The sequence below is a fragment of the Methylobacterium frigidaeris genome (assembly GCF_022179185.1).
GTDB classification, from domain to species: domain Bacteria; phylum Pseudomonadota; class Alphaproteobacteria; order Rhizobiales; family Beijerinckiaceae; genus Methylobacterium; species Methylobacterium frigidaeris.
Window position 1 is genome coordinate 1 of record NZ_BPQJ01000052.1, and the last position, 45,090, is coordinate 45,090.

At 67.5% G+C, this 45,090-nt stretch carries 45 protein-coding genes and 1 pseudogene; 26 read left to right on the plus strand and 20 right to left on the minus strand.

What is annotated here, in order from left to right:
- The 5 genes from MFF64_RS30980 to fghA form a co-directional block, all read left to right on the plus strand.
- On the plus strand, window positions 1-1,037 hold a 1,037-nt coding region (locus MFF64_RS30980; protein WP_238193268.1), incomplete at its 5' end, for a GGDEF domain-containing protein.
- Between the two features lie 334 nt (window positions 1,038-1,371).
- Window positions 1,372-2,577 (plus strand): plasmid partitioning protein RepA, encoded by a 1,206-nt coding sequence (gene repA, locus MFF64_RS30985; protein WP_165795521.1) that lies wholly within the window; start codon window positions 1,372-1,374, stop codon window positions 2,575-2,577.
- Between the two features lie 57 nt (window positions 2,578-2,634).
- Entirely contained in the window at window positions 2,635-3,612 is a 978-nt protein-coding gene (repB, locus tag MFF64_RS30990) for a plasmid partitioning protein RepB (RefSeq protein ID WP_099899697.1), read from the plus strand.
- Window positions 3,613-3,794: 182 nt separating this feature from the next.
- Complete coding sequence (locus MFF64_RS30995; RefSeq protein WP_099899699.1) at window positions 3,795-4,928, plus strand: S-(hydroxymethyl)glutathione dehydrogenase/class III alcohol dehydrogenase; 1,134 nt, start codon at window positions 3,795-3,797, stop codon at window positions 4,926-4,928.
- An 85-nt stretch (window positions 4,929-5,013) separates the two neighbouring features.
- Entirely contained in the window at window positions 5,014-5,847 is an 834-nt protein-coding gene (gene fghA, locus MFF64_RS31000) for an S-formylglutathione hydrolase (RefSeq protein WP_099899701.1), read from the plus strand.
- 8 nt (window positions 5,848-5,855) lie between these two features.
- Here fghA and MFF64_RS31005 read toward each other — a convergent pair whose 3' ends face one another.
- The 11 genes from MFF64_RS31005 to MFF64_RS31055 form a co-directional block, all read right to left on the minus strand.
- Entirely contained in the window at window positions 5,856-6,842 is a 987-nt protein-coding gene (locus MFF64_RS31005; RefSeq protein ID WP_438823108.1) for an aldo/keto reductase, read from the minus strand.
- Window positions 6,843-6,969: 127 nt separating this feature from the next.
- Window positions 6,970-7,590: a c-type cytochrome gene (locus tag MFF64_RS31010; protein ID WP_133123699.1), complete on the minus strand. Its 621-nt coding sequence runs from the start codon at window positions 7,588-7,590 to the stop codon at window positions 6,970-6,972.
- Between the two features lie 5 nt (window positions 7,591-7,595).
- Window positions 7,596-8,822: a PQQ-dependent sugar dehydrogenase gene (locus MFF64_RS31015; RefSeq protein WP_165795856.1), complete on the minus strand. Its 1,227-nt coding sequence runs from the start codon at window positions 8,820-8,822 to the stop codon at window positions 7,596-7,598.
- Between the two features lie 327 nt (window positions 8,823-9,149).
- Entirely contained in the window at window positions 9,150-9,965 is an 816-nt protein-coding gene (locus MFF64_RS31020) for a M55 family metallopeptidase (protein ID WP_099907555.1), read from the minus strand.
- Window positions 9,962-11,038 (minus strand): DmpA family aminopeptidase, encoded by a 1,077-nt coding sequence (locus MFF64_RS31025; protein WP_099907554.1) that lies wholly within the window; start codon window positions 11,036-11,038, stop codon window positions 9,962-9,964. The genes MFF64_RS31020 and MFF64_RS31025 overlap by 4 nt, the downstream gene beginning before the upstream one ends.
- Before the next feature lie 8 nt (window positions 11,039-11,046).
- On the minus strand, window positions 11,047-11,949 hold the full coding sequence (gene gsiD, locus MFF64_RS31030; RefSeq protein ID WP_099907552.1) for a glutathione ABC transporter permease GsiD: 903 nt from the start codon (window positions 11,947-11,949) through the stop codon (window positions 11,047-11,049).
- 7 nt (window positions 11,950-11,956) lie between these two features.
- Window positions 11,957-12,877: a glutathione ABC transporter permease GsiC gene (gsiC, locus tag MFF64_RS31035; protein WP_099907551.1), complete on the minus strand. Its 921-nt coding sequence runs from the start codon at window positions 12,875-12,877 to the stop codon at window positions 11,957-11,959.
- A gap of 78 nt (window positions 12,878-12,955) precedes the next feature.
- A complete protein-coding gene (gsiB, locus tag MFF64_RS31040; protein ID WP_099907549.1) occupies window positions 12,956-14,485 on the minus strand; it encodes a glutathione ABC transporter substrate-binding protein GsiB in 1,530 nt (509 codons plus the stop codon).
- Between the two features lie 25 nt (window positions 14,486-14,510).
- Window positions 14,511-16,391, minus strand: coding sequence for a dipeptide ABC transporter ATP-binding protein (locus MFF64_RS31045; protein ID WP_238193270.1), 1,881 nt, complete (start codon window positions 16,389-16,391; stop codon window positions 14,511-14,513).
- Between the two features lie 11 nt (window positions 16,392-16,402).
- Window positions 16,403-17,347 carry an isoaspartyl peptidase/L-asparaginase family protein gene (locus MFF64_RS31050; protein ID WP_099901345.1) on the minus strand — a complete coding sequence of 315 codons (945 nt, stop codon included), beginning with the start codon at window positions 17,345-17,347 and terminating at the stop codon, window positions 16,403-16,405.
- Complete coding sequence (locus tag MFF64_RS31055) at window positions 17,344-18,321, minus strand: MurR/RpiR family transcriptional regulator (protein ID WP_238193271.1); 978 nt, start codon at window positions 18,319-18,321, stop codon at window positions 17,344-17,346. The genes MFF64_RS31050 and MFF64_RS31055 overlap by 4 nt, the downstream gene beginning before the upstream one ends.
- A gap of 193 nt (window positions 18,322-18,514) precedes the next feature.
- On the opposite strand from MFF64_RS31055, the gene MFF64_RS31060 reads away from it, so the two are divergent.
- Both MFF64_RS31060 and MFF64_RS31065 read left to right on the plus strand, forming a co-directional pair.
- Complete coding sequence (locus MFF64_RS31060; protein WP_273557184.1) at window positions 18,515-19,480, plus strand: Hint domain-containing protein; 966 nt, start codon at window positions 18,515-18,517, stop codon at window positions 19,478-19,480.
- Window positions 19,481-20,109: 629 nt separating this feature from the next.
- Window positions 20,110-20,691, plus strand: a complete 582-nt coding sequence (locus MFF64_RS31065) for a PAS domain-containing protein (protein ID WP_238193273.1) — start codon at window positions 20,110-20,112, stop codon at window positions 20,689-20,691.
- Window positions 20,692-20,882: 191 nt separating this feature from the next.
- On the opposite strand, the gene MFF64_RS31070 is transcribed toward MFF64_RS31065, so the two are convergent.
- Entirely contained in the window at window positions 20,883-21,584 is a 702-nt protein-coding gene (locus MFF64_RS31070; protein WP_099901140.1) for a TetR/AcrR family transcriptional regulator, read from the minus strand.
- 96 nt (window positions 21,585-21,680) lie between these two features.
- Between MFF64_RS31070 and MFF64_RS31075 the strand changes: the two genes are divergently transcribed.
- The 12 genes and pseudogenes from MFF64_RS31075 (at window position 21,681) to MFF64_RS31125 (ending at window position 31,472) form a co-directional block, all read left to right on the plus strand.
- Entirely contained in the window at window positions 21,681-22,538 is an 858-nt protein-coding gene (locus tag MFF64_RS31075; RefSeq protein ID WP_238193274.1) for an FAD binding domain-containing protein, read from the plus strand.
- A complete protein-coding gene (locus MFF64_RS31080) occupies window positions 22,528-23,034 on the plus strand; it encodes a (2Fe-2S)-binding protein (RefSeq protein WP_099903470.1) in 507 nt (168 codons plus the stop codon). Before MFF64_RS31075 ends, MFF64_RS31080 begins: the two co-directional genes overlap by 11 nt.
- Window positions 23,031-25,424 (plus strand): xanthine dehydrogenase family protein molybdopterin-binding subunit, encoded by a 2,394-nt coding sequence (locus tag MFF64_RS31085; RefSeq protein ID WP_238193275.1) that lies wholly within the window; start codon window positions 23,031-23,033, stop codon window positions 25,422-25,424. The genes MFF64_RS31080 and MFF64_RS31085 overlap by 4 nt, the downstream gene beginning before the upstream one ends.
- Before the next feature lie 189 nt (window positions 25,425-25,613).
- Complete coding sequence (locus MFF64_RS31090; RefSeq protein WP_099900842.1) at window positions 25,614-26,846, plus strand: ABC transporter substrate-binding protein; 1,233 nt, start codon at window positions 25,614-25,616, stop codon at window positions 26,844-26,846.
- A gap of 25 nt (window positions 26,847-26,871) precedes the next feature.
- Window positions 26,872-27,771, plus strand: coding sequence for a branched-chain amino acid ABC transporter permease (locus MFF64_RS31095; RefSeq protein WP_238193276.1), 900 nt, complete (start codon window positions 26,872-26,874; stop codon window positions 27,769-27,771).
- Window positions 27,768-28,802, plus strand: coding sequence for a branched-chain amino acid ABC transporter permease (locus tag MFF64_RS31100; protein ID WP_238193277.1), 1,035 nt, complete (start codon window positions 27,768-27,770; stop codon window positions 28,800-28,802). Before MFF64_RS31095 ends, MFF64_RS31100 begins: the two co-directional genes overlap by 4 nt.
- Window positions 28,796-29,578, plus strand: coding sequence for an ABC transporter ATP-binding protein (locus MFF64_RS31105; RefSeq protein ID WP_099902894.1), 783 nt, complete (start codon window positions 28,796-28,798; stop codon window positions 29,576-29,578). The genes MFF64_RS31100 and MFF64_RS31105 overlap by 7 nt, the downstream gene beginning before the upstream one ends.
- Window positions 29,575-30,315 carry an ABC transporter ATP-binding protein gene (locus MFF64_RS31110; RefSeq protein ID WP_099902896.1) on the plus strand — a complete coding sequence of 247 codons (741 nt, stop codon included), beginning with the start codon at window positions 29,575-29,577 and terminating at the stop codon, window positions 30,313-30,315. The genes MFF64_RS31105 and MFF64_RS31110 overlap by 4 nt, the downstream gene beginning before the upstream one ends.
- Window positions 30,233-30,580 (plus strand): annotated as a pseudogene (locus MFF64_RS38235) (alginate export family protein); the annotation flags it as partial. The gene MFF64_RS31110 and the pseudogene MFF64_RS38235, both read left to right, overlap by 83 nt.
- A 23-nt stretch (window positions 30,581-30,603) precedes the next feature.
- Window positions 30,604-30,831, plus strand: a complete 228-nt coding sequence (locus MFF64_RS31115; RefSeq protein ID WP_238193278.1) for a hypothetical protein — start codon at window positions 30,604-30,606, stop codon at window positions 30,829-30,831.
- A 95-nt stretch (window positions 30,832-30,926) separates the two neighbouring features.
- Window positions 30,927-31,247 (plus strand): DUF1275 family protein, encoded by a 321-nt coding sequence (locus MFF64_RS31120; protein ID WP_099902898.1) that lies wholly within the window; start codon window positions 30,927-30,929, stop codon window positions 31,245-31,247.
- Between the two features lie 3 nt (window positions 31,248-31,250).
- Window positions 31,251-31,472 (plus strand): hypothetical protein, encoded by a 222-nt coding sequence (locus MFF64_RS31125; protein ID WP_238193279.1) that lies wholly within the window; start codon window positions 31,251-31,253, stop codon window positions 31,470-31,472.
- Between the two features lie 140 nt (window positions 31,473-31,612).
- Here MFF64_RS31125 and MFF64_RS31130 read toward each other — a convergent pair whose 3' ends face one another.
- Window positions 31,613-31,933, minus strand: a complete 321-nt coding sequence (locus MFF64_RS31130; RefSeq protein ID WP_238193280.1) for a protease inhibitor I42 family protein — start codon at window positions 31,931-31,933, stop codon at window positions 31,613-31,615.
- A 22-nt stretch (window positions 31,934-31,955) separates the two neighbouring features.
- A complete protein-coding gene (locus MFF64_RS31135; protein WP_238193281.1) occupies window positions 31,956-32,831 on the minus strand; it encodes a C1 family peptidase in 876 nt (291 codons plus the stop codon).
- 593 nt (window positions 32,832-33,424) lie between these two features.
- On the opposite strand from MFF64_RS31135, the gene MFF64_RS31140 reads away from it, so the two are divergent.
- The gene (locus tag MFF64_RS31140; RefSeq protein WP_238193282.1) at window positions 33,425-33,682 is read left to right on the plus strand and encodes a glycosyltransferase family protein; all 258 of its coding nucleotides are present in this window, start codon (window positions 33,425-33,427) and stop codon (window positions 33,680-33,682) included.
- 590 nt (window positions 33,683-34,272) lie between these two features.
- Here MFF64_RS31140 and MFF64_RS31145 read toward each other — a convergent pair.
- Complete coding sequence (locus MFF64_RS31145) at window positions 34,273-35,478, minus strand: ABC transporter substrate-binding protein (RefSeq protein ID WP_099899973.1); 1,206 nt, start codon at window positions 35,476-35,478, stop codon at window positions 34,273-34,275.
- Window positions 35,479-35,615: 137 nt separating this feature from the next.
- Complete coding sequence (locus MFF64_RS31150) at window positions 35,616-36,884, minus strand: MFS transporter (RefSeq protein ID WP_099899971.1); 1,269 nt, start codon at window positions 36,882-36,884, stop codon at window positions 35,616-35,618.
- Between the two features lie 168 nt (window positions 36,885-37,052).
- On the opposite strand from MFF64_RS31150, the gene MFF64_RS31155 reads away from it, so the two are divergent.
- Both MFF64_RS31155 and MFF64_RS31160 read left to right on the plus strand, forming a co-directional pair.
- Complete coding sequence (locus tag MFF64_RS31155; RefSeq protein ID WP_099899969.1) at window positions 37,053-37,589, plus strand: carboxymuconolactone decarboxylase family protein; 537 nt, start codon at window positions 37,053-37,055, stop codon at window positions 37,587-37,589.
- The gene (locus MFF64_RS31160; protein ID WP_099899968.1) at window positions 37,586-38,491 is read left to right on the plus strand and encodes an NAD(P)-dependent oxidoreductase; all 906 of its coding nucleotides are present in this window, start codon (window positions 37,586-37,588) and stop codon (window positions 38,489-38,491) included. The genes MFF64_RS31155 and MFF64_RS31160 overlap by 4 nt, the downstream gene beginning before the upstream one ends.
- A 16-nt stretch (window positions 38,492-38,507) precedes the next feature.
- Here the strand turns inward: MFF64_RS31160 and MFF64_RS31165 are convergent, their stop codons facing one another.
- The 3 genes from MFF64_RS31165 to MFF64_RS31175 form a co-directional block, all read right to left on the minus strand.
- Window positions 38,508-38,816, minus strand: coding sequence for a putative quinol monooxygenase (locus MFF64_RS31165; protein ID WP_099899967.1), 309 nt, complete (start codon window positions 38,814-38,816; stop codon window positions 38,508-38,510).
- Between the two features lie 38 nt (window positions 38,817-38,854).
- Window positions 38,855-40,249: an MFS transporter gene (locus tag MFF64_RS31170; protein ID WP_238193283.1), complete on the minus strand. Its 1,395-nt coding sequence runs from the start codon at window positions 40,247-40,249 to the stop codon at window positions 38,855-38,857.
- Window positions 40,250-40,327: 78 nt separating this feature from the next.
- Window positions 40,328-40,927 carry an alpha/beta fold hydrolase gene (locus MFF64_RS31175; RefSeq protein WP_099899966.1) on the minus strand — a complete coding sequence of 200 codons (600 nt, stop codon included), beginning with the start codon at window positions 40,925-40,927 and terminating at the stop codon, window positions 40,328-40,330.
- Window positions 40,928-41,266: 339 nt separating this feature from the next.
- On the opposite strand from MFF64_RS31175, the gene MFF64_RS31180 reads away from it, so the two are divergent.
- Window positions 41,267-42,664, plus strand: coding sequence for a DUF6538 domain-containing protein (locus MFF64_RS31180; RefSeq protein WP_238193284.1), 1,398 nt, complete (start codon window positions 41,267-41,269; stop codon window positions 42,662-42,664).
- A gap of 33 nt (window positions 42,665-42,697) precedes the next feature.
- On the opposite strand, the gene MFF64_RS39035 is transcribed toward MFF64_RS31180, so the two are convergent.
- Entirely contained in the window at window positions 42,698-43,054 is a 357-nt protein-coding gene (locus MFF64_RS39035) for a DUF6626 family protein (protein ID WP_498071633.1), read from the minus strand.
- Window positions 43,055-43,068: 14 nt separating this feature from the next.
- Between MFF64_RS39035 and MFF64_RS31185 the strand changes: the two genes are divergently transcribed.
- The 3 genes from MFF64_RS31185 to MFF64_RS31195 all read left to right on the plus strand — a co-directional run.
- Complete coding sequence (locus tag MFF64_RS31185) at window positions 43,069-43,446, plus strand: hypothetical protein (protein WP_238193285.1); 378 nt, start codon at window positions 43,069-43,071, stop codon at window positions 43,444-43,446.
- Window positions 43,422-44,111, plus strand: a complete 690-nt coding sequence (locus tag MFF64_RS31190) for a hypothetical protein (RefSeq protein WP_238193286.1) — start codon at window positions 43,422-43,424, stop codon at window positions 44,109-44,111. The genes MFF64_RS31185 and MFF64_RS31190 overlap by 25 nt, the downstream gene beginning before the upstream one ends.
- 411 nt (window positions 44,112-44,522) lie before the next feature.
- Window positions 44,523-45,090, plus strand: a 568-nt coding sequence (locus tag MFF64_RS31195; RefSeq protein WP_238193287.1) for a hypothetical protein, incomplete at its 3' end; no start/stop codon positions are given.

Genomic DNA, 45,090 nt, shown 5'->3' on the forward strand with positions numbered 1-45,090 from the left:
CCCTCAACCACGCCGCTCCGATGATGCAGACCACGCCACCGGGTGGCGATCTCGCGATGCAATTGTTCGATCTCGCACCCACGTCGTTGTGGCTGCAGGATCTCAGCGCGCTGAAGACGTGCCTGGACGGGTGGGCGAGCGAGGGGATGACGGATCTGCGCGACTGGCTGCGCGATCCCGAACGACTGCTGACCTGCCAGAAGCTGATCCGGATCGTCAGGATCAACCGCCAGACCCTTGCGACCTACGAGGCGCGGGACGAGGCCGAACTGTTCGCGCACATCCCCACCCTCTTCCACGACCCGCACGCGGCCGCGCTCGTCGAGGTCCTGTGCCAGCTCTGGAGCGGCGCGACCCAGGCGCGGCTCGTCACCCGCAACCGGACCGTGACCGGGCGGGTGATCGACGTGAGCTATGCCGGCCAGATGCTGCCGGGATCCGAGGCGGCCTGGGACCGCTACCTGATCTCGATCGAGGACATCACCGAGCGCGAGGAGCGGCGTCGGCGGGAGGAAGCCCGCCTGGAGACCTTGAGCCTCACCGACCCGCTCACCGGCCTGCTCAACCGGACCGGCTACGAGTCGGACCTCGATCGGTTCGAGGGCGATCATCCCGTGCCGGTCTCGGTGATCGTGGCCGACCTCAACGGGCTTAAAGAAACCAACGACCTCCGGGGCCACGAGGCGGGCGACGCCCTGATCCGCTCCTTCGCCGCCATCCTGGCGCGCCACGCCCCGGCCCCTGCCAGCGCGGCCCGCATCGGCGGCGACGAGTTCGTGGTCCTGCTCCCGCGGACCGGACCCGAGGAGGCCGCCGCGTTGGTGCGGCGGATCCTGGCGACGATCGGGGATGCAGGATCCTCCCCGCTCAGCGCCGCCATCGGCGCCGAGACCTGGACCGGCGAAGGACCGCTCAGGGACGCGATCGCCCGGGCGGACGCGCGGATGTACGCGGCCAAGCGCCGGCATTACGGCGCGTCGTCGGACGCTCCCTGGAATTCCGTCGACGCGCCGGGCCGCTTGCCGCGCCATCATTGACGCGGGCGCCCGCGCCGGCCGCGCGCCGATTCTTGACAGCCGTGCAGATCGGGCGAAAGCCGTGATCCATCATGGTGTTGATGCGGCGGACGCCCGCCATGGTACGCGACGCTCGCGGACACCTGTCGCGGATGGCGAGCGGTCCAGTGGCGTGGACCACCATCTCCAGCCCAATCGGACACGACGAAGCGCCGCCCGCGAACCGCCCAGGTTCCCAGCGTTTACGATTTGTCAACCTTAAAAAGCTTGGCCGCGAAGTGGGAATCGCCCATAATAACGCTTGTGATGGGGATGGGCCCGGAAAAGCGTTACTCGGGGTGAAGCGCGGATGGATATGTCGGTGCCAGCAGAGGGACTGGAGGCGGTCAGCTTCCACGAGACGATTCTCCGCCAGGGTGGCCTCATCTCCGACAAGCTGAGCATGCTCCGCATGGAGCACCATCCGCCGAACGCCACCAAGGGCCTGCGGCCGTTCTCGCTCGCGGAGGTGGCGTATTTCCTCGGCGTCACGCCGTCCAACGTCAAGAAGCTCCACCTCGAGGGCAAGGGGCCGGTCCCGGCCACCTCCACCTCCGGCCGGCGCTCCTACACCGCCGAGCAGATGCTGGAACTCAGGACCTACCTCGACCGGCACGGGCGCTCCGACCTCAAGCACTACGTGCCGCATCGCCGCGCCGGCGAGCGGATGCAGATCATCTCGACGGTGAACTTCAAGGGCGGCAGCGGCAAGACCACCACGGCGGCGCATCTCGCCCAGTTCCTGGCGCTGACCGGGCACCGGGTGCTCGCCATCGACCTCGACCCGCAAGCCTCGCTCTCGGCCCTGCACGGCATCCAGCCGGAACTCGACAAGGCGCCCTCGATCTACGAGGCCCTGCGCTACGACGACAGGAAGCGGCCGATCTCCGAGATCATCCGGCCGACCAACTTCCCCGGCCTCGACATCGTGCCGGCGAGCCTCGATCTGCAGGAATACGAGTACGACACGCCGCTCGCCGCCTCGAACCGCAACCCGGAGGGGCGCACCTTCTTCACCCGCATCACCAACGCGCTCAAGGAGGTCGACGACCGTTACGACGTGGTGGTGATCGATTGCCCGCCGCAGCTCGGCTACCTGACGCTGACGGCGCTCACCGCCTCGACCTCGGTCCTCGTCACCATCCATCCGCAGATGCTCGACGTGATGTCGATGAGCCAGTTCCTGCTGATGCTGGGCGGCATCCTGAAATCGATCGCCGATGCCGGGGCGGCGGTGAACCTGCAATGGTTTCGCTACCTCGTCACCCGCTACGAGCCGACCGACGGGCCGCAGGCCCAGATGGTCGGCTTCATGCAGGTGCTGTTCCCCAAGAACATGCTGCGGCACCAGATGCTGAAATCGACCGCGATCTCGGATGCCGGCATCACCAACCAGTCGCTCTACGAGGTCGAGCGCGGGCAGATGATCCGCTCGACCTACGACCGCGCCATCGAATCGGTGAACGCCGTCAACGAGGAGATCGCCGGGCTGATCCACCAGGCCTGGGGGAGGCGGGTTTGACAGCCGTGCAGAACGCCGAATTTCCGCCCTGCCGCAACAGGATAGGAGCCATGCGCGATGCGTAAGAACCTCCTCGCCAACATCCTCGATGCACCGGTCTCGGAGACGAGCACCGACTTCGCCCGGCGCGGCGCCGCCCGGTCGATGACCCGCTCGATCGAGGAGATGGCCGAGAACACCCGGCGGATGTCGGACGGCGAGGCGATCGTCGGCCTCGATCCCGGGCTCATCGACGCCTCTTTCGTTTCCGACCGGATCGATGAGGACGACGAGGATTACGCGCGCCTGCGCGACGCGATCGCCGAGCACGGCCAATCGACCCCGATCCTGGTCCGCCCGCATCCGGAGCGGGAGGGGCGGTTCATGATCGTCTACGGCCACCGCCGGGTGCGGGTGGCGCGCGAGCTCGGGCGCGAGATCCGGGCCGTCGTCAGGACGATCGAGGACATCGCCCACATCGTCGCGCAAGGCCAGGAGAACGCCGCGCGCGCCAACCTCTCCTTCATCGAGAAGGCCTTGTTCGCCCGCAAGCTCTCCGGCATGGGGCAGAGCAAGGCGACGATCAAGGCGGCGCTGACGGTCGACGACACGCTCCTGTCGCGGATGCTGTCGGTGGCCGAGACGGTGCCGGCCCCGGTGATCGACGCGCTCGGTGCCGCCCGGGGCGTGGGCCGCGACCGCTGGGAGGAGCTGAAGAAGCTGGTGATGGTGCCCGCCAAGGCCGAACTCGCCCGCGAACTGGTGCAATCCGCCGACTTCCTGGCGAAGGATGGCCCGGAGCGCTTCGGCCACCTCCTGGCCGCGATCAAGGCCGGGCGAAAGCCCCCGGGCCGCCGGCCGCCGGAGCCGCAGACCGTCACCTGGGCGGCGCCCGACAAGTCCGTCGCGGCGACCTGCCGGCGATCGGGGAAGAGCTTCAGCCTGTCCCTGACGTCGAAGGATGCCGGCGCGTTCGGCGAGTACATCTCGTCCCGGCTCGAAGAGCTCTATGGCGCGTTCCGGGAGGCGAAGACCCGCGACCGGCCCGGGGAGTGACGCGCGATCGTCCCCCCGATGCGGACAGGTCTCCGACTCTGGACTAAAGTCTGCTCTCTCGTGCCGTTGCGGGCTTCATCAAATCGCAGCACAGATCGGGCCACTCAGCGAGCGGTCCGAGCCGCCGCCCCGCCATGCGGGGCACCACGCTCTCACGCGAAGACGATCCTTTTGGAGACGATATGAAGACGCGCGCGGCCGTTGCCTGGGAAGCCAAGAAGCCCCTCACCATCGAGACCATCGACCTCGAAGGCCCCAAGCCCGGCGAGGTCCTGGTCGAGGTGATGGCCACCGGCATCTGCCACACCGACGCCTACACGCTGTCGGGCCTCGATTCCGAGGGCAAGTTCCCGGCGATCCTCGGCCACGAGGGCGCTGGCATCGTGCGCGAGGTCGGGGCCGGCGTGACGACGCTGAAGGTCGGCGACCACGTCATCCCGCTCTACACGCCGGAATGCCGCAATTGTAAGTCCTGCCTGTCGCGGCGCACCAACCTCTGCACCGCGATCCGCGCGACGCAGGGCCAGGGCGTGATGCCGGACGGCACCAGCCGCTTCCGCTGCGAATCGACCGGTGCGAGCCCAGGCGCGAACACCGTGTTCCACTACATGGGCTGCTCGACCTTCTCGAACTTCACCGTGCTGCCGGAGATCGCGCTCGCGAAGGTCCGCGAGGACGCGCCCTTCGACAAGATCTGCTACATCGGCTGCGGCGTGACCACCGGCATCGGCGCCGTGATCTACACCGCCAAGGTGTGGCCGGGCGCCAACGTGGTGGTGTTCGGCCTCGGCGGCATCGGCCTCAACGTGATCCAGGGCGCCCGCATGGTCGGCGCCGACAAGATCATCGGCGTCGACATCAACCCCGACAAGCGGGCCATGGCCGAGAAGTTCGGCATGACCGACTTCATCAACCCGAACGAGGTCGGCACCGACAAGGTCGTGCAGGCGATCCTCGACGTGACCGGGGGTGGGGCCGACTTCTCGTTCGACTGCACCGGCAACGTCAACGTGATGCGCCAGGCGCTCGAATGCTGCCACCGCGGCTGGGGCGAGTCGATCATCATCGGCGTGGCCGAGGCCGGGCGCGAGATCTCGACCCGTCCGTTCCAGCTCGTCACCGGCCGGGTCTGGAAGGGCTCGGCCTTCGGCGGCGCCCGTGGCCGCACCGACGTGCCGAAGATCGTCGACTGGTACATGGAGGGGAAGATCAACATCGACGACCTGATCACCCACACCATGCCGCTGGAAGACATCAACCACGGCTTCGACCTGATGCACGAGGGCAAGTCGATCCGCTCGGTCGTGGTGTTCTGAAGGCTGGCGGCCCAGCGGCGCGATGCGCGCCGCCGGGCTCGACCGAGAGGCGAGGGGGGATCACGGCGTCATGGAAACAGTCTCCATGGAAACAATCTCGAGGGCTCGCTCGCACGGCGGCATCCAGGGCGTGTACCGGCACGAGGCCGAGACGACGCGCTGCCCGATGACCTTCGCGGTCTACCTGCCGCCGCAGGCCGAGACCGGAACGGTGCCGGTGCTCTGGTATCTGTCCGGCCTGACCTGCACCCACGCCAACGTGATGGACAAGGGCGAGTACCGCCGCGCCGCCGCCCGGCACGGCATCGCCATCGTCGCCCCCGACACCAGCCCGCGCGGGCCGGAGGTGCCGGACGAGCCCGGCAACTGGCAGTTCGGCTGCGGCGCGGGCTTCTACGTCGATGCGACCCAGGCGCCGTACGACCGCAACTATCGCATGTGGTCCTACGTCACCGAGGAACTGCCGGCCCTCGTCGCCCGCGAGTTCCCGGTCGATCTGGGGCGCCAGGGCATCTTCGGTCATTCGATGGGCGGCCACGGCGCGCTCACCATCGCGCTGCGCCACCCCGAGCGCTTCCGCTCGTGCAGCGCCTTCGCGCCCATCGTCCAGCCCTCGACCGCCGGCTGGTCGAAGCCCGCCTTCGCGCGCTATCTCGGCGAGGACGCGGCCGCGTGGCGGCGCCACGACGCCACCGCGCTCATCGAGGATGGCCACCGCTTCCCGGAATTCCTGGTCGACCAGGGCACGGCCGATTCCTTCCTCAATGACGGCCTGCGCCCCTGGCTCTTGGAAGAGGCGTGCCAGAAGGCCGGGATCGGGCTCACGCTGAACATGCGCGAGGGCTACGACCACTCCTACTTCTTCATCTCGACCTTCATGGACGACCACATCGCCTGGGCGGCGGAGCGGATGGGCTGAAAGCCCGCTCAAGCCCCCACGCGGTACACTGCCGCCATGGCGCCGGCCGGGTAGCGCGTCCCCGACGCAGCGCCCGCCGGCACGGCGGCCGCGATGCGGACGAGGTCGTCAGGCGAGAGCGCCACCCGCAGCGCCCCCAGATTCTCCTCGACCCGGTCGAAGCGCCGCGTGCCGGGGATCGCCACCACGTCGTCGCCCTGCGCGAGCAGCCAGGCGAGCGCCAGCTGCGAGGGCGTGCAGCCCTTCTCGCGGGCGATCTCCTCCACCCGCGCCACCAGGGCCCGGTTGGCGGAGAAATTCTCCTGCTGGAAGCGGGGATGCGCCGCGCGCCGGCCGTCGACCTGCGAGAGATCCTGGATCATTCCGGTGAGGAAGCCGCGCCCGAGGGGGCTATAGGCGACGAAGCCGATGCCGAGTTCGCGGGTGGTCACCCGGGTCGCCTCCGCCTCCTGGCGGTAGAGCAGCGAGTATTCGGTCTGCACCGCCGCGATCGGGTGCACGGCGTGGGCCCGGCGGATCGTGTCCGGCGAGGCCTCGCTGAGGCCGAGGAAGCGTACCTTACCCTGCGCGACCAGGCGGGCCATCGCGCCGACCGTGTCCTCGATTGGCACGGCCGGGTCGACCCGGTGCTGGTAGTAGAGGTCGATCACCTCGACGCCGAGCCGCTTCAACGACGCCTCGCAGGCCTGCTGCACGTAGGCCGGCCTGCCGTTCACCCCGTTGGGCCCACCCGGATTCTGAACCTGGCCGAACTTGGTGGCCAACACCACCCGGTCGCGCAGGCCTTTGAGCGCGCGGCCGACCACGTCCTCGTTCTGGCCCCAGCCGTACATGTCGGCGCTGTCGAGGAAGTCGATACCGGCCTCGACCGACCGGCGGATCAGATCGATCGAGGCGGACTCGTCCGCCTCGCCGTAGACGCCCGAGAGCGACATGCAACCGAGGCCGAGGGTTGAGACGAGGGGACCGGCGCGTCCCAAACGCCGATGTGGCAAAGCGGTCATCTCTCGCGTCTCCCGCACCGATGTCAGGCTCTAACTAAGCTGCGGGTCGCGCTGGGCCCCGCAACGGCCGGAGGGCGCATTGCCGCACGTTCCGGCGGGTACCCCAGCGGGACGGATCTCAGGGCAGAACCGCCAAGTAATGCGCCAGCGCCTTGATGTCCGCATCCGAGAGCGAGCCTGCGACCTCGGTCATCGCCGCTCCGCCCGAACTCGGGCGCGTGCCGGTCCGGTAATCGCCGAGCGCCTTGGCGAGGTAGGCCTCGGGCAGGCGGGCGACGCGGGGGGCGGCCTGGATGCCGAGATAGGTGTCGCCGTGGCAGGCGGCGCAGCGGTGCTGGAGGGCCGCCGCTTCGCCGGCCTTGGTGAGGTCGGCCTGCGTGTCGGCCGGCGGCTTGACGTCCGGGACGGGCAGGGAGGCGAAGTACTTGCCGAGCGCGCGGATGTCGTTGTCCGACAGGCCTTCCGCCACGCCCTGCATGATCTCGTTCTTGCGCCGGCCGGCGCGGAAGAACACCAGCTGCAGCTGGATGTAGTTGCTGGAATGGCCGGCGATGGGCGGCGCACCTTCGGCGAGCGCCTCGCCGTGGCAGGCGAGGCAGGCCTGGGCCACTTCCGGCGCTTCCGCGGCTCGGGCTGAGGTGGTCCGGGCCGAGGTGCAGGCGAGGAGAGTGACGACGGCGAGCGCGGCGCGGGCCGGCCCGGAGATCCTCCGGGCCGGCTTGCGGGCGCGAGGGCTCACCCCGCTCACTTGGTGTAGGCGATGCGATAGATCGCACCGGCCCAGTCGTCGGCGACGAGGAGCGCGCCGTCGGGCGCGACCAGGATGTCGGCCGGCCGGCCGGTATAGTCGCGGTCGCCCTTGAGCCAGCCGGAGGCGAAGGTCTCCATCTTGGCATTCTTGCCGTCCGGATCGACGATCACCCGCTCGATGCGACCACCCTGGTACTTGTGGCGGTTCCAGGAGCCGTGCTCGGCGATGAAGATGTTGTTCTTGTACTCGGCCGGGAAGGACGAGCCGGTGTAGAACTTCATGCCGAGCGGCGCCACATGCGCCCCGAGCTTCGCCACCGGCGGCGTGAACTCGGCGCAGGTGCGGCCTTGCGCGAATTTGGGATCCGGCATGTCGCCCTGGTGGCAGTACGGATAGCCGAAATGCTCGACGACCTTGGAGATCATGTTGAGCTTGTCGCTCGGGATGTCGTCGCTCATCCAGTCGCGGGCGTTCTCGGTGAACCAGTAGCGGCCGGTGCGCGGATCGATATCGCCGCCGACGCTGTTGCGCACGCCGAGCGCCACGATCTCCGCGGCGCCGGTCTTGAGGTCGACGCGGCGCACCTGCGATACGCTGCTCGGCGGGTTGCCGATGTTGAAGGGCGGGCCGAGCGGCACGTAGACCCAGCCGTCCTTGTCGAAGGTCAGGTACTTCCAGCCGTGAGCCACGTAGGAAGGCATGTCGTCGTAGACGACGACCGGCTCCGGCGGCTTGTCGAGGTTCGCCTCGATGTTGTCGTAGCGGAAGATCTTGTCGATCGCCACGACGTAGAGCGCCCCGTCGCGGAAGGCGACGCCGGTGGGCATGTTGAGGCCCTTGAGGATCGTCTTGACGACCTTCTTGCCGCCCTGGTCGACGATGGCGTAGACGTTGGTCGCGCCGAACGAGCCGACGAACAGCGTGCCCTTGTCGCCGAAGGCCATCTGCCGCGCCTCGGGCACGCCGCTGGCATAGACGCTGATCGTGAAGCCCGGCGGCAGCTTCACCGCCTTCAGGTTCTCCGCCAGCTCCTCGTCCGAGGCCGGCAGGGCCGGGTTCGCGGGCGGCGCGAGGCCCTTCTGCGCCGAGGTCTCGTCACCGAGGAACCAGTCCGGCGGCGGGTTCTTCCAGAACGCCTTGCCGCTCGAATCGTACTGCTTGAGGGCCTGCGCACCGGCGGTCCCGGTGAGAAGCCCGGCCGCCACGAGGGCGGCGGCCATGCCGCGGGTGCCACGCGCGATCCGGAGGCGCAATCCGTTGCTCGCCGTCATCCTGCTTCCTCCCCTGACGATCTGGTCGCCCTTTGTGGGCTGTTCGTCTCGTGGCCGACCCGCGTGGCTCTCGCCTCTCCGGCGTCGGTTCGCACAAGGTCGAGTTGGACACGACCGTCTGTCAAGCGCAAGGCCACGATCGCGTGAGGGTTGGGCTGCGTGGGGGTGGGTGCAACGGCCGATGCGCTTCCCCTTTCCCGGATCTCCTTCCGCTTCGCTGCCGTCGTCCGGGAAAGGGAGAGGTGAGTGTCGGGCCTGGGGACGCACGAACCGCCCTCAGCGCAGCAGGCTCGACATCGCCGACAGGCCGTTGATCACCCGCACCGCATTCGCGACGCTGTCGGCCTCGAAGCGGAAAGCGCTGCCGTCGAGACGGTGCAGGCTCGGCCACTGGCAGAAGAGATCGGCGAGAGCCGGACTCTGGGCGCGGATCTCGACACTGAGCGGCGCGGGAATCCGGAACGGCGGCGGAAGCGGCCGGCCGAGCGCGACCGCGACGCCGGCGCGGATCGCCGCGCAGGACGCCTCCGGCGCGAGGCTGATTCCGCTGTGGCAGCCGGTCGCCCGCTTGGTCTCGACGAAGACGGTGTCGGGGAAGAGCGCCCGGTTCTCGGCGATGAAGACGTCGTCGCCGCTCGCCATCGCGACCGGCACGCCCAACTCGCCGGCGAGGGCGCCGTAGATTCCGGCCTCGCCGAGTTCCTGCCCGTTGATCGCGATCGACGCGAAAGCGAAGCCGTTGATGGTGTGGGCGAGGATGCCGCGGCCGTGGGCGCGGGAGTGGTAGCCGACGAGGCAGGCCGCCTCGACCCCGAGATCCACCCCCGCCATCATGCCGAGGGCGCGCGGCTTGCCCTGGATCGCCCGGGCGCGGGGATCGAGGAGATCCGCCGGCATGTTGCGGAAGTCGCCGTGCGAGTCGTTGACCCAGACCTCGTCCGCACCGGCCGCGAAGGCGCCGGCGATCGCGGCATTGGCCTCCTGGACCATCCAGAGCCGCGCCCGCTCGTAATCGGGCGCGCCCCGGCGGGTCTGGTCCGGATGCACGATGCCGGCGACGCCCTCGATGTCGGTGGAGATCAGGACCTTCATGGTGTCGTCCGAGAGGGGAGGGCGGCCGAGTCGGACAGGATTTCGGGCAGCACCTCGGTGAGGGCTTGGCGGGTATGGCCGTTGCGGCCGGTCACGGTCTCGGCGCGCCACAATGCGTGGAGGATCGCCTGCTCGATCCCGTCGGCGACCGCCTCGAAGAGCGGATCGAGATGGGCCTCGTGCAGCATCGCCACCACCGGCATCGGGGCGCCGGGATCCTGCGGCAGCGTGTAGGCGGTCGAGAAGGCGAGGGCGATGTCGCCGCTGCCGTGGCCGAAGACCGAGCCGGTGCGGGCGAGGCCGGCTCCCGCCCTGAGCGCGAGGCGCCGGAGCTGGCGCGCGTCGAGGGGGGCGTCGGTGGCGGCCATCAGGATGATCGAGCCCTTCTCGGGTTTCGCGACCGTCGGCGCGGTCTCCAGCCGCTCGGCGAGGATGGCCCCCAGCGCCCGGCCGCCGACGCGCAGCTGCGACGGCCGGCCGAAATTCGCCAGCACCAGCGTGCCGACCGTGACCGCCCTCCCGCCCGCCTCGACCTGCCGGGAGGCGGTGCCGATACCGCCCTTCACCCCGAAGCACGACATGCCGCGCCCGGCGCCGACCGCGCCCTCCGGCACGGTGACATCGGCGGAATCGTGCGCCTGACGGTAATGCGCCTCGGCCACGACCATCCGGGCCATGTCGTTGAGGTGGCCGTCGTTGCACTCGAAGACGAGCGGGTTCACGGTCGGCAGTTCGCGGCCGATGCCGGGATTGACCGCCAGCGCCGCCCGGATCTGGGCCGCGGCCACCGCCGGCACCCCGAAGGTGTTGGTGAGCGCGATCGGCGTCTCGAGAACGCCGAGTTCCTCCACTTGCATCAGGCCGACCGACTTGCCGAAGCCGTTCAGCACGGCGGCCGCTGCCGGCACGCGGTCGTGGTAGAGGTCGCCGGCATGCGGGCGGATCACCGTCACGCCGGTCTGGATCGCGCCCTCGGCCAGCGTGCAGTGGCCGACGGTGACGCCGGGAACGTCGGTGATCGCGTCGCGCGGGCCGCTCGGCAGCGTGCCGATGCGGGGGCAAGTCTCGCTCATGGCGCCCCTCACGCGCGGTCGAGCTTCGGGTCGAGGGCGTCGCGCAAGCCGTCGCCGAGCAGGTTGAAGGCGAGCACGGTCAGGAAGATCGCGAGGCTCGGGAAGATGGCGACGTGGGGCGAGGACACCATGTCGGCCCGGGCGTCGTTCAACATCGCGCCCCATTCGGGCGTCGGCGGCTGTGCGCCCATGCCGAGGAAGGACAGGCTCGCCGCGGTGATGATCGAGGTGCCGAGCCGCATCGTGAAGTAGACGACGATCGACGAGACCGTGCCGGGCAGGATGTGGCGCAGGAGGATCGTGCGGTCGGAGGCGCCGATGCTGCGGGCGGCCTCGACGTAAGTGGCGCGCTTCAAGACCAGCGTGTTGCCGCGAACGAGCCGCGCGAAGGCCGGCACGCTGAACACCGACACCGCCACCACAACGTTGACGAGGCTGCTGCCGAGGATCGCCACGACGCCGAGCGCCAGCAGGATTCCGGGAAAGGCGAACAGCACGTCGGACAGGCGCATCACGATGCGGTCCCACCAGCCTTCGTAATAGCCGGCGAGAAGCCCCAGAACCGTGCCGACGAGGCCGCCGATCGCCACCGACAGGAAGCCGGTGGCGAGCGAGATCCGCCCGCCGAGCAGGATGCGGCTCAGGATGTCACGCCCGAGGGGATCGACGCCGAGCCAGTGCGCGAAGGACGGGCCCTCGTTGATCCGGTCGTAATCGAAGAAGTTTTCCGCGTCGTAGGGGGCGATCCAGGGTGCCAGGATGGCGAGCGCCACCAGCACCACCACGAAGGCGAGGGCCAGGACCGCGACGTGCTGGCGCCGGAACTTGCGCCAGAACTCGGACCAGGGGGTGCGCACGCCGGACGGCACGGACGCGACGGCGGCGGTGGCGGTGAGAGCGGTTTCAGACACGGCCGGCTCACTTGTAGCGGATGGTCGGGTTGATCAGCCCGTAGAGCAGGTCGACGACGAGGTTGATCAGGATGAATTCCAGCGAGAACATCAGCACCAGGGCCTGGATCACCGGATAGTCGCGCTGGTTGACGGAATCGACGAGAAGGCGCCCGACGCCCGGCCAATTGAACACCGCCTCGACGACGATCGAGCCGCCGAGCAGGAAGCCGAATTGCAGCCCCATCATGGTGACGACGGGGATCAGCGCGTTGCGCAGGCAGTGCTTGGCGATGACGACCCGCTCCTTCAGGCCCTTGGCCCGGGCGGTGCGGACGAAATCCTCGCCCAGCACCTCGACGAAGGAGGCGCGGGTGAAGCGCGCCATCACGGCGGCCACCGCCGCCCCGAGGGTCAGCGAGGGCAGGATGTAATGTTTCCACGAGCCGGCGCCGACGGTCGGCAGCCAGCCGAGGCCGACGGAGAAGATCTGCATCAGCAGCATCCCGAGGGCGAAGGCCGGGAACGAGATGCCGGAGACCGCGAGCGTCATCCCGAGCCGGTCTGGCCACTCGTTGCGGTAGACCGCCGAGACGATGCCGATGACGAGCCCGAAGGCGACCGCCCAGGCCATGCTGGTCAGCGTGAGGAGCAAGGTCGGCATGAAGCGCTCGCCGATCTCGGTCGCGACCGGGCGGCGGGTGCGGATCGAGACGCCGACATCGCCCCGCGCCATGTTGAGGAAGTAGCGGCCGAACTGCTCGGGCAGCGAGCGGTCGAGGCCGAGCTCGGCGCGCACCAGCTCCACGGTCTGCTGGTCGGCATCCTGACCCGCTGCGAGCCGTGCGGGATCGCCCGGCAGCATGTGGACGAACAGGAAGACCAGCACGGCGACGATCGCGAGCGTCGGCAGGAGGCCGAGGAGCCGTTTGAGGAAGAAGGTCAGCATGGCGCGAGGGGCGGGGAGGGAAGGGGAGGGGCGCCGCTGCGCGGCGGCGGGCGCCGCTGTGCGGCGCCCCAGGCGGCCTTACGGCGCGACCGCGACCTGACGGCTGTCGATGTTGCCGTCGGGCATGACCACCACGCCCGACAGGCGGGACGAGGTGGCGTAGAGGTTCTGCTCGACAACGAGGGGCGCCCAGGGCGCGTCCTTCATGATCTGCTCCTGCGCCTTGGCGTAGAGATCGGCCTTCTCGGCGTCGCTCGTCGTGACCAGGGCCTTGGCGATCAGGGCGTCGACCTCGGGGTTGCTGTAATAGGCGGTGTTGTTGAGCTTCGGCGGCCAGGCCTCCGTCGACAGCAGCGGCCGCAGGGCCCAGTCGGCCTCGCCGGTCGAGGACGACCAGCCGGCATAGTACAGGCGGACCCGGGCGGTCTTCGGGTCGGGGGCGGTCTGCACCCACTCGACACGCTGGCCGGGCTCGAGCGCCTGGGTCTGCACCTTGATGCCGACCTGGGCGAGCTGCTGCTGCACGAACTGGATCGCCTTCTGCGCCGTGCTGGTGGTGTAGGCGCTCCACAGGGTGGTCTCGAAGCCGTTGGCGTAGCCGGCCTCCTTCAGGAGCTGGCGCGCCTTGGCCGGGTCGTAGGGCCAGGCATTCATCGGGTGGGCGTACAGGACGCCGGCCGGCACGATCCCTTTGGCAGGTGTCGCGTAGCCGCTGAACGCGACCTTGGCCAGAGCCTCCTTGTTGATGGCGTAGTTGATCGCCTGGCGCACGCGCGGGTCGTCGAACGGCTTCTGCAGCATGTTCATGCTGAGGTAGCGCCCGATGATCGAATCCTGCGCGATGACCTTCAGCTTCTTGTTCTCACCGAGCGCCTTGGCCTGCTCGTAGGGGAGCGGGAAGGCGAAATCGGCCTCGCCGGTCTGGAGCATCGCCGCGCGGGTGCCGTTCTCCGGCACCGGCTTCCAGGTGATGCTGTCGACCTTCGGCAGACCGGCCTGCCAGTAGCCGGCGAATTTCGCGCCCTTGACCGAATCGGTCTGCTTCCACTCGACGAAGGTGAAGGGGCCGGTGCCGACCGGGTGGAAGGCGATGTCCTTGCCCCATTTCTGGAGCGCGGCCGGCGAGATCATCGCGGCGGAGGCGTGGGCGAGCGAGTTGATGAAGGGGCCGAAGGGCTCTTTCAGGGTGATGCGCACCGAGACAGGCGAGACCACCTCGATCGTCCTGATCCGGTTGAACTGGTTGTAGCGGGCGAGCCGGTTCTCGGGGTTCAGCACCCGCTCCAGGTTCGCCTTCACGGCGTTTCCGTCGAACGGCGTGCCGTCGTGGAATTTCACGCCTTCGCGCAGCTTGAAGGTGTAGGTGAGGCCGTCGGTCGAGACCTCGTAGCTCTCGGCCAGCACGTTCTGGACCTTCAGGTCCTTGTCGAACTCGAACAGGCCTTCGTAGAACGACTTGGTGACGGCGGTCGTGAGCGTGGTGTTGGTGTTGTAGGGATCGAGCGTCTCGGGCTGGTTGCCGAGGACGAGAATGGGATCGCCGGCGGCCAGCGCCGGGGCGATGAGGCCGCAGAAGAGGCCGGTGGCGAGGAGCGAACGCAGGATCATCAGGGCTTCCTTCCTGTGGAATCTGTCAGGCCGCGAGGCCGCCGACGGCGTGGCGGGCGGTCCAGTGGCCGGGGCCGACCTCGATCAGCGGCGCCACCTCCGGCTCGTCGCCGAGCGCCCGGACCGGGCTCGGGATCTCGCCGGTGAGGAGGCCGCGCGGCGTCGCGTGGCGCCGGGCCGGATCGGCGACCGGCACCGCCGCCATCAGCTTCTTCGTGTAGGGGTGTTGCGGGTTCTCGAAGATCGCCCGGCGCGGCCCGATCTCGACGATCTGGCCGAGGAACATCACGGCGACCCGGTGGCTCACCCGCTCCACCACGGCCATGTCATGCGAGATGAACAGGTAGGACAGCCCGAGCTCGCGCTGCAGGTCGAGCATCAGGTTGACGATCTGGGCCTGGATCGAGACGTCGAGGGCCGAGACTGCCTCGTCGGCGACGATCACCTTCGGGTTGAGGGCGAGCGCCCGCGCGATGGCGATGCGCTGGCGCTGGCCACCGGAGAATTCATGCGGATAGCGCGCCCCTTGCGCCGGCGACAGGCCGACCCGCTCCAGGAGCCAAGCCACCCGCGCCTCGGCCTCGCGCCGCGGGGTGCCGTGCACGAGCAGCGGCTCCATGATCGAGAAGCCGACGGTCAGGCGCGGGTCGAGGGAGGCGTAGGGGTCCTGGAAGATGAACTGGATGTTCCTGCGCAGCGCCTGAAGCTTGTTCGGGGCGAGGCCGCGGATGTTCTCGCCCGCGAACTCGATCAGGCCGCTCTGGCTCTCGACGAGGCGCAGGAGCGAGCGGCCGGTCGTCGACTTGCCGCAGCCGGATTCGCCGACGAGGGCCAGGGTCTCGCCGGCCTGAAGGTCGAAGCTGATCCGCTCGACCGCGTGGACGCGCCGGCGCACCCGGTTGAGCAGGCCGCCGCGGATGTCGAACCGGGTGACGAGGTCGCGCACCCGCAGGATCGGTGGGCCGGGCCGGCGGGTATCCTGCGGTGCCTCGGCGGCGGCCGGGGCCTCCGGCGCTTCGGGCCGCAGCAGGTCGAACTTGCGCGGCAGGTCGCTCCCTGCCATCGCGCCGAGGCGCGGCACGGCGGCGAGCAGCGCCTTCGTGTAGGCGTGGCGCGGGCCCGAGAAGACGGCGGAGGCCGCACCCTCCTCGACCTTGTCGCCGCGATACATCACCAGCACCCGGTCGGCGATCTCGGCCACCACGCCCATGTCGTGGGTGATGAAGACGACGCCCATCCTCATCTCGTCCTGCAGGCTGCGGATCAGCTCGAGGATCTGGGCCTGGATGGTGACGTCGAGCGCCGTCGTCGGCTCGTCGGCGATGAGGAGCTGCGGGCGGCAGGCGAGCGCCATCGCGATCATCACCCGCTGGCGCATGCCGCCGGAGAGCTGGTGGGGAAAGCGCGTGAGGACGTTGCGGGCCTCCGGGATGCGCACGAGGTCGAGCATCCGCAGCGCTTCCGCGCGGGCGGCGGAGTGGCCCTTGCCCTGGTGCACCCGGATCGATTCCGCGATCTGCTCGCCGGCGGTGAAGACCGGGTTGAGCGAGGTCATCGGCTCCTGGAAGATCATCGCGATCTCCGCGCCGCGTAATCCCCGCATCTCGGCGTTCGAGGCCGTCGCGAGGTCGAGGATCGCGCCGGAGCGGCGGCGAAACGGCATGCGCCCGGTGGCGATCGTGCCGCCGCCATGCTCGACGAGGCGCATCAGCGCCAGCGAGGTGACGGACTTGCCCGAGCCCGATTCGCCGACGATCGCCAGGGTTTCCCCGGCCTCGACGTGGAAGAACAGGTGGCGCACCGCCTCGACAGTCCGCTCGGAGGTGGTGAAGCGCACGCTCAGGTCCGACACCGACAGGATGCGCCGGTCGGGGAGGATCAGCGACGGGGGAGGGGAGGGGGGCACAGGGGGCGCCTCTAGAAGATCGCGGTCGTGGGGGCGTCGCCGGCCCGGACGAAGCCGCGATACATGCCCGCGGTGTTGAACGGCATGGCGACGCGCCCCTGCGCATCGACGGCGATGAGGCCGCCCTGCCCGCCCAGCGGCGTCAGCGCGTCGCGCACCACCGCGGCGGCGGCGGCTTCGAGATCCTGGCCCGCATAGGCCATGCGGGCGCAGACGTCGTAGGCGGCGGCCGCGCGAATGAAGACCTCGCCGGTGCCGGTGCACGACACGGCGGCCGTGCGGTCGTCGGCATAGGTGCCGGCACCGATCAGCGGCGAATCGCCGATGCGGCCGGGCCGCTTGTTGGTCATGCCGCCGGTCGAGGTCAGGGCCGCGAGGTGACCGTTCCGGTCGAGCGCCACCGCACCGACGGTGCCGAATTTCTGGCGCTCGTCGAGGGGCGCGCGCTCGTCGTGGTCGAGGCTGACCCGCCCGCCGGCCTGTGCGGCCTCGAGCTGCCGGCGGCGCGCCTCGGTCGAGAAGAAGTCGGGCTCGACCATCTCGAGACCTTGGGCGCGGCAGAACTCCTCCGCCCCGGCTGCGGCGAGGAGGACATGCGATCCCTCCTCCATCACCGCGCGGGCCGCCCGGCCCGGCCGGCGCACGCGGGTGAGGCCGGCGACCGCACCGGCCCGCAGGGTGGCGCCATCCATGATCGAGGCGTCGAGCTCGTGGGTGCCGGCGCTGGTGAAGACCGCGCCGTAGCCGGCATTGAACAGCGGGCACTCCTCCAGGAGGTCGACCGCGATGGCGACCGCCTCGAGGGCGGTGCCGCCGTCGCGCAGACAGCGCTCGCCGGCGGCCAGGATGTCGGCGAGGGCCGCGTGGTAGGGCGCCTCCCCGGGGCTGCCGGCCACAGGCTTGGCGATCGTGCCGGCGCCGCCGTGGACGACGAGGACGGGGCGGGGTTCGGTCATGGCTCGGGATCCGGGTCGGGGGAGGGAGCGCCGCGGGGGGACCATGCGGCGGGGCCGCCTTGGGGGGGCCATGCGGCGAGGCCGCCTTGGGGGGGCCATGCGGCGTAGTCGCCGTCGAGCCAGGGCAGGACCGATTCGGTGAGCCGGGTCGCCGCGGCGACGAGATCGCCCGAGGCATGCGCCACGGCGCTCGACAGGGCCTCGACCAGGGCCGCCAGGCTGGCATCGGAGGCGGCGAAGTAGCGGCTGTCGGTTCGCACGCTGAGCGTGATCGTGGCGCGCGCCGCCACTGGCGAGTGCGGGCCGTCGGTGAGCGCCAGGACCGTCGCGCCGCTCTCCTGGCCCTGCGTCGCCAGCCGCACCGTGTCGGCGAAGTAGCGCGGCGTGGCGAGCACGATCACGAGGTCGTCCGCCGTCAGCCGCCTCAAGGCGCGGGCGGCGAAGGCCGGGCCCTCGACCGTGGCGAGCAGGTGGACGTCCTGGCGGGCGAGGTCGAGATTGCGGGCGAGCAGCCCGGCCGGCCAGGACGAGCTGCCGAAGCCCAGCACGTAGACCCGCCGCGCTGCCCGGATCGCCGCCACCGCCCGCTCGCAGGCCCCGGCATCGAGGCTGCCCCGCGTCGCCTCCAGGTTGCGTGCGATCGCCGCGAACGTCGCGTCGAAGACGCTCGCCGGATCGGCCGGCCGCTCCAGGTCGCCGCGCAGCTTCTCCACCGGCGCCAGCGCGCCCTCGAAGCCGAGGACCAGGGCGGCGCGGAACTGGGCGTAGCCCTCGAAATCGAGGGCGCGGGCGAAGCGGTTGGCGGTCGCCACGGAGACGCCGACGAGTTCCGCCAGCTCGGCGACCGGCAGGGTCGCCGCCTTGAGCGGATGGGCGAGCACGTAGCGCGCCACCTCACGGTGCGACTGGCTCAGGCTCGGGAAGCTGCGGGCGATGCGCTGCGCGACCGAGGCGTCGTCGGGCGGGGCCGTCACGACCCTGCCCTCCCACCTGCTCTCTCGCCCAGATGATCAAAAAATCTCATGAGCGCGATAGTGGCGAGATTTTTATACCGATTGCAAGCCTGGGGCGTGCCGGGATTGCGGGCATATCCCGCCCGAAGACGGGGCAGGCGGTGGCGGGCGCACCCCCGTTTCGCGTGGTCGTGTTGCAGCACGACCCGCGGCCATTCGGCCGGGCGATGGTCGCCCTGCACGCCGTCGATGCCGAGACGGACCTGATCGCGCCCCGGCTCCAGGCGGGCGAGATGGGAGAAGCGCGCCGGGAAGGTGCGCCGCAGCGCATGGGCGTGCTTCTCCCGGGTCGCGCGGTGGTTGGCTCTCGCCGGACCATGCCGTCTGCGTGAGCGTCGTCACGGAGGTGCTGATCCCGATCAAGCACCTGGTGAACGGTGCCACCATCGCGCAGGTGCCGGTGGACGAGGTTATCTACTGGCATGTCGAGCTCGACGGTCACGACATCCTGCTGGCCGAAGGCCTGCCCGCCGAGAGCTTCCTCGATACCGGCGTGCGCGCCGGCTTCGAGAACGGCAGCGACCCGGTGACGCTCCACCCCGACTTCGCCCCCCGCAGCCACGCCGATTTCTGCCGTCCCCTGGTGCAGGGCGGCGCGCTGGTGACGGCAATGCGCGCCCAGCTCGCCACCCGGGCGGCCGTGCTCGGCTGGATCATCACACGCGATCCCGACCTGCACCTCGTGGCGGACGGGGCGGTGATCCGGCCGGTCGTGAGCGGGGACGTCGCCCGCTTCTCGCTTCCCGCTGGAACGCGCAGCGCGCGCCTGATGTCGCGCACCTACACCCCGGACCTGCTCGATTCGACGTCGGGCGACCGGCGCCGCCTCGGGGTGCCGCTGCGGGGCCTGCTCATGCGCGACAGGGTGGGCTTCGCCCGGGACGTCGCGGTCGACGATCCGGCGCTCGCAGCCGGCTTGAGCTACGTGCCGGGGCAGGAGGGCGACCAGTGGCGCTGGACGGACGGCAGCGCCATGCTCCCGGCCGCCCTGTGGGCCGGAGCGCAGGGCGACCTCACCCTCGAGGTCGCGCTGGTGTCCGCGAGCCACTGGACCGGCGACGGCGTCTACGCCTCGCAAGCGTCCGGGCCTGCGGTCGACGGTTGCGCCCTCGCGGCGTGAGGCGCAACGAACCGGAGAGAACGGCAGGGCAAGAGCGCGCGCCCTGCCGCACCTGAGATCGCCGGAGTGGTACCCGGCGACAGGCGTGCCGCTCTCGACACTTGCGTCCGCGCCGACGCTCGCCACCGATGCAGGGATCAGACCATGTCATCATTTATCACCAGGGAAAGGTGCGGGCATTGCACAAGAGACCGGTGATGTTTGCTGATCGGTCCACGTCCTTCGTGGCCCTGTTCGCGAAATCGCAGATATATTAAAAATTATTGATCGAATTCGATGGGATTGACCGCATTCGATCGTTCGTGACAAGAGTTCTTCTATGATATTGAATGGTACTAAATCTTTCTATATGTATAAAATTATGGTAGGATTATGTTGTTACATTTTCATCTAACCAAAGGTATGCGCCCATTGATTTGCAGACTGGATATTTGGGGCTGTCCCACATGTGTGAATTATATCCGGATCTCGTTATCGTAAGACCGTGGAGGCAATCGCAAGATAGCACAATCCTTAGGTCGCCATTCACGAATGTTAAGTTTCAGCAAAAATATGAAGACATGCATCCGCTGGCGGTATATCCATTGGTTGTACGCATGCTCGACCCTTCTCGCCGGCACGGAGGACACATGGGCGCATCGGGGAGATTGCTCACCAGCGAGGCCACACCGCCGCGCTTCGTCGATATTCCGAATTCGGTCGGCAGCTGGGACTGGGATATACCGAACGACCGTATCTACTGTGACGATATTGTAGCAAGCTTGTACGGTATCGAATCCGAAGCGGCCAGCCTCTCGGGGTGCAGCCTCGAGAAGTTCGTGTCCGGCCATCATCCGGGTGACCGCGACTGGATGAACGATGCCATCCAGCGGGCGATGAAGGGAGCGGACATTCTGGTCGCCGAATACCGGACGCTGCCCGAGGACGGCGTCGAGAAATGGGCCCTGGTCCGCGCCCGCTACTATCACGACGCGGAGGGGCGTCCGATGCGGGCGCGCGGCATCATCATCGACATCACGAACAGCAAGCGTGACGGTCAGCCTCCGTCGATCGATCACCATCTCGCGAACATCCATCCCCTCGACCGGGCGGCCGAACTCTGCATCTCGGCGCGCGAGGTGATCGCGACGGCGCGCAAGCCCTTCCTGCTCCGGCTCGTGGACATGATCCTTCTGGAACTCGGCCGGGAACTGAGCAAGCTGGCCCATTAGAAGCGTCGACGGCGATCCAGGCGTCCTGCCGCACTCCCAACCATGTCGAGACAGTGCGAATCCGTTCGCTCTCGCCCGCGAGGTCGGCAGAGGGTGGGTCGTTCGGCACATGTCCGAGCAACGGCCGCTTCCGGATCATCAGAAGCGGGTGTCGTCGGCGAAGCGTGCCGACACGGAAAGCCCGGCCGGGATCAGGCTCCGGACGCAGCGGTCTCGCGTCGCGCCGCGACGACGCGGCGATGGGTGGCGAGCAGGCCCGGCAGGGCGGCGTCGAGCATCGCGGCGCGCACCGCGTCGCGGTCGACGCCGCCATCGATGCCGTAGACCAGCGAGCGCAGGCCCACATAGACCAGCGCGCCGTGGATGCCGAACAGCAGCTCGTACTCGTCGGCGGCGAGCGGCTGGTCCTCGGGGCTCGGCAACCGCGATTCCGCGCGCATGTCGGTGAGGAGCGGCGTGAAGATGCGGGCCCGGACCATGCCGAGATAACGGCTCGGCAGGTCGAAGCCTTTCAGCCCGGCCGAGACGAAGATCCGGAGCCATGCATAGTTGTCGATCGTGCGCTGGTAGTCGATCTCGAAGCGGCGGAAGCGCTCGAGGCAGGGCAGCGAGGGATCCCGCACCGTCGCCTCCCAGCCGGCATCCCAGCGCTTCAGGTAGACTTCCTCGTAGATGCGCTCGATCAGCGCCGCCTTGGTGGGGAAGTAGCGAAACAGCAGCGGCTGGGCGATGCCGAGCCGGCGGGCGAGTTCGCGGGTCTGCCCGTCGAGCCCGACTTCGGCGAAGTAGGCGATCGCCCCCTCGACGATCTGCCGCTCGCGCTCCGCGGCCGTGAGCCGCCGGCCGGTCGGCGCGGGGGGCGACGGGACGACCAACGGATGAGTTGACACCATCGCGGTTTGGTCCTCTCTTGAGCGAACGATCAACAAGGGCATCCAGCCTGTCCCATCGCGGCCGGTCCGGGCAAGCCCATCAGGGAGGAAGAGGGCTTGAAAGCGCCCGACTTCGCCTATGCGCGCCCCGCCTCCCTCGACGAGGCGCTGGCGCTCCTCGCCGCGCACGGCGAGGACGCGGTGCCGCTCGCCGGCGGCCAGAGCCTGGTGACGACGCTCAACCTGCGCCTCTCCGCTCCCTCGGTGCTGGTCGATCTCAACGCGGTCCCCGGCCTGTCCGGCGTGACACAGGAGGGCGATGTCGTGCGCATCGGCGCGATGACGCGCCACCGCGACGTCGGCGTGGCCGAGATCGTGCGGGCGCGCCTGCCGCTTCTCGCCGCCGCGATGCCCCACATCGCCCATCCGGCGATCCGCAACCGCGGCACGATCGGCGGCTCGATGGCGCTCGCCGACCCGGCGACGGAGTGGCCGGCCTGCTGCCTGGCGCTCGCGGCGACGATCGTTCTGCGCGGCCCTCGCGAAGAGCGGCGGGTCGCGGCGGAGGATTTCTTCCAGGGCCTCTACGCCACGGCGCTCGCGCCTGGCGAGATCGTGGTCGCGGTGGAGGTCCCGGTGCCGGCTCCGGACGCGGTCTGGGGCTTCGACGAACTGGCGCGCCGTCGCGGCGACTACGCGCTGGCGGGGCTCGCGGCGACCGCGCGGCGGCGCGGGCCCGGGCTCACCGCGGTGCGGCTCGCCTTCTTCGGCCTCGCCGACCGGCCCGTCCTGGCGCGGAGGGCCGCGGCGGCGCTCGAAGCCGGCGACCTCAAGGGCGCGCAGGTCGCTCTCGCGGACGAGCTCGATCCGCCGGAGGATCCGGGGACCCGGCCCGAAACGCGGCTCCACCTCGCCCGGGTGATCCTCGGCCGCGTCGCGGGCCGGATGCTCGAGGGAGGCCGCCATGGCGCCTGAGGCTCCGCAGCGCGAACGCGCGATCGCCTTCACGCTCAACGGCGAATCCGTGCGCTGCCGGGCGCCGGCGCGCACGCATCTCGGCGATCTCCTGCGCCATGAGTTCGGGCTGACCGGCGTCCATCTCGGCTGCGAGCACGGGGTCTGCGGCGCCTGCACGGTGCTGGTCGACGGGCGGGCGATGCGCGCCTGCCTGATGCTCGCGGTCCAGGCCGACGGCGCGACGGTCGAGACCGTCGAGGGCCTGACCGAGAGCGGCCGCATCCGCGACCTCCAGGACGCGTTCCACGCCCGCAACGCCTTGCAATGCGGGTACTGCACCCCCGGAATGCTGGTCACCGCGGTCGAGCTGTTGTCCGAAGCCGTGGCGCCGTCCCGCGAGGAGATCCGGGACGCGATCTCGGGCAATTACTGCCGCTGCACCGGCTATCACGCGATCGTCGACGCGATCAGTACCACCGCCGAGGCTCGCCGCAGCAAGGAGGCGGCGGAATGAGCCGGGACACGATGGAGGCTGCCGGCCTCACCTTCCTCGAACGGCCGAACAGCTATATCGGCCGCTCGGTGCCGCGCCCGAACGCCCGGCGCCTGCTCGAGGGCCGCGGGACCTACGTCGACGACGTGCCGGCGGCGCGCCTCGCCCACGTCGCCTTCCTGAGAAGCCCCCACGCCCACGCCCGCATCCTGTCGATCGACACCACGGCCGCGAAGGCGATGCCCGGTGTGGTCGCCGTGGTGACGGGGGCGGAGCTTGCCACGCTCTGCACCCCGTGGGTCGGCGTGCTCGGCCATTTCAAGGGCCTGCGCTCGGCGCCCCAGCACGCGCTGGCGGTCGACCGGGTGGCCTGGGTCGGCGAGCCGTTCTGCGCCGTCGTCGCCCGCAGCCGGGCCGAGGCCGAGGACGCGCTGGGCGCGATCGCCGTCGCGTTCGAGCCGCTGCCGGCGGTGGTCGACATGGAGACGGCCCTCGACCCCGCCACCCCGGCGATCCACGCCGAACTCGGCGACAACCTCGCCTTCGAGCGCCTCCTCGATGTCGGCGAGGTCGATGCCGCGTTCCGGGACGCGGCCGTGGTGGTCGAGGAGACCTTCCACTTCGGGCGCCACACCGGCGTCTGCCTGGAGCCGCGGGCGATCCTGGCCGACTGGGCGGCGGCGGACGGGCTCCTGACCGTCCACCACTCGTTCCAGGCGCCGCACATGATGCAGGACATCCTGTGCAAGCACCTGTCGTTGCCCGAGCACGCGGTCCGGGTGATCTGCAAGGATGTCGGCGGCTCGTTCGGGATCAAGGTCCACATCTATCCCGACGAGATGGCGACCTGCGCCCTGGCGCTCATGCTCAAGCGCCCGGTGAAGTTCGTCGCCGACCGGCTCGAGAGCTTCCAGAGCGACATCCATGCCCGCGATCACCGGGTGAGCGCCCGGATGGCGTTCTCTGACAGCGGCGACATTCTCGCCCTCGAAATCGACGACCTGACGGGGATCGGGCCCTACTCGGTCTATCCGCGCACCAGCGCGGTCGAGGCCAACCAGGTCGTGAACCTGACCGGCGGGCCTTACCGGCATCAGGCCTACCGCGCCCGCGCCCGGGTGGTGCTGCAGAACAAGGCGCCGACCTGCCAGTACCGGGCGGTGGGCCATCCGATCGCCACCATGGTGGCCGAGGGGCTGGTCGATCTCGGCGCCGCGCGGCTCGGGCTCGATCCCTTCGCGATCCGCGAGCGCAACGTCATCCCGGACGACGCCTATCCGTGCGCCGGGGTCTCGGGGATCAAGCTCGAACAGCTCTCGCACCAGGCGGCCCTGGCGAAGCTGAAGGCGATGATGGACTACGACGCCTTACGGGCCGAGCAGGCGGCTCTGCGCGCCCGCGGCATCCATCGCGGCATCGGGCTCGCCGCCTTCATCGAGATCACCAATCCCTCGGCGGCGTTCTACGGCGTCGGCGGCGCCCGGATCTCGTCGCAGGACGGCTGCACGATCCGCCTCGACCCGCAGGGCGGGGTGGTGGCGTCCGTGAGCGTGACCGAGCAGGGCCAGGGCACGGAAGGCATCATCGCGCAGGTCGTCGCCACCGCGGTCGGGGTGCCGATCGAGCGGGTCCGGGTGATCTCGGGCGACACGCAGGCCACGCCCTATGGCGGCGGCACCTGGGCCTCGCGCGGCGCCGGCATCGGCGGCGAGGCGGCCTGGCAGGCGGGCAAGGCGCTGCGCGCCAACGTGGTGGCGGTGGCGGGTGCCATCCTCCAGCTCGATCCGGGACGGCTCGACATCCGCAACGGCGCGGTCGTCGATGCGGCCACCGGCACCGAGCGGATGCCGCTCTCCGAGCTCGGCCGCATCGTCTATTTCCGGCCCGACACCCTGCCGCCGGGCCTGCAGCCGGAATTCGTCGCGACCCGGCACTACGTGCCGAAGGACTATCCCTTCGCCTTCACCAACGGGGTGCAGGCCTCCTACGTCGAGGTCGATGTCGAGACCGGCTTCGTGCGGCTCCTCAAGCACTGGTGCGTCGAGGATTGCGGCACGGTGCTCAATCCCCTCCTGGTCGACGAGCAGATCCGCGGCGGCATCGTCCAGGGCATCGGCGGGGCGCTGTTCGAGCACTGCCTCTACGATGCGGAGGGCCAGCTCCTGAACGGCTCGATGGCCAGTTACCTCGTGCCGATGGCCGGAGAGATGCCCGACATCGACGTCGTCCACGTCGTCTCGGCCACCGCCACCTCGGAGATCGGCGCCAAGGGTGCGGGCGAGGCCGGGACGGCGGGCGCCCCGGCGGCGGTGGTCAACGCGATCAACGACGCCCTGCGCCCGCTCGACGCCCGGGTCGCGCGCCAGCCGGTGACGCCGGACGTGGTGCTGGAGGCGCTGGGGGTGATCTGATCTCGCGGACGGGGTTCACGCTCTCCATGGTCATTCCGGGCTCCGCTGTCGCGGCCCCGGAACGACCCGGTGGGTATGAGTTCAGCCCGAGGCGATCGAACAGCGTCAGGAAAGACCACGGGACACGGTCCATCCAAGAGGCCGGTCCCCACCCAGGAAACGCCACACTCAACGAGAGGGATCGCGCAGATGACCGGCTTCGACAGGCGAGGATTGCTCCGTGGCGGCGCCGCCGCGTCCGCTTTGGCGCTCGCCGCCCCGGCGCTGCTGCGCAATGCGGCCGCGCAAGGCAAGCCGATCCGGATCGGCTTCCCGGTGCCGCTCACCGGCGCCTTCGGGGCCGAGGCGAACGACCAGGTGCGCGCGGCTCAGCTCGCCATCAAGGCATTCAACGAGGCCGGCGGCTTCGAGGGCCGTCAGGCCGAGCTGCTGGTGCGCGACGACAAGCTCAATCCCGGCGAGGCGGCCACCCGCACGCTGGAGCTGATCGAGAAGGACCAGGTCAACTTCCTGGTCGGCGGCTTGTCGGCGGCGGTGACCCTGTCGATCAACAACGTCGCCCGCGAGCGCGGGGTGATCTACAACTCGATCACCCAGTCCGACGCGATCAACGAGGCGAAGGATTTTGGCCGTACCACCTTCCACGAGGCGTTGAACCCGCACATGACCGCGGGCGCCGTCGGCCGCCACGTCTTCCCGAAATTCGGCAAGCGGGTCGCTTTCCTGAGCGCCGACTACGCCTACGGCCACGAGATGATGCGGGGCTTCAAGCGCGCCGGCGAGGCCTCCGGCATCCAGGTCGTCGCCGATATCCGCCACCCGATCGGCGCCTCGGATTATTCCGCCTTCCTGCCCCGCATCGCCGCGCTCAAGCCCGACGTGCTGTGCCTGTGCAATTTCGGCCGTGACCAGGTCGTGTCGATCCAGCAGGCGACGGAGTTCGGGCTCAAGCGCACCACCAAGCTCGTCGCGCCGGTCCTGCTCTTCACATCGCGCAAGGCCGGCGGCGAGGCCTTCGACGGGGTGATCGGCGGCACCTCCTATTACTGGCGCCTGGAGGACACGGTGCCGACCGCCAAGGCGTTCAACGACCGCTTCCGCGCCGCCTATAACGGGGCCGTGCCCTCCGATTACGGTGCGCTCGGCTATGCCGGCGTTCGCTCGGTACTGGAGGCGGTGAAGGCGGCGAAGTCGGTCGAGACCGACAAGGTCGTCGCGGCGATGGAGGGGCTGAAGGCCGATTTCTACAAGGGGCCGCAGAGCTTCCGGAAATGCGATCACCAGTCGATCCAGTCGGTGCTGGTCGTCGAGTCGAAGTCGAAGGACATGAAGACACCGGACGACGTCTTCACCATCGTCGGCACCGAGGGACCCGACGAGCGGTTCCTGCGCAGCTGCGACGAGCTCGGGCACAAGGCGTGAGGCGCGATCGAGCGGGAGCGCAGCCATGAGCGAACTCACCCTGGGCGGCTTCCCGCTCGATCTCCTGGCCCTGCAGGTCGTCACAGGGGTCGCCCTCGGGGCGATCTACGTGCTGGTCGGGATCGGATTGTCGCTGATCTTCGGTCTGATGAACGTGGTCAACTTCGCCCACGGCGCCTTCTTCATGATGGGCGCCTATGTCGGCGTGTTCCTGTACGGCTATACCGGCAGCTTCTGGCTCAGCCTGGTCGCCGCACCCCTGGCGATGGGGCTGCTCGGCCTCGCGGTCGAGCGGGTGCTGGTCCGCCCGCTCTACGGGCGGGGGATCGACGATCCGCTGCTCCTCACCTTCGGCCTGTCCTACGTGATGATCGAGGCGGTCCGCATCGCCTTCGGGCTCACCGGCCTGCCCTTCGGTGCGCCGCCGGAGCTGCGCGGCGCCGTCGATCTCGGCATCGGCTACTTCCCGCTCTACCGGCTGTTCCTGATCGTGTTCGCGGGAATCGTGGTCGGCGCCCTGTGGCTGTTCATCGAGCGCACCTCGTTCGGGCTCGTCATCCGGGCCGGAGCCCGCGATCCGCAGATCGTGCAGGTGCTCGGCATCCGCATCTCGCGGGTCTGGCTCGCGATCTTCGGCCTCGGCTGCGCGCTCGCGGGCCTCGCCGGCATCCTGGCCGCGCCGCTCCAGGGCGTGACCCCCGAGATGGGGATCCCGGTCCTGGCGGAAGCCTTCGTGGTGACGGTGGTGGGCGGCATGGGCTCGCTCGCCGGCGCGGTGCTCGCGGGGCTGATCGTCGGCATCGTCGTCGCCATGACCTCGCTCATCGCCCCCGACATGACCAAGATGGCGATCTTCGCTCTGATGGCCCTGGTGCTGCTGGTGCGGCCCCGCGGCCTCCTCGGACGGGCGGGGGCGCTCGGATGAGTGCGCAGACCACCACCCCGGTCGGCGCCGCCGCGTCCCCCGCCGCGTCCCCTGCCGCGCGCCCGGGGGCGGGCCGGACCGGGCGCTGGCTGGCGCTCGCCTCCCGCCACCGGGTCGCCCTGACGCTCGCCTTCCTGGTCGTCTTCCCGTGGATCGCCCCCTACCAGGCGCTCGCCGCCAACATCCTGGTGCTCGGGCTCTACGCCCTCGGGTTCAACCTTCTGTTCGGCTACACGGGCCTCCTGTCCTTCGGCCACGCCGCGTTCCTCGGCGGCGGCGCCTATGGAAGCGGCATCGCCATCGTCCATTACGGGCTGCACCCGGTGCTGGCCCTCGTCGCCGGCACCCTGCTCGCCACCCTGATCGCGGTGGCGATGGGCGCGCTCGCGATCCGCACCCGCGGCATCTACTTCGCGATGACGACGCTCGCCCTGTCGATGTGCGTCTACTACGCCTTCTACCAGGCGGAGTCCTTCACCGGCGGCGAGAACGGGTTGCGCGGCATCAACGTGCCGAGCCTGTCGCTCCCCGGTTTCCGCCTCGATCTGCTCAATCCCACCGTGAAGTACTACGCCGTTCTGGCGGTGGTGGGGCTGGCCGTGTGGCTGTTCTCGCGCCTCCTGTCCTCGCCCTTCGGCGCCGCCCTCGAGGCGATCCGCGAGAACGAGAACCGGGCCCAGGCCTGCGGCTACGACGTGCGCCGGATGAAGCTCGTCGCCTTCGTGATCTCCGGCGCCCTGTGCGGGCTCGCCGGGGCCCTGCAGGCGATCCATCTCTCGATCGTGCCGATCGAGACCATGCATTACTCCACCTCCGGCCAGGCGGTGATGATGGCCTTGCTCGGCGGGATGGGAACGTTCTTCGGGCCCTTCGTCGGTGCGGCGACCTTCTCGCTGCTCCAGGACGGGCTCACCACGCTCACCAGCCATTGGCAGCTCTTCGTCGGCGCGATCTTCATCGCCTTCGTGCTGTTCCTGCCGCTCGGCATCTGGGGCGAGGTGCTGGCGCGCCTCAGGAGGGCGGGATGGTGAGCGGCATTCCGGTCCCCCGGGCGCCCGTTGCCGCCCCGCCGATCCTCTCCGCGCAGGGACTCGGCAAGGCTTTTGGCAAGTTCCGTGCCCTGTCGGGCGTCACGGTCGATTTCCCGGAGGGCGGCATCACGGCGATCATCGGCCCGAACGGGGCCGGCAAGTCGACCTTCTTCAACCTGATCTCCGGCGCTGTCCCGCCGAGCGAGGGCCGGGTGCTGTTCCGGGGCCGCGACATCACGGGCCTCCCGCCGCACCGTTTCGCCCGGATGGGCATCGCCAAGTCGTTCCAGATCACCAACGTCTTCCCGCATCTCACGGTGCGCGAGAACGTCCGCGTGGCGGCCCAGGCGCGGAATGTCCGCGTCCCGCTGTTTCGCGACCGCTCGGCCTTTCCCGAACTGACCGAGCGGGCCGAGGCCCTGCTCGGTGCGGTGGGCCTCGGCCATCGCCTGGACCGGCTCGCCCGCGAGCTCGCCCATGGCGAGCAGCGGGCGCTCGAGATCGCGGTGGCGCTCGCCGCCGAGCCGAGCCTGCTCCTCCTCGACGAGCCGACCGCCGGCATGAGCCCGGAGGAGACCCGGGCGATGATGGACCTCGTCCAGCGCCTCGCCGAGACCTGCACGCTGATCCTCGTGGAGCACAAGATGAAGCTCGTCATGGGCCTGTGCCGTCGGCTCGTCGTCCTGCACCAGGGCCAGCTCCTGGCCGAGGGCACGCCCGACGACATCCGGGCGCATCCGGAGGTGCGCCGCGTCTATCTGGGCAAGAGCGCGTGAGCGCGGTCGTGCAGCAAGGGCGCACCGCGCCGCTCCTCGCGGTCGAGGATCTCCAGGCCTGGTACGGCCACTCCCACGTCCTCCAGGGCCTCTCGATCCTGGTGCAGCCCGGCGAGATCGTCACGCTCGCCGGCCGCAACGGCGCCGGCAAGACGACGACCCTGAAGGCGATCATGGGGCTGGTGGCCCGGCGCGCCGGCCGCGTGAGCTTCGCGGGCGAGGACATCCTGCCCTTGCCCCCCGATTCGCGCTTCCATCGCGGCCTCGCCTACGTGCCCGAGGAGCGGCGCATCGTGCCGGGCCTGACCGTGGAGGAGAACCTGCGCCTCGGCATCCTGGCCTCGCGCCATCAGCGGGAGGAGGCGCGCCGGATCGAGGCGATCGCCGAGACCTTTCCACGCCTCAAGCAGCGCCTGAAGCAGGAGGCGATCACGATGTCGGGCGGCGAGCAGCAGATGCTCGCCATCGCCCGCGCCCTCATGGCGGAGCCCACGATGGTGCTCCTCGACGAGCCGTCCGAGGGCATCATGCCGGTCCTGGTCGAGGAGATGTTCGAGCAGTTCGTCGCGATGAAGCGCTCCGGCACCACGATCCTCCTGGTCGAGCAGAACGTCGAACTGGCGCTGGAGGTCTCGGACCGCGTCTACATCGTCGATGGCGGCGCGGTGGTGCACCACGCACCGGCGGCGGAGCTGCGGGCGGATCCGGAGATTCAGGCGCGCTACTGCGCGGTGTGAGGGAGCCGGTCCGAGCTCTGGCTTTCGACCTCGCACCACCTCTCCATCTCGCCTCTGTCCCGGGCCCGGAGGGCACGACGAGCGCGACGGCACCCGCTTCCTCGACGCCGCCTCGGGTGACACCCGCCGGGGCGCTTCCACCTTGGGCACCTTCAACCCGCTCCGTCCCAACGGCGACTGCGTCACGCGCGCCGGCTACACGAGTTGCGTCAACCTCCTCCATCTCAGGCCGTCCCTCACGGTGCGCCCGGTCCCGGGTCTCGCGGTCAGCGCTGCGCTGGGGCTGCAATGGCGCCAGACCACGCCGACGCGACCTGCGTGCAGCCGAGCAACCCGGTGCCGGGCGCGGGCGGCTGTGGAGCGGCGCCTGCGGGAACGCTGCGGGCGGACGACATCGTCGCCCCCGGCCTGACCGGCGCGGTCGAGGCGGTGCGATTCGCCGCCGGCGATACGATCCGCGAGGGCGGGGGCAAGGACGGCACCGATCTCGGCGACGAGCTGCCCACCGCGTGGTGAGCCACCCCTTCCCGGAACGGAAAACCCTTGCGCCCCTCCCTCGCCCAGATCCTGAGCTTCGTCGGCGGCGACGTCGCGCGGTCGGCGCCGCGACGGTGCACGGCGCCACAGGCGCCTGGGCGAGGCTCCTGGCGCTGCCGGTGTTCTACGTCGCGGTCCGCCTGATCCGGCTCGTCGGCCGCCGCCTGGAAGAGGCCGGCCGGTCCTGCGCCGGCGCGCTCCCCGCCCAATGCGCCTTCCTGGCCCTCGGATCGTCGCTCGCCATCGCGCTCGGGCCCTTCGCGGATGCCGATCGTCCGGCGGCGCTCCTCACCGGCGCGGTGCTGGTCGTCGCGATGGCGGTGCAGAACGCGGCGCACCGGGCGCATCTGCCCGAGGCGCCGCCCTCGACCGTGATGACCGGCATCACGACGTAGATCATGATCGGCCTCGCCGACCTCGTGCGCGACGTACCGGCCGGGCACGAGGGCCGGCGCCGGATCGCCTGCATGAGCGCGGCTGTGGCGGCCTTCGCCCTCGGCTGCGGACTGGCGGCCCCGCTCTACGACCTCGTCGGTCTCGCCGCCGTGGCTTCGAGCCGCTCGGTGGCTCCCCACAGCATGCCTTTGCGTCCCGATTTCTCACTCTTCAGCGCTGAGTGATAAAAATCTCCGCAATATTAACAACTTTTACCGACAGCACACCGAAAAATTTGACATAACATCTGCCTGCTACTGCCGCCTCCACTCTCGCTTTGTCATCGGTATCATAAGGTTGTCAATATGATAATAATCCCTAATATTTAGTCTATGTCAAAATTAAGTTTTTTCTTCTCCACGACTTCACGGCCGCTCGGCGAAACAAAGCCTAAATTGACCTCATAGTGGCCCTTTTTATCAAAAATAAAATTCAATATTTCTCTTCCTGCTCCTCCAATGCTGGTCTTCGACGATGGGATCTTGTATTCTTTTTTCAGACTGACGCCGTTTGGCAAAGGCGAGACTGGCTCCCACGCAAATCCACTGCCGCCTCCACCACGTAATTCGACAGCTACATTTTGGCCGACATGCGCCGATGCGTTCGTGCTCTCGGATATCGGACGCAATAGCCGTTTTCTAGGCATGGACAGACTCCTTCTCAAGAGACTATGCTACCTGATTGTTTGCAGGTGGTAAATTCGCCGGTACCAGAACGAGGTCTGCGTCGTAAAACGCGAATTTTTCGTCGATGCCACACTCATTGTATTTTATTTTAAAAAATCCATTTTCACCCCAGTCGGTATCCCAGCTATTCTTCACAATCCAGTATTTGTCGTCGTCATTGTAGCCGATAATGCAGACGGCGTGATGCCCTTTGAGGGATCCCGTCATGTGACTATATATTCCGCCACCATAGTTCCGGAAATCGTCGTAGATTTCCATCGAAGCGACGACAGGACCTTTCGCCGCGATGATCCGTTTCCGTGTCTCTTCGCCTTTGATGACGGAATATGATCTCACTTTTAAATATGGTGACAATGCCTGTTTAGGGCAATTTTGGTTTCCGGGTTTATAGGGGAAATCTTTTTCCAATCCGATGCCTTTCCGGGCGTGTTTAAGTGCTTTTTCGTTGTGCCAGCCCTTGTCGCAACAGTTAGTGCATCCGCATGAAAACAGGTGAGCTTCGGAGAGATCAATTTCCAAATTTGGATCGTTTTGCAAAATTCTTACTCTTGCCTCCAGCATCGCACACACCGCAAACGCTACGCATGAGCCGCACGCCCCTTGATACTTGATGCCGGTAACATAATTTCCATTGTTGTCACGCCAGTCCACTTTGCGCGGTGGCGGCGACAGGCTGGCCATCTGAGGCTCTGTCGTGCGCGCCAGCTTCGTCTCTTCTTCGACGGCAGTAAGGGCATTTTGAAGGCCCATGAACGCCATCGTTCCGCTTTTCAGCACGGCAGCGGAAATACGGTTGTCCTTGGCGATCCACTCACCTCCCAGAACATCTATGACCTTTTGGACGTGACTGGCTTCCATCTACAACGCTCCTACCAAAAATGCAGAATGGCACAGGGCTGCATCTTGGTTATTCCTCGACGACACAATAGCCGGGAAATCATCCTCTTTCCGTGGAGGAATTTCCGCAACTCTAATTATCAGATTGCACCTTAGATCAAAATGCACCGGATCCCGTCAAGCCGTTTCTTTGTGATCCGCTATGTAGTCAGCCGAGTTAATAATTTTCCAATATAAATTAATATTCAAACATCAAAAATATATTTCTAAAATATCGTATTAATACATGTAAGATTCTTGGGAGTGAATGCACGCTGCGAATATTTATATATTGAGATTATATATCGTGGTTATTCGACAGAAAAACTTGGCGGAGCGCAGTGGTAAAACGCCGAAATGTCTTCCAGACCGCTGACAGGAGCCGGACGGGCTTCCTCGCGGTCGGGACCCGGACCCAGCCAAGTCCGTTGTGCGGGATACCGATCTCCAACCGTTTGCCATTCAGGTCCAGGTAATTACAATCTCTAATTGAGGATACTCCATCGCGGGAATGGCGAAGACCACGACGGAGGATGGCCGGAGGACCTCGGTCGCCGCCGAGTGGAGGAGGGACGGTGCCAATCGCTGCGCTCCGCGGGGCGCATCCGGTCGCTCACCCGGAGGGACGGCGGCGCACGCGCGATACTGCGGTGACCGCAAGGAGCCGCGATGATTTATGCCGCCATGTCTTGCACCGTCGAAAACCTTGCACCGTCGAAAACGAAGCGTCGATCCTGCGGGAGTGGCTGGCTTTCCACCGCGCCGTCGGCTTCGCAAAGATCATCCGCATCGACAAGGGCGGCACGGACGAGACGACCGACATCGTCGATTAGCTTCGCGACAGGGATCGCATCGCCCGGCCCGAGACGGCCGCCCCAAACGGATCGCTACGACGATACCATCAGGTCATGCGCGAGAGACGTCGAGTGGATCGCCTTCATCGATGCGGACGAGTTCCTCTAACCGGTCAACGGCAACGAGGTCCGGCACACGAGAGCGCGCGTCGGAGAGGTCGGAGCGATAGCCGTTCAACTGACGTATCCACGGATCGACCGGGCATAGCGCGCATCCCGATGGCTGATCATCGATAACGTCACACGCCGTGCCCGGGAGGATTTCCTGTGCGACAGGCAGGTCAAGTCAATCGTGAATCCTGAAAAGGCAGGCAGGGCCAGGACGTCCCATCTCTTCGAGGTGACGGACGGCATCGAACCGGAACGATCTTCGAGGTGCATGGCTTCAACGGGATCGAATCGCGTCCGCATAGACATCCAAGCCGCCCATGCGCTTGTCCATGCGGTACGATCCCGGGATGAACGCCTGATGGTCCGTTGCGCCTGCTCCTGATGGCGATGGGCCGGCCGCGACCGGACGGGTTTCCCCGTCCGGTCGCACGATCGCGCTCGCGTCCGCCGGTCCGCGCTCAGCTCTTGCCCACCAGCGGGCAGCCGCCCTGGCTCATCGGCTTGAAGGCCTGGTCGCCGGGGATCGTGGCGAGCTTGTTGTAGACGTCCCAGGGGCCCTTCGATTCGGACGGCTTCTTGACCTCGAACAGGTACATGTCGTGGATCGTGCGGCCGTCGGGCCGGACCAGGCCCTTGCCGAACAGCGGATCGTCGGTCGGGTTGGCCTTCATCCACTCCATGACGACCTTGGGGTCCTTCGACTTCGTCGCCGCGACCGCCTTCAGGTAGTGCATCAGCCCGCCATAGACGCCGGCCTGGTTCATGCTCGGCATGTTGCCGTTCGCACGCTTGGCGAAGCGCTCCGAGAAGGCCCGGGTCCCGTCGTTCAGGTCCCAGTAGAAGGCCTCCGTGAGCACAAGCCCCTTGGCGATCTCGAGACCGAGCGCCTTGGCGTCCTGCGCGTAGAACAGCAGCGCCGCGAGCTTCTGCCCGCCCTCCGTGATGCCGAATTCATGCGCCTGCTTGACGGCGTTGATCGTGTCGCCGCCGGCATTGGCGAGGCCGATCACCTTGGCGCGTGAGGCCTGCGCCTGGAGCAGGAAGGACGAGAAGTCGCTCGCCGGGAACGGCACCTTGGCGGAGCCGAGAACCTTGCCGCCGCTGCGCGTGACGACGGCGGCGGTCTCGTTCTGAAGCGATTGCCCGAAGGCGTAATCCGCCGTCAGGAAGAACCAGGTGTCGCCGCCGCGCTTGACCATGGCACCGCCAGTGCCGTTCGCGAGCGCATAGGTGTCGTAGGTCCAGTGGATGGTGTTGGGCGAGCATTGCGGGCCGGTCAGGTCGGTGGTGCCGGCGCCCGAATTGATGAAGATCTTGTTCTTCTCGCGCGTGACCTGGCTCACCGCGAGGGCGACGGACGAGGTCGGCACGTCGAAGATGGCATCGACGCCGTCCCGGTCGTACCATTGCCGCGCGACGCCGGCGCCGATATCGGGCTTGTTCTGGTGATCGGCGGCCACGATCTCGACGGTGACGTCCTTGCTGATCGCCGCGAAATCCTCCGCCGCGAGCTGCGCCGCGAGGACCGAGCCCTTGCCGCCGATATCCGAGTAGACGCCCGACATGTCGTTCAGGACGCCGATCTTGACCTTGGTCTGCGCCAGGGCGGGCAGCACCGACAGTACGAGGCATCCGGCAGACAAGAGCAACCGCTTCATGGACATCAAGATCTCCTCCCGATCGATGGTTGTTATCGGCCCAGAAGGCGTCTTTCGGCGGTGGTCGTCAAGCTCGACGATCGGCCGTAGGGACGTGTGCCTTCCGGCTCTCGCCGGCGGCCGGTCCGGCGCGGTGATGCGGACTATCCCCCCGGCCGGCCGCTCTCCGCGGCAGGCGCGACCCGCGCGCAGATCAGGAACAGGCCCGCGACGCCGAACGCGACCAGCGTCGAGGCGAGGCCCGAGGTGAGCGGGCCGGCGAGCGCCGCACCAGTCACATCGCCGAGATTCATCGCCGCCATGTAGATCTGGAACTGCGTCGCCGAGGCCCCGCCCGTGCGGCTCGCCAGCAGCACGGCCGGCAGCAGCGCGACGTAGAGCAGCGCCGGCACCACGCTGGCGAGGCCCAGGATGACGGGGCCCGCCGCCGCCTCCAGCCCGGCGGCGATCAGCGCGCCGGCGATCCCGAACGCCGCCGCGCAGGCGAGGAGGAGGAGGCGCAGGGCCCGCCCCGGCCCGATCCGGTCGACGGTCGCGCCGAGTCCCGCCGCCCCGAGGGTGCCGCCGAGGAGCCCGAGCAGGGCCTGCAGGCGCGAGAGGGCCTCCGCGTCCCAGCCATGGACCTGCACCAGGGCGACGGCGAACGGCACCTGGAACAGCGCGAGCCCGAGATCGATGCAGAAGCACATCGCCAGCAGCAGCGCCGCATCGCGCCGCCGGAACGAGGCGAGGAGCCGCCGCGGGAAGGCGGGTACCTCCCGGGGTCGTTCCGGCTCCGGTTTCCGCCAGTGCAGGGAGAGGAGCGCGTCGCCCGGTGCCTCGCGCACGAGGAGGGCGACGAGGGCGAGCGGCGTCGTCAGGCCGAGGAGCGCGCCGGCCGCCGCCCGAAAGCCGTGCGTCGCGAGGATCCACGCGAAGACCGCGCTCCCGGCGGCGCTGCCGATCACGACGCCCGCCCGCGTCGCGGCGCTGATGCGCCCCAGTTCGTCCGTCGGCACGGTGCCGGCGATCAGGCGGTCGGTGGCGGTGTCGGCGAGCGACGCGGCGAGGCTGTGCAGGGAGAGGACGAGGCTGATCGCGGTCAGGCTCGCGGCCGCGCCGAGGAGGAGCAGGCCGGTGAGGCTCGCCTGCGCACCGAGGAGGGCGAGGACCAGCCAGGCGCGGCGCGGCCCCATGCGGTGGGGCGCCCCGCGGTCGATCACCGGACCCCAGAGCAAAGGCTGCAGGACCCAGGGCAGGCCGACCAGCGCGAGGTGGCGGCCGACCTCCGCCGTGGAGGCGCCCGCGGCGGCGAAGTGGTTGGCGAGCGCCGTCAGGCCGAAGCCGGCCACGAGGCCCTGGTAGAGGTAGAGGAGCGTGAACAGGCTGAACCGCCAGCGCGATCGTTGCAGGCTCGGCGGTCCCTGGTTCATCGCATCGGTCCCCGATCACCCCGGGCAGGCTGCCCGCGTATCGAACCGCGAACCGCGAACCGCGCCCGGGTTCCCGCCAACGCGTCGGGGAAGAACGGGCCGGACACCCTGCGCCGTGCGCGGTTCCTGGTGTACCGATGCCGGGCCCCAGGGAGGAGACAACAGAGAATGGCCCGCATCCCCTACGCCGACCCCGCCCGGCCCGAGACGGCCGCCCTGGCCGAGCGGATCGTCGCCGAGCGCGGCGAGATCCTGCACCTCTACGCGATGCTGCTGCACAGCCCGCCGGTCGCCGAGGGCTGGCTCGCCTTCCTGACCGCGATCCGCCAGCGCTGCGACCTGCCCGGCGACGTGCGCGAACTGGTCATCGTGCAGGTCGCGCACCTGAACGGCGCCCGCTACGAGGCCGAGCAGCACGTGCCGATCGCCCTGCGCGAGGGGGTGACTCACGCACAGCTCGACGCGCTGCCGGACTGGCGGGCGGCCGACGTCTTCGGCCCGCGCGAGCGGGCGGTCCTGGCCTATTGCGACGCGATGACCCGGACCATCCACGTCGAGCCCGCGACCTTCGCAGCGCTGCGCGAGCATTTCGATCCGCGGGCGATCGTCGAGCTCACCGCCACGATCGGCGCCTACAACATGGTGTCGCGGTTCCTGGAGGCGATCGGGATCGACTCCGCCGACGACAAGGGAGACGTCCGATGAGCCGCCGCATCGCCGTGATGGGCCTCGGCCAGATGGGCTGGCCGATCGCCCTCAACCTCGCCCGCAAGGGCGACGGCACCGAGACGATCGTGGCGGTCGATGCCGATCCCGGCCGCGTCGCCGGCCTCGCGGAGCCGGGGATCGCCGTCACGACCGACACGGGCGCGGTCGCGGGCGCCGACGTGCTGTTCCTGTGCCTGCCCGACGGCGACGTGGTGGAGGCGATGCTGTTCGGCCCCGACGGGCTCAGCGCGCGCCTCGCGCCGGGTGCGACGGTGGTCGATCTCAGCACCATCGCGCACGGGCAGGCGGTGAGCCTCGGCCGGGCGCTGGAGGCGCGGGGCCTGTGCGTCCTCGACGCGCCGGTCTCCGGGGCGCCGGCCGGGGCCGAGGCCGGGACGCTCACGGTGATGTGCGGCGGCACGCCGGAGACTTTCGCGGCGATGAAGCCGCTCCTCGAGCGCATCGGCGCCCAGGTGCTGCACATGGGACCGCTCGGCAGCGGCCAGCTCACCAAGACGGTCAACAACGTGATCTACGACATCAACATCGCGGCGCTCGCCGAAGTGCTGCCGATGGCGGTGGCGATGGGCCTCGACCCGCAGCAACTGGCGAGCGTGGTGACGACGGGCACGAGCCGCAGCTACGCCTCGCAGTACTTCGTGCCGCGGATCCTGCGCGGCGAGTTCGACGAGGGCTACCCGCTGGGCAAGGCCTACAAGGATCTGGTCAGCGCCGCCGCGGTCTCGGTCGCGCGCGGCTTCCCGCTGCCGGTGACGGCCGCCGCCACGACGACCTACCAGATGGCTTTGCTCGCCGGCCACGGCGAGCGCGACAAGGGCGCGATGGTGCTGCCCTTCGAGGCGATGCTGGGGGTCAAGGTCCGGGCGCCCTCCGGGTGAGGGCGCCCTTCGCGATTCAGGTCGGCGACAGCACGTGGATGACGCGGGAGACGATGTGCTCCTTCGTCCTCGCACCGTAGGCCGCCATGTGGGGCGCGGCCGCATGCGCCTTGAGCGCGTCGAGGCTCGCCCATTTCTCGACCACCACGAAGGTGTCCGGCCCGAGCGGCGCCTGGATCGGCCCCACCCCGTCGGTGTCGATCGCCGCCCCGTACTCGATGCAGCCCTCCTCGGCATGGACGGCGGGCACGTTCGCCCGGAAGGCGTCGAGAACCGTGTCCCGCTGGCCGGGCTTGGTAGTGATGATGGCGAGGACGTGGATCATGGTGTTTCCTCCTTGAGTGCCTGTTTGGTGGTACGCGGTCACGCCACCCCCTGTCCCGGCCGCACGACCAGCCGCGACAGGCTCACCACGCTGGCGATGCCCGCGAAGGCGGCGCCGAGCCCGAGCGCCAGGGCCGGGCCGTGCGTTGCCGCGATCGCGAAGCAGGCCGCCACGAGGGCCGCCCCTGTGGTCTGGCCGAGGAGCCGCGAGGTCGCCACGATGCCGCTCGCGCCGCCGGCGCGGGTTTGCGGCGCGCTCGTCATGATGGCGCGCAGGTTCGGCGCCTGGAAGAAGCCGAATCCGGCCCCGCACAACGCCATCCGCCAGGCGAGCCCGAGCACGCTCGGCTCGGCCGGCAGCGCCGCGAGCGAGGCCATGCCCAGCGCCAGGATCGCGAGCCCGATCCCGCCGAGCAGGCCCGGCGGGTAGCGGTCCGAGAGGCGGCCGGCGATCGGCGCCATCAGGGCGACCACCAGCGGCCAGGGCGTCATCAGGAAGCCGGTCTCGACCTGCGAGCGCCCGAGCGCGTGCTGGAACAGGAACGGCAGCGACACGAAGGCGAGCCCCTGCGCGGCGAAGGAGCAGACCGAGGTCGCGGCCGACAGCGCGAAGAGCGGGCGCTTGAGCAGGTCGACGGCGAGCATCGGGGCCGGGTGATCGGCCTGGCGGCGCAGGAGAGCCGCGCCGCAGGCCAGCGCCCCGGCGAATTCCGCCAGCACGCGCCAGAGCGGCCCGGCATGGGCCGCCTCGCCGAGGCCGAGCACGAACAGCGCGAAGGTGGCGGCGTTGAGGAGCGCGCCGACACTATCGAAGGCGTGACCGGCCCGTCCGGTCTCCGGCAGCGCGCGCCGGGCGAGGGCCAGGGCCGCGAGGCCGATCGGCAGGTTGATGGCGAACAGCCACGGCCAGGGCGCCGCCACCAGGATCAGCGAGGCCACGGTCGGCCCCAGCGCGAAGCCGACGCCGACCACGAAGGCGTTGAGCCCCAAGCCCCGCCCGAGCTCGTGGGTCGGGTAGATGAAGCGGATCAGCGCGACGTTGACCGCCATGAGCGCGCTCGCCCCGATGCCCTGCAGCACCCGCGCGGCGACGAGCGCCGGCAGCGACCAGGCGAGGGCGCAGACGAGCGAGGCCAGCGTGAACAGCACGAGACCCGCGACGTAGACCCGCCGCTGCCCGACGATCTCGCCGAGCGCCGCGATCGGCAGGAGCGTCGCCACCACGGCGAGCTGATAGGCATTGACGATCCAGACCGACTCCGCCGGATCGACGCCGAGATCGGCCGCGATGGTCGGCAGCGCGGTGTTGGCGATGGCGGTGTCGAGCGTGGCGAGGGCCACGCCGGCGAGCACCGCGGCCATCGCCTGCCGGCGTTGGGCAGGCGGCAGGCCCTCGCGGGCGGCGGGTTCGGCGGGTGGTTCGGGTTGCGTCATGTCCGGGGCGGGACGGGGGGAGGGGGCAGGGTGCGACACCGGTTCTGAATGTGTCCCGGCGGGCCGGCTGGCAAGCGGTTAAGTGCATCCCTCCGCTACCGTCGTATCGCGCGTCCGGACGCGGGGCGCGGCGTCGCGCCGGCTCGCGCGGACGCCAGAACACCGCGAGAATCGACAAGACTTCAGTCCGTCCGCCGCACGATCCTCGCCCGGCCGCGCCCGCCGTACGGGCCGACCGGGAGAACCATGGCCGACGATCATGATCCCGGCGAGGATCTGCCGACCGGCCTTCGGCGCGCCGGGATAGACCTTGAGCGTCGCGTCGCGGATCATCTCGGCGACGAGCTTGGCGGCGGACTCGCACGGCGCGACCTGATCGGCGTCGCCGTGGGCCACCGGGGTCGGCACGTCGATCTTGGCCCTGTCCGACCGGAGGCCGGTCTCCGCGAGGGCCGTGGCGCAATCGACCGTTGCCTTGATCGAGGCCACCAGGGCGAGCTGCAGCGTCTGTCTGAAGACGCCCGGCGAGACGCTCGTCCCCGTGTGGATGCCGTTGAAAACGGGACTGAAATCGTCGAGGAACTGCGCCCGGGCCTTGACGATTCCAGCCTTCAGGGCGTCGAGGAACGCCTTGTCCCGCCCGTCATGGTCCGCGGTCTTGCCGACGATCGGGGACACCCGCTGACGAGCGCGAGCTTGGCGAGACCCGCCCGGCCGTGCCGGGCAATGTCGCGGGTCACGTCGCCGCCACCCATCGAGGCTGACGAATGCGAACGCCGCTTCCAGGCCGACGCAGGTTTCCAATCCACGTTTAAGATGATGGCCCTCATTCCGACGATGTGAGGGCTGTTTGAAGCGTATGCGGCAGACCGCTATACAATCGTCTGCCGATCAGGAGGCAATACCTGGCGCTGCCGACTTGGTCATAAACTCAGGGATCACACCAACCCTAAGCGCTGCCAATTGTGGGAGCAGGATGGTGCCGCAAGAGGGAGGCGGTTCCACCTAGCATTTACCATGGATTTGATGAGCGATTGCAACGAGATAGCCTGCCTGACAATATGTCTGATAACTCGTTCCAGCGATCACTGCCTGACAACGGAAGCTCCTATGGTCGGACGTCACGGCAAATACCTATTCAAGCGCTCGACGTCCGCGAATTGGTACTTGCGATTAGTATACCCTGCCGAGCTTGTGCCCATTCATAAAGCAAAGCGTTTAGAGGTCTCCCTTGGGACAGCCGATCGCGATGAGGCGATGGTGCGAGCGTTGCCGCGCATCCAAGACCATAAACGTGAACTTTTGATGGTCCGTTCGATGATGCGGCATCAGACGATGGCGACCGCGTTTGTACACGAACCCGGCCGCGAGTATCTTCGCCCCGATGGTTCAAAGATCGTTGCAACTATCGCTCAGTTAATTCACATCGATGCCAATGGCATCGTTTCTAAAGTTGAAGAAAATATACCACGAGAGAAAACAATTTGGCAAACTACTCCTGATGGCGCGCGAGCCCTCGGGATTAAGGAAGAACACATCGCAAAAATGATGTTCGCAGACCAGCCAACAATAAAGTTAGCCCAAAAAACAAAATCGAGCGATCTCGATGTATTGATAGAATATTTGCGCTTTAAGGGTCACGATCTAAACGGTAGCTACGCAGCAGAGGCCCGCTCGACGTGGGAAGATTTTAGAGCCTTTTCTGGTGGAAAAATACTTAAGGAGTGTACGCGCGCCGATGGTTTTGCCTACGTGCGCCATCTGCGCGGCAAAGGATTGAAGACGGCGACTATAATCAAACGAATTAATTTCTTAGCCGCACCAATCAATCATGCTAATGAGACCGGCGATCTGTCCGGTAACCCATTTTTCCGGGTCGTTGATCGAAAGGACGATGCCTTAGAGAGACTATGTTTAAGTGACGCCGATATGAAGTTATGTAGGGACAATATGCTCCCAACTCTCGGTCGCGATGAGCGGCTCATGTGGCTGTTTTTGGCGACAACCGGTATGCGTCATTCGGAGGCATATTCTATACGAGAGGAGTTCCAAGAAGGCGGTATCCGGTACGTTCGCGTGGGACAGAAGACAGAAGCAAGCAAGCGCCGTGTCCCCCTCCCAGAATGCTTATTGCCGTATCTGCCAAAAGAAATCGTCGGTCCCATATTCACGGGAAGCAGTCTAAAAAACATACCCAAAAACCTGCTTCGCGCGCTACGTAGAGTTGGCATTAATGATAATAGGAAGGTTGTATATTCTCTTCGCCATCGCGCGCACACTCGGTTGCGTGAAGTAGAGTGCCCCGATGATGTGCAGCGTGAGATAGTTGGGCATGAAACCGGTGAAGCTCATGCGCAATACGGACGCTATCCTATTCGAGTTGTGAAGCGCTGGATAGATACGATTGGGTATTAGATCGCCAAATATTTACAAGTGTAACCATAATCATCATGATCTACGCGATGCGTACGGCGAGGTTGATTTCAGCCAGCACGTAACATCTACGTGCTGGTCGATGCTCGCAATCTGCAATTTTATCTGTTTAGAGCAGTCATTAGACAAAAATGGCAGCATAGCTTCGAGCTTATCACGGAGGCGAGTGACCGTGGCCGCTGGTACGCAGAACTCGTATCGCTCACGTTGTTGCATATCCCTTAAATAGTGCGGGCCATGTCCTAAGAACTCTCTGCAAAAATGGCGCTTCGATCGAACAGCCCCCAATCTGTAAAGATTATCAAACGTAGAAATCAGGTGAAAACCAAACATTTTGCGCTCCCTTGATAAATAAGCGTAGGCTACCTCCATCAGTCAAACGAGGTATGCCGTTCAAGGAGCAATTATCAATGACAAGCCCTTTAAATATAGCGAACTCCATGTTGCTTCAGAGTGTCGCCCGTCAATATTTAGCACCCAATTGCGTTGTGTCTGTTATCAGCATGCAAGGTGCATGTATCTCAACAAAGAGAATTGCTAATAGAACCAGCGTTCCTGCCGACGCCGTAACGCTCGTGCATCTCGTCGAGCATGCCGAACTAGGCTTTACCTTCCGATTTCGTGCGGTATGGCGCAATAACAAACTTCTTGATCCTAAAGCCACGCACGTCGTCCTTGAGCAGATGTGGGACGACACCGATCAAGACGGCATCGACGCTATCGCCGGGACAATCAACGAGTGGCTTCAATCGGTGACGCCGTGACGCCTGTTACCTCAATGTGTGAGCAGCAGTGGATTGATGCTGTAGATGCTCTGAAGCTGAAACATTCGACCGAATGTAAGCTACATACAATAACACCGAGTAAAACCGATCTCGCCACGGCATGGGAAGCTTTTGTTGCTGCTCGTCGAGCTACGGTCGCTGTTACTTTAAGTTACAATCCTGAACGCCCAGGCGGCACAGCATCTCCTTCGTATCAGTTCTCACAGGACGGCGAGTGTTTTGCTGGCCCGACGTCCAGCCTGCCCGGCTCACGAAGCATCAACTGTCTCCCAATTATGGCTCAGATCTCTTTAACACGAGTAGCTCAGGATGTAGACTGGTTGCATCGAAAGGTAGATCGCAAGCTGTTTGGTACGCGTTATAATAAACTTCCCGCCAATGATCGGTCAAGCTTTGTAGGGTTCGTTGAAAAGCCCCGCAGTAACATGCATGTACATCTTGCGTGGACCGTACCTGATGATCGTGTCGATGCCTTCACCGAGTTCGTAACTGATGCATGGCTGGCAAAAAGCCGCTTTGCTTCTATTCGTGTGAAGTTGATCTACGATGGTAATTGGGGCCAATATATCTCAAAGGATCAATGGCGTGCAGCCCTCCAAGATGATGCTGCTCATTTCGTAGCGAGCCGCACTGCTCGTTCATAGCCGAGCGAGGGAGACCGGGGCTGAGCCAGCGCGGACCCTCCCTGCATGGTGTTTGTATAATTTGGATGGCCTCCTGTTGGGTAGCTATAATGGTCGAGTTTTGCCTTGAGGCCATCACAGGGATGAAGCTGGGAGCGAGAGGCGGCGAGCCTGTCGAGCCAGACGATCGCTCCTAGCAGGTGGAGCGAAGCGAAGCTTCGCTACGCCTTTCGGAAATCCAGTTGCTGTTATAACTATGGTATCTTCTCTTAACCAAATAGCGCCAATGAATTTGCGCAAATTTAAAGATTGTGAGATGGTCGTTTTGTGCAGAAATGGGAGATGTATGCATGGATGCCATTCAAATCACCTTTCGCAAAGTACATCGGGCAAATGGATTTCTCCGATGTGCTATTGCATTGGAGATTGTGAATGGCTGCTACCTCTTCTGGGAATAAGAAGGCGCGTAACAATAGGGCTGGGCGAAAGAATTCCCCTGTCTCCACCCGGGGCGCTTCTGGGAAGATCATTGACCCCACTCCCGCGCCTGTGGCCTCCAAGGGGCCTGATTTCGTTACCGCGGTAACGAATTCCGACGCCTTCCAGCAGGCGAAGGCGGCTGGGGCGGCGCACGATAAGCTGCTCGACGAGCAGGGTGATAAGGCTGAGAGTGTGGGGCGTACGGCGATCTATGAGGCGCTCCGGTTCGCTGAGCGGTTCAGGGACCAGAATGGCACCATCGACCTGTCCGCCCTCAAGGATTTCCTGTCTGAAGAGACCGGTAAGCCTATCCATGGCGGGGTGAGCAACGATTGGCAGCCTCTCGCTAAGGCTTGCTCTGACGAGAAAGCTCTGCGCCCGATTGTGACCAAGCGCGGGTACGTGCTTGCCGCGCTCGTCGCGAAGGGGGTTTCCTCCGAGAGGCTGCTTAGCTCGGATGGTGTGATACCACCGCGCTTAAGCATTGACGCGTGCGATGTATTTGAAGTTGGCGATGGAG

Excerpts from the sequence above, each read along its gene's own strand:
- MFF64_RS31125 (WP_238193279.1), top strand. The coding sequence starts at position 31,251 with ATGATCGGCCTCGCCGACCTCGTGCGCGACGTACCGGCCGGGCACGAG.
- gsiC (WP_099907551.1), bottom strand. The coding sequence starts at position 12,877 with ATGCTGACCTTCTTCCTCAAACGGCTCCTCGGCCTCCTGCCGACGCTC.
- MFF64_RS31065 (WP_238193273.1), top strand. The coding sequence starts at position 20,110 with ATGGGCGCATCGGGGAGATTGCTCACCAGCGAGGCCACACCGCCGCGC.
- MFF64_RS31085 (WP_238193275.1), top strand. The coding sequence starts at position 23,031 with ATGAGCCGGGACACGATGGAGGCTGCCGGCCTCACCTTCCTCGAACGG.
- MFF64_RS31080 (WP_099903470.1), top strand. The coding sequence starts at position 22,528 with ATGGCGCCTGAGGCTCCGCAGCGCGAACGCGCGATCGCCTTCACGCTC.
- MFF64_RS31185 (WP_238193285.1), top strand. The coding sequence starts at position 43,069 with ATGCCGTTCAAGGAGCAATTATCAATGACAAGCCCTTTAAATATAGCG.
- MFF64_RS31150 (WP_099899971.1), bottom strand. The coding sequence starts at position 36,884 with ATGAACCAGGGACCGCCGAGCCTGCAACGATCGCGCTGGCGGTTCAGC.
- MFF64_RS31100 (WP_238193277.1), top strand. The coding sequence starts at position 27,768 with ATGAGTGCGCAGACCACCACCCCGGTCGGCGCCGCCGCGTCCCCCGCC.
- MFF64_RS31025 (WP_099907554.1), bottom strand. The coding sequence starts at position 11,038 with ATGAGCGAGACTTGCCCCCGCATCGGCACGCTGCCGAGCGGCCCGCGC.
- MFF64_RS31115 (WP_238193278.1), top strand. The coding sequence starts at position 30,604 with ATGGCGCCAGACCACGCCGACGCGACCTGCGTGCAGCCGAGCAACCCG.
- MFF64_RS31130 (WP_238193280.1), bottom strand. The coding sequence starts at position 31,933 with ATGCCTAGAAAACGGCTATTGCGTCCGATATCCGAGAGCACGAACGCA.
- MFF64_RS31135 (WP_238193281.1), bottom strand. The coding sequence starts at position 32,831 with ATGGAAGCCAGTCACGTCCAAAAGGTCATAGATGTTCTGGGAGGTGAG.
- MFF64_RS31160 (WP_099899968.1), top strand. The coding sequence starts at position 37,586 with ATGAGCCGCCGCATCGCCGTGATGGGCCTCGGCCAGATGGGCTGGCCG.
- MFF64_RS31090 (WP_099900842.1), top strand. The coding sequence starts at position 25,614 with ATGACCGGCTTCGACAGGCGAGGATTGCTCCGTGGCGGCGCCGCCGCG.
- repB (WP_099899697.1), top strand. The coding sequence starts at position 2,635 with ATGCGTAAGAACCTCCTCGCCAACATCCTCGATGCACCGGTCTCGGAG.
- MFF64_RS31145 (WP_099899973.1), bottom strand. The coding sequence starts at position 35,478 with ATGTCCATGAAGCGGTTGCTCTTGTCTGCCGGATGCCTCGTACTGTCG.
- MFF64_RS31020 (WP_099907555.1), bottom strand. The coding sequence starts at position 9,965 with ATGAAGGTCCTGATCTCCACCGACATCGAGGGCGTCGCCGGCATCGTG.
- MFF64_RS31170 (WP_238193283.1), bottom strand. The coding sequence starts at position 40,249 with ATGACGCAACCCGAACCACCCGCCGAACCCGCCGCCCGCGAGGGCCTG.
- repA (WP_165795521.1), top strand. The coding sequence starts at position 1,372 with ATGTCGGTGCCAGCAGAGGGACTGGAGGCGGTCAGCTTCCACGAGACG.
- MFF64_RS31015 (WP_165795856.1), bottom strand. The coding sequence starts at position 8,822 with ATGGCCGCCGCCCTCGTGGCGGCCGGGCTTCTCACCGGGACCGCCGGT.
- MFF64_RS31050 (WP_099901345.1), bottom strand. The coding sequence starts at position 17,347 with ATGACCGAACCCCGCCCCGTCCTCGTCGTCCACGGCGGCGCCGGCACG.
- fghA (WP_099899701.1), top strand. The coding sequence starts at position 5,014 with ATGGAAACAATCTCGAGGGCTCGCTCGCACGGCGGCATCCAGGGCGTG.
- MFF64_RS39035 (WP_498071633.1), bottom strand. The coding sequence starts at position 43,054 with ATGGAGGTAGCCTACGCTTATTTATCAAGGGAGCGCAAAATGTTTGGT.
- MFF64_RS31165 (WP_099899967.1), bottom strand. The coding sequence starts at position 38,816 with ATGATCCACGTCCTCGCCATCATCACTACCAAGCCCGGCCAGCGGGAC.
- MFF64_RS31155 (WP_099899969.1), top strand. The coding sequence starts at position 37,053 with ATGGCCCGCATCCCCTACGCCGACCCCGCCCGGCCCGAGACGGCCGCC.
- MFF64_RS30995 (WP_099899699.1), top strand. The coding sequence starts at position 3,795 with ATGAAGACGCGCGCGGCCGTTGCCTGGGAAGCCAAGAAGCCCCTCACC.
- gsiB (WP_099907549.1), bottom strand. The coding sequence starts at position 14,485 with ATGATCCTGCGTTCGCTCCTCGCCACCGGCCTCTTCTGCGGCCTCATC.
- MFF64_RS31095 (WP_238193276.1), top strand. The coding sequence starts at position 26,872 with ATGAGCGAACTCACCCTGGGCGGCTTCCCGCTCGATCTCCTGGCCCTG.
- MFF64_RS31180 (WP_238193284.1), top strand. The coding sequence starts at position 41,267 with ATGGATTTGATGAGCGATTGCAACGAGATAGCCTGCCTGACAATATGT.
- MFF64_RS31105 (WP_099902894.1), top strand. The coding sequence starts at position 28,796 with ATGGTGAGCGGCATTCCGGTCCCCCGGGCGCCCGTTGCCGCCCCGCCG.
- MFF64_RS31070 (WP_099901140.1), bottom strand. The coding sequence starts at position 21,584 with ATGGTGTCAACTCATCCGTTGGTCGTCCCGTCGCCCCCCGCGCCGACC.